Origin of the sequence: Nocardioides xinjiangensis (assembly GCF_017916385.1) — a bacterium.
Lineage (GTDB): Bacteria > Actinomycetota > Actinomycetes > Propionibacteriales > Nocardioidaceae > Nocardioides > Nocardioides xinjiangensis.
The window spans coordinates 623,592-679,565 of the sequence record NZ_JAFMSW010000001.1; the positions used below are offsets into that span (position 1 = coordinate 623,592).

Consider the following 55,974-nt stretch of genomic DNA (forward strand, 5'->3'; position numbering starts at 1 on the left):
GGTCCGCGCCCGGCAGGGCGCGCGCGGAGTAGGCACCGCTGAACACCGGCCTCCCGCTCGCGCGCAGCGTGCGCGTCCACGCCGCCGCGACCTGGCGACCCTGCCCGTCGCGGATCGGCGTGACCCGGCTGTCCATGCCGCGGGCGACGTCGAGGGGGCGCATCGGCAGGGCGAGCTGCTCGACGCGCCGGAACCACAGTCGCGAGACCAGCTCGCCGGCAGGCCAGAAGAGCGGCGACCAGCCGGTCCACACCTCCATCCGCCAGGCCGCCGTGTGCTCGTAGAAGTCACGCACCTCCGCGCGAAGGCGCCGAGCGTCGAACCCCGGACCGTCCAGGACCGCCATCGAGGGCAGCAGGCCGGCGTCGGGGTCCGCTCCCCCCGGCAAGCCGCCGTGCCGGGCGGCCTCGGCCGCGAGCCACTCGTCGTCGACCCGTGGTGACCGGCTCACGGGTGCGTCGAGCCAGCGCTCGGGACCGCCGAGGTCGACCTCGCGCCCGGTGAGGTGCCAGAGCTTCCGGGACGCAAGGTCCAGCACGTGGGACACGAGCCGGGATTGTGCCATGCGGCCGACACCGGCGCGCGGTGTCCGCTGCCCTCAGACGACGCTGAGCGGCAGCAGCTTCTGCCCGGTCGGGCCCACCTGGATCTCGGTGCCCATCTCCGGGCACACACCACAGTCGTAGCAGGGCGTCCAGCGGCAGTCCTCGACCTCGATGTCGGCGCCGTCGGCGGCCGCGAGGGCGTCCTCCCAGTCGCCCCACAGCCAGTCCTTGTCGAGACCCGAGTCGAGGTGCTCCCACGGCAGCACCTCGTCGTAGTCGCGCTCGCGGGTGGTGTACCAGTCGACGTCGACCCCGGTGCCGGCGAGCGCCCGCTCGGCCGACGCCATCCAGCGGTCGTAGGAGAAGTGCTCGCTCCAGCCGTCGAACCGGCCGCCGTCGCGCCACACCTGCTCGATGACCCGCCCGACCCGGCGGTCGCCGCGCGAGAGCAGGCCCTCGACGATGCCGGGCTTGCCGTCGTGGTAGCGGAAGCCGATCGCCCGGGCGTACTTCTTGTCCTGGCGCACCACCTCGCGCAGCAGCCGCAGCCGCTCGTCGGTGGCCTCGTGGTCGAGCTGCGGTGCCCACTGGAACGGGGTGTGCGGCTTGGGCACGAACCCGCCGATCGAGACGGTGCAGCGGATGTCGTTGCGGCCGGAGACCTCGCGACCCTTGGCGATGACGCGCTTGGCGAGGTCGGCGATGGCGAGCACGTCGTCGTCGGTCTCCCGCGGGAGGCCGCACATGAAGTACAGCTTCACCTGACGCCAGCCGTGGGAGTACGCCGCCGCGACGGTGCGGATGAGGTCCTCCTCGGTGACCATCTTGTTGATCACCTTGCGCATGCGCTCCGAGCCGCCCTCGGGGGCGAAGGTCAGGCCGGAGCGGCGGCCGTTGCGCGAGAACTCGTTGGCGAGGGTGATGTTGAAGGCGTCGACGCGCGTGCTGGGCAGCGACAGCGAGACGTTGGAGCCCTCGTAGCGGTCGGCGAGGCCCTTGGCGACGTCGCCGATCTCGGTGTGGTCGGCGCTGGACAGCGACAGCAGCCCGACCTCCTCGAACCCGGACTTGCGGATGCCGTTCTCCACCATGTCGCCGATGGTCTTGATCGACCGCTCGCGCACCGGGCGGGTGATCATCCCGGCCTGGCAGAAGCGGCAGCCGCGGGTGCAGCCGCGGAAGATCTCCACGGAGAAGCGCTCGTGCACCGTCTCCGCGAGCGGCACCAGCGGGTTCGCCGGGTAGGGCCACTGGTCGAGGTCCATCAGCGTGTGCTTGCGCACGCGGAAGGGGATCCCGGGGCGGTTCGGCACGACGGCCTCGATCGACCCGTCGGCGGCGTACGCCACGTCGTAGAAGCGCGGGACGTAGATGTTGCCCGTCACCGCGAGCCGGCGCAGCAGCTCCTCGCGGCCGCCGGGGCGGTCCTCGGCCTTCCACTCGCGCACGACCTCGGAGATCGCCAGCACGACCTCCTCGCCGTCGCCGAGCACCGCGGCGTCGACGAAGTCGGCGATCGGCTCGGGGTTGAAGGCCGCGTGGCCGCCGGCGATGACGACGGGATCGTCCTCCCCGCGCTCCGCCGCGTGCAGCGGGATCCCGGCGAGGTCCAGGGCGTTGAGCATGTTGGTGTAGCCGAGCTCGGTCGAGAAGCTCAGGCCCAGGACGTCGAACGCGCGGACCGGGCGGTGGCTGTCGACGGTGAACTGCGGGATCGGGCCGTGCTCGTCACCCTCGCGCATCACCCGCTCCATGTCGGGCCACACCGAGTAGGTGCGCTCGGCGAGGATCCAGTCGCGCTCGTTGAGGACCTCGTAGAGGATCTGGACTCCCTGGTTGGGCAGGCCGACCTCGTAGGCGTCGGGGTACATCAGCGCCCAGCGGACCGTGGGGCCGCCGGTCCCCGACACCTCGGCGCAGTCCCAGTCCTTGACGACCGAGTTCAGCTCGCCGCCGACGTACTGGATGGGCTTCTGCACCGTCGGCAGCTTCGCCTCCAGGCGCGGGAACACCGACGCGACGGACATGCGCAGAACACCTCGACAAGATCGGGGACACGGAACCGGGGGAAGGATCGGGGCGGCGCGACGGCGCCGACCCACAAGGGTACGTCGGAGCCGGCGCTGCGGCCTACTCACCGAGGCGCCGCGTCCGTTACGACCGGGCTCAGCGACGCCCCGCGTCGGCCGACCTCAGGTGGATGTTCTGGAGCAGGCCGAGGGCGAGCATGCCGGCGAAGAGCGAGCTGCCGCCGTAGGACACGAACGGCAGCGGCACGCCGGTCACGGGCATGATGCCCAGGCACATGCCGATGTTCTGGAACGCCTGGAAGCCCCACCAGCAGGCGATGCCGGCGGCGGCCACCCGGCCGAAGAGGTCGCCGGCACGGGCGGAGATGGCCAGCGCGCGCCAGATCACCAGGGCGAGCAGCAGGATCAGCAGCCCGGCGCCCACGAGGCCGAGCTCCTCCCCGGCGACGGTGAAGATGAAGTCGGTGTGCTGCTCGGGCACGAACCCCGAGCGGGTCTGGGAGCCGTCGAAGAGGCCCTGGCCGAACAGGCCCCCGTTGCCGACGGCGATGCGCGCCTGCTCGGTGTTGTAGCCGGCGCCGCGCGGGTCGAGGTCGGGGTTGGTGAAGGCCATGAACCGGTCGAGCTGGTAGGGCTTCAGCACGCCCGCCGACACCGCGACGACGGCGCCGGCGACGCCGGCGAGGGTGAGCCCGGCGAGCCACAGCCTCCCGGCGCCGGCGACGGCGAGCACACCGAAGACGGTCGCGGCCAGCACCAGCATCGTGCCGAGGTCGGGCTGGAGCAGGATGAGGACCGCGGGCACACCGGCGATGGCGAGCATCGCGACGACCTCGAGGCTGCGGACCCCCCGCCCCCAGCGGCGCTCGGTGCGCTCGGCGACGACCAGCGCCATGCCGATGACCACCGCGAGCTTGGCCAGCTCCGAGGGCTGGATCGACATGCCGCCCAGCTGGATCCACGACCGGGAGCCGTTGATCGTGCTGCCCGCGACGAGCACCATGACGAGGCCGCCGACGCTCGCGAGGTACGCCAGCGGCGCCAGGATGCGTACCCAGCGGTGGTCGGTGGCCAGCACGGCCACCATGAGCACGAGTCCGATCGCGACGTTGACGAGCTGCTTGCGCAGGTAGGCGTTGGGGTCGCCGCCGGTGAGGTCGGCACGGGTCGAGGTGGCCGACCACACGAGCAGGGTGCCGAGGGTGACTAGCGCGAGGGTCGCCACCATCAGCAGCCAGTCGAGGCCCGGGGCGCGCGAGGTCAGGGTGGGTTGGCCCGGGCGTGCGGGACGCCCCGTGGGGCGGCTGGAGGTGATCGTCACGGCGTTCGCTCCGTCCCGGCCGGGACCGGCGGCATGATGGAGCCGTCGTCGAGGAAGTCGGGCAGCCGCGCGGGCGGGACCGTGCCGGGCGTGGCGGCGCGGGCGGGGCGCACGGTCTCGCCGTCGACGCCGTACAGCGCCTCCCAGATCGCGCGGATGCCGTCGCCGGTGGACCCCGACCCGGTGCCGCCCTGGCTGATCATCATCACCACCACGTAGTCCTCGGAGTACGAGGCGACCCAGCCGGTCGACTGCTTGCCGTAGACCTCGGCGGACCCGGTCTTGGCCCGGATGGTGACCCGGTCGAGCGGGAATCCGCCCATCTTCCAGGCCATCGTGCCCACGCGGGTGACGTCCTGCAGGGCCCGGTCGATGTAGTCGAGGTACCTCTGCGGCACGTCGACGCGACCGGCCTTGCGCGGCGCGATCCGGCGCAGGACCTCGCCCTCCGGGCTGACGACCGCCTTGGCGACGGTGGGGACCCACAGCGTGCCGCCGTTGCTGAGCGCGGCGTAGGCGCGGGCCAGCTGGAGCGGCGTCACGATCGTGTCGCCCTGCCCGATCGAGAAGTTCACGGCGTCCCCGGCGCGGTAGAGGTTGCCCTCGAGGCAGAACTCGCGCGCGAACCGGTAGACGAAGTCGCTGGTGTCCGGCGTCTGCGGCTTGTAGCTGAGCTCGCAGTAGTAGTCCTTCTGCGACTCGTAGTAGTCCTGCTTCCACTGGCGGTCGGCGATCCGGCCGGGCGCCTCGCCGGGGAGGTCGATGCCGGTGCGCGACCCGAAGCCGAACTCCTTGGCCTCCGCGACCAGCGGGTCCTTGGCGTCGATGTCGGCGGGGTCGCTGCCGAACCGCTGCCAGAAGTCGTAGCCGATGCGGTAGAAGAAGGTGTTGCAGGAGACCTCGAGGGCCTTGGCGAAGCCGATGTCGCCGTAGGCGCCGGACTCGTAGTTCTTGAACACGCGGTTGCCGACCTGGAAGCCCGACGAGCACGGCAGCGTGGTGTCGGTCGAGTAGCCGTTGGTGAGCGCTCCGGCGGTCATGAACGGCTTCCACGTCGAGCCGGGCGCGAACTGGCCCTGGGTGGCGCGCGAGAGCAGCGGGGTGCCGGCCTGCTCGGAGTAGAGCCGCCTCAGCTGCTCCTCGCTGATGCCCCCGGTCCACACGTCGGGGTCGTACGTCGGCTGACTGGCCATCGCCACGACCCGCCCGGTCCTGGCGTCCAGGACGACCGCGGCGCCGGAGTCCGCCGCGAACCGCCGACCCGTCACCGGGTCCACCTGGGTGCGCTGGTGGGCGATCCGCTCGGCGAGCTGCTTCTCCACGACCGCCTGCACCTTCGCGTCGATCGAGGTGACCAGCGTGTCGCCCGGCGTGCTCTCGACGAGGGAGTCGTCGCCCAGCACGCGGCCCATGGAGTCCACGGCGACGCGGCGGTAGCCGGGCAGCCCGCGCAGCCACTCGTCGTACTCCTTCTCGACGCCGGCGCGGCCCACGACCGAGGCGCCGTTGAGCGAGCGGTCGTCGCGCTCGGCAGCGAGGTCGTACTCCTCCTCCGTGACCGGGCTGAGGTAGCCCAGCACGTGCGCGAGGTTGATGCCGAACGGTCGGGGGTAGGAGCGCACGCTCTGCTGCTCGGCGAGGACCCCCGGGTAGTCCTCCGGCTGCTCCAGCACCCGCAGCGCGACGCCCTTCGTGACGTCGGTCGCGACCGGCACCGGCTGGTAGGGCGAGCCGTTCCAGCAGACGTCGCGGACGCTGCCCGGGTCGCCGCACGTGACCAGCCGGGCCTCGACGTCCTCGGGCGTCGCGCCGACGACGACGGCCACCCGGCGCACGAGCTCGGTGCGCTGGTCCTCCTCGAGCTTGCCGAGCAGCGTCCGGTCGACCGAGATGACCCACGAGGTCCGGTTGGCGACCAGCGGACGGCCCTGGCTGTCCACGATGAGCCCGCGCTGCGGCTGGACGACGATGTCGCGGACGGACTGGTCGGCCGCCTGGGCCTGGTAGGACTCCCCGCCGATGACCTGGAGGTAGTAGAGCCGCACGAACAGGGTCGCGAAGAGCGAGAACACGAGCGCCTGCACGACCACCAGGCGGAGCCGGGTGCGGTGCGTCGCGGGACTCACGAGGTCGCCCACTGCGGGTCGAGGCGGGCGAACAGCCGCATCAGCGGCGGCAGCACGAACGGCGTCAGCAGCACGTCCCACACCAGCGCGACCAGGACGACCTCGAGCAGCCCGGCGACCGACGTCGCGGGGTCCCGGAGCAGGACGCCGCTGAGCGCGAAGAGCGACGTGGCGACGAAGGACGCCGCGGCGACGGTGCCGACGACGGCCAGCGCGCTCGGCTTCTGGTCCTGCCGCACCCGGGCGGCGAGGAACGCCGCGACGGTCAGCGCGAGCGCCCAGCGGCCGGCGACGTGGTCGGCCGGCGGCGCCAGGTCGAGGGCGAGCCCCGCGGTGAAGCCGAGCAGCAGCGCGAACGGCGCCTCGACGGTGAGCGCGGCGGCCACGACGACGAGCAGGCAGAGGTTGGGCACGACGCCGTGCCAAGCGACGTGGGGGAACAGGGAGACCTGCACGACCAGGGCGACGACGACGGCGGCCAGGGCGACCGGCCAGCGGAGGTGGGTCATCGCAGCGTCCCGTCGGCCTCGATGACCGCGCGGTCGCTGGCCGAGCCGCTGGGGACCATCACGCCGACCACGTCGAGGGCGGAGAAGTCGACGAACGGCTCGACGACCGCACGCTGCGTCGCCTCGCGCAGGGAGCTGTAGACCTCGGTGATCGTGCCGATGGGGACGCCGGGGGCGTACGGCCCGGTGGTGCTCCCCCACGTCACTACGGTGTCGCCGCGCGCGGGCACCGAGGCGTCGTCGAGCAGCCGCAGGTCCAGGCCCGCCTCCTGCCGCAGCGAGCCGCTGCCGGTGACGAAGCCGATCTCCATGCTCGAGCCGACCCGGCCGCCGACGGTCGAGTCGGGGTCGATGACCAGCAGCACGGTCGCGGTGCTGCGCGTGACGCGCAGGACCCGCCCGACCAGGCCGTCGTTGTTGACGACGGTCATGTCCGGGCCGATCCCGGCCTCGGAGCCGGCGTCGATGGTGACGGTGAAACTCTGCGACTGGCGCGAGCCGAGGGCCACCACGCGGGCCGGGACCAGCGCGGACCCGAGGTCCTCCGCCGCGGTCGTCAGCCCGTCGTACTGCTCGAGCCGGTTGCGCTCGAAGCCGGCGAGCTCGACCCGGCCGCGCAGCTCGGCGTTGCTGGCCTCCAGGTCGCGCACCTGGTCGGCCAGGTCACCCTTGCTGCGGAACCACGTCGGCACGGCGGTGAACGGGCGCACCGCGGCGGCGACGGTCGCCTCCGCAGGGCCGAACGCCTCGCCGACGACGCGACGGGCCGGCTCGAGCGGGGAGCTGCCGCCGCCCGAGACGTCCAGCGTGATGAGCGTGATGCTGGCCAGCACGAGCGCGACGAGCAGCGAGCGCGGCGGCCGCCGCGACTCGAGCCGGTCGAGGCCGGTCCACCGGCGCTCGCGGCCGTCGTGTCCCCCGAGCGCGCCCATCAGAAGCGCCTCGGGTCCGAGACGAGGACCTGCTGCAGCGCCTCGAACTCCTCGACGCACTTGCCGGCGCCGTAGGCCACCGAGGAGAGGGGGTCGTCGGCGACGTGGACCGGCATGCCGGTCTCGTGGCGCAGCCGCTCGTCGAGGCCGCGGAGCATGGCGCCGCCGCCGGTGAGCACGATCCCGCGGTCCATGATGTCGCCGGCCAGCTCGGGTGGCGTCTGGTCGAGGGTCGTGCGCACCGCGTCGACGATGTTGTGCAGCGGCTCCTCGAGGGCCTGGCGCAGCTCCGAGCTGGACACCACGACGGTGCGCGGCAGCCCGGAGACCATGTCGCGGCCGCGGATCTCGGCGTCGGGCTCGCTGGGCAGGGGGAAGGCCGAGCCGAGGGTCATCTTCATCTCCTCGGCGGTGCGCTCCCCCAGCATCAGGGAGTACTCCTTCTTCATCCAGGCGATGATCGCCTGGTCGAGGTCGTCGCCGGCGGTGCGCACCGAGAGGCTGGTGACGATGCCGCCGAGGCTGATGACGGCGACCTCCGTGGTCCCCCCGCCGACGTCGACGACCATGTTGCCGGTGGCCTCGTGGACCGGCAGCCCGGCGCCGATCGCGGCGGCCATCGGCTCCTCGACGATGTAGACCCGGCGGGCGCCGGCCTGGTAGCCGGCCTCCTTGACCGCGCGCTGCTCGACGGCCGTGATGCCGCTCGGCACGCAGATCACCATGCGGGGCTTGGCGAAGTAGCGGCGCCGGTGCACCTGGTGGATGAAGTAGCGCAGCATCTGCTCGGTCGCCTCGAAGTCGGCGATCACGCCGTCCTGCAGCGGCCGGATGGCGGCGATGTTGTCGGGGGTGCGCCCGATCATCCGCTTCGCCTCGTGCCCGACCGCGAGGACCTCGCCGGTCGTGGTGTTCATCGCCACGACGGACGGCTCGTCGAGCACGACGCCCTTGCCGCGGACGTAGACCAGCGTGTTCGCGGTGCCGAGGTCGACGGCCATGTCTCGGCCGATGAAGCTGTTTGCCATGCCGCTGGTGCCCTCGAGGTCAGTGGTACCGGGAAGAGGGGTCAGCAGCGCTCCCACCGACCCACGTTCAGGGTAGGGAGCGCGGCGGGGTGATCCCGGCAGGACACGCGCGGCCCGCCGCACGTCGTACCACCTGTCCCCTGATCCCCCGCTTATGCGGGGGAGTGCGAACTTCCAGGGGCATGCAGACCACGGGAAGTTCGCAATCCCCCGCTTAAGCGGAAGATTTCCGGGGCAGGAGGGACCGGAGGCTCAGCGGGCGAGCGCGGGGAACCAGATGCCGATCTCCCGGGCGGCCGACTCCTCGGAGTCCGAGCCGTGCACGAGGTTCTGCTGGACGGCCAGGCCCCAGTCGCGGCCGAGGTCGCCGCGGATCGTCCCGGGAGCGGCGACGGTCGGGTCGGTGGCACCGGCGAGCGAGCGGAACCCCTCGATGCAGCGCTGCCCCTCGATCACGACGGCGAGCACCGGGCCCGACAGCATGAATTCCACGAGCGGGCCGTAGAACGGCTTGCCCTCGTGCTCGGCGTAGTGCGCGGCGAGGATCTCGGGCGTCGCGGTGCGCAGCTCGACGGCCGCGAGCGTGTAGCCCTTCGCCTCGACGCGGCGCAGGATCTCGCCCGAGAGGCCGCGGCGCACGCCGTCGGGCTTGACGAGGACGAGGGAGCGCTGGACGTCGGTCATGCGAGCAGCCTAGTCAGCGCCGGCAGCGCCGGTGAGCCGGGTCACTCCCCCGGCGCCTGCTCGGCGCGGTACGCCGCCCACGCGGCGGCGCGCTCCCGCTCGATCTTGCGGCCGAGCAGGTCCGCCGCCGTCCACAGCGCCGCGAACACCGCGCCGAGGGCGAACATCACCGGGACGACGAACCCGAGGCCGATCGCGGCGGCCTGCACGACGTACCCCGCGAGGTAGGCCCACTCGGCGCGCAGCGCTCCGGCGAGCAGCAGGCACACGAGCGCCAGCCCGAGCCCGACGGCCATGGCGGTGCCGGAGTCGACGTCGGCGATGGTGATCATCACCGGCGTCGTGAGACCGAGCGTGATCGCCTCCAGGCTCAGCACGGCGGCAGCCATGCCTCGCCGGGGCGAGCGCTCGGTGTTGGTCGGCACCGGCTGCGGGTCCGGGCCGCTCATCGGCGACCCACCAGCAGCGTGCGCGCCTCGCCGACGGTGACCACCGACCCGGTGACGAGCACGGCGCCGGCGCCGATCGACACGTCGATGGCCTCGCCGGCCTCGGCGAGCGTGGCCGCACGCTCGATCGCGTCGGCCAGGTCGGGCACCACGCTCACGCGGTCCTCACCGAACACCTCGGCGGCCGCGCGCCCCAGTGCCGCGGCGGACAGGGCGCGCGGCGTGGAGTTCTGCGTACACACGAGGTGGGTCAGGTGCGGCTCGAAGGCGGCCAGGACGCTCTCGTGGTCCTTGTCCTCCATCACGCCCATCACCCCGACCAGCGGGCTGAACGAGAACGAGTCCTCCAGCGCGGCGGCCGCAGCCTCCGCGCCGTGCGGGTTGTGGGCCGCGTCGAGGACGATCGTGGGGCTGCGCCGGACGATCTCGAGCCGTCCCGGCGAGGTGACCTCGGCGAAGGCCGCCCGGACGAGGTCCTCGTCGAGCTCCCCGCTGCCGAACGCCTCCACGGCGGCGAGGGCGACGGCGGCGTTCTGCGCCTGGTGGGCGCCGTAGAGCGGCAGGAAGACGTCGTCGTAGCGTCCGCGCAGCCCCTGCAGCGAGACGACCTGGCCGCCCACCGCCGGCGTGCGGGACACCACGCCGAACTCCATCCCCTCGCGGGCGATCGTCGCGCCGACCTCGGCGGCGCGCTCGACGAGCACCGCTGCGACCTCCGGCAATTGCTCGGCCAGGACGGCGACGGACCCCGGCTTGATGATCCCCGCCTTCTCGACGGCGATCGTGGCGGCGTCCTCGCCGAGGTACTTCGCGTGGTCCACCGCGATCGGCAGAACGACGGCCACGTCGGCGTCGATGACGTTGGTGGCGTCCCAGCTGCCGCCCATGCCGACCTCGACCACGGCCACGTCGACCGGCGCGTCGGCGAACGCGGCGTAGGCCATCCCCACTATCGTCTCGAAGAAGCTGAGCGGGTGGTCCTGCTCGGCGTCGACGAGGTGCGTGTAGGGAGCGACGTCGTTGAACGCGCGGACGAACGTTTCGTCGTCCAGCGGCTCGCCGTCGATGCTGATCCGCTCGCTCATCCGCTCGAGGTGCGGCGAGGTGAAGCGGCCGGTGCGCAGGTCGAGCGCGCGCAGCAGCGTCTCGATCATCCGGCTGGTGCTGGTCTTGCCGTTGGTGCCCGTCAGGTGCACCGACCGGAAGGAGCGCTGCGGCGCGCCGAGCAGCTCGGTGAAGGCCTCGATCCGGTCGAGGCTGGGCTCGAGCCGGGTCTCGGGCCAGCGGGACAGCAGGGCGTCCTCGACCTCGGCGAAGGTCTCGGCGAGGCGCGCCGACCCGCCGTCCGGGTCGGAGTGGGAGGCGTCAGTCATGGCGTCACGAGTCTAGGGACACCGGCCACCAGGTGACGATCCGCCGCCACCTCCGCCGCCCACCGAGGGCTGGGGGCGGTCGCGGACGAGGACGACGTGCTCGGCCATGTCCACGGTGGGCTCGTAGCCCAGGCCCGCGTAGATCTTGTTCGAGGTCGGGTTCGCGCGGTCGGTGAACAGGCACATGCGGTGCCCCGCCTCGAGGCCGCGCCGGGTCAGCTCGCCGACGACGTACGACGCGATGCCGCGGCCGCGGTGCTCGCGCGGGGTGAAGACCGGGCCGATGCGGGCGACGCCGTAGGACGGGAGCCCGCAGCCGGTGAGGTGCGCGAGCGTGCCGTCGGGCAGCTCCCAGAGCCACTCCACGCCCTCGCGGATGCGGACCAGCACCGACTCGAGCGTGTTGTGCTCGCCCGACGCCGGGTCGGGCCGGCGGCCGGCCTGCTCGTCGGCCTCGGCGTGGAAGTCCCGGAACCACGACAGCACCAGCTCTGCGTCGTCCTCGGTGGCCTGCCGCAGCCGCCCCTCCGGAGCGGGCGGGACCGCGACGGACCTCGCCTCCCAGAGCCGGGTCTCCTTGTCGGCGACCACCTCCCCGCCGACGAGCTCGGCGCTCGCGCGGGCCAGCGCCGCGGCCCCCGGCAGCGCGCCGTTGGCCCCGCCGAGGAGCTCGCCGCGCTGGTGCAGCGCGGCGGCGAGCGCGCGGGCGGCCTCGTCGCTCATCGGCAGGGAGAACGTCGGGTGCGGCCTGAAGGGCGCGGTGCGCATCGCGGCGCTCACGACCCGCTCCTCGGGGTCGCGGACCGCTGCCCACCAGCGCTGGAAGGGGGCGTCGACCTCGGCCCAGGAGTCGTACCCGTCGGCCAGCTCGCGCGCCGTCCGCTGGCTGACGCTGGCGATGACGCTCCCGAGCACCGGGTCGGCGGCCAGCAGGTCGCCTGCCGCGTCGAGGAAGGGCTGCGGGGCGTCGAAGAACTCCAGCGTGGGCGCACGTTCCATGCCCCCCACGCTAGGGCTGCCGCCGCACCGCCGGTTACTCGTTTTCGCAGGCCGGAGGCCCGTCAATAGACTCCAGACATGACTGAGAACCCCAGCACCCAGGCCCCGGAGACGACGAGCACCGACCAGCGTGCCGTCGTCGTACCGGAGCGTCCGGCGCTGGAGGGCCTGGAGGACAAGTGGTCGCGGGTGTGGGCCGACAACAACACCTACGCCTTCGACCGCACGCAGCCGCGGGAGAACGTCTACTCCATCGACACTCCCCCGCCCACCGTCAGCGGCTCGCTGCACGTCGGCCACGTCTACTCCTACAGCCACACCGACCTCATCGCGCGCTACCAGCGCATGCAGGGCAAGGCCGTCTTCTACCCCATCGGCTGGGACGACAACGGCCTGCCCACCGAGCGCCGGGTGCAGAACTACTTCGGCGTCCGCTGCGACCCCGCCCTGCCCTACGACCCCGACTTCACCCCGCCCGAGAAGCCCGACCCGAAGAAGCAGGTGCCGGTCAGCCGGCCGAACTTCATCGAGCTGTGCGAGCAGCTGGTCGTGGAGGACGAGAAGGCCTTCGAGGCGCTGTGGCGCAAGCTCGGCCTGTCGGTCCAGTGGGACCCGACCTACACCACCATCGGTGACCACTCCCGCACGGTCAGCCAGCGCGCCTTCCTGCGCAACTACGCCCGCGGCGAGGCGTACCTCTCCGAGGCGCCGACGCTGTGGGACGTCACGTTCCAGACCGCGGTCGCCCAGGCCGAGCTCGAGCCGCGCGACTACCCCGGCGCCTACCACCGCGTCGCGTTCCACCAGCCCGACGGCACGCCCATCCACATCGAGACCACGCGGCCGGAGCTGATCCCGAGCGTCGTCGCGCTGATCGCGCACCCCGACGACGAGCGCTACCAGGGCGTCTTCGGCACGACGGTGACCTCGCCCGTCTTCGGGGTGGAGGTCCCGGTGCTCGCGCACCCGGCCGCCGAGCCCGACAAGGGCGCCGGCATCGCGATGTGCTGCACCTTCGGCGACCTCACCGACGTGATGTGGTGGCGCGAGCTCGACCTGCCGATCCGCACGGTCGTGGGCCGCGACGGCCGGCTCAGCCGCGAGACACCCGACTGGCTGTCCGCCGAGCCCGCCGCGACGGCGTACGCCGAGCTGGCCGGCAAGACCACCTTCAGCGCCCGCGAGGCGATGGTCGCGCTGCTCCGCGAGTCCGGCGACCTCGACGGCGAGCCGAAGCCGACGCAGCGCATGGCGAACTTCTACGAGAAGGGCGACAAGCCGCTCGAGATCGTGGCCACGCGCCAGTGGTACGTCAAGAACGGCGGCAGGGACGCGGCGCTGCGCAAGGAGATGCTGGTCCGCGGCGAGGAGATCACCTGGATCCCGGCGCACATGAAGCACCGCTACGACAACTGGGTCGGCGGGCTCAACGGCGACTGGCTGATCTCACGCCAGCGGTTCTTCGGCGTCCCCTTCCCGGTCTGGTACCCGCTCGACGCCGACGGGGAGCCCGACCACGACCACCCGCTGCTGCCCACCGAGGACCAGCTGCCGATCGACCCGTCCACCCAGGCGCCGCAGGGCTACTCCGAGGACCAGCGCGGCAAGCCGGGCGGCTTCATCGGCGACCCCGACGTGATGGACACCTGGGCCACCTCGTCGCTGACGCCGCAGATCGCGGGCATGTGGGAGGTCGACGACGACCTCTTCTCGCGCGTCTTCCCCTACGACCTCGCCACCCAGGCGCACGACATCATCCGCACCTGGCTCTTCTCACGGGTGGTCCGCGCTGACTTCGAGCACCAGGTCGTGCCGTGGTCGCACGCGATGATCTCCGGCTTCATCGTCGACCCGGACCGCAAGAAGATGTCGAAGTCGAAGGGCAACGTCGTCGTCCCGACCGACATCCTCGACAAGTACGGCGCCGACGCGGTCCGCTGGCGCGCCGCCATCGGCCGTCCCGGTCTCGACTCGCCGTTCGACGAGTCGCAGATGAAGGTCGGTCGACGGCTGGCGATGAAGGTGCTCAACGCCTCGAAGTTCGTCCTCGGCAACGTCGGCGCCACCGAGCTCAGCCCCGCGGCCGTCAGCGCCCCGGTCGACTGCGCCCTGCTCGGTCGCCTCGAGGTCGTGGTCCGCAGGGCGACCGAGGCCTTCGACGCCTACGACTACACCACCGCCCTCGAGGTCACCGAGAAGTTCTTCTGGGAGTTCTGCGACGACTACCTCGAGCTGGTGAAGGAGCGGGCCTACGACGCCGAGGGCGGCGCCGGCACGGCCTCGGCTCGCGCCACCCTGGCCATCGCGCTGCACGTCCAGCTGCGGCTGCTCGCGCCCTTCCTGCCGTACGCCACCGAGGAGGTCTGGTCGTGGTGGCAGGCGGGGTCGATCCACCACGCCGCGTGGCCCACCGCGGCCGACCTCGGCGCCGCTGCGGCCGCCCAGCCGCTGGTGCTCGACGCCGTCGCGAGCGCCCTCACCGGCATCCGCGGCGCCAAGTCGCAGGCGAAGGCCAAGATGCGGGCCCCGCTGTCGCGCGTGGTGATCACCGGGCCGGCGCACCTGGTCGAGGCGGCGCAGCAGGCCGGCGACGACCTCCGGGCCGTGGGCACCATCGTCGGCGACCTGCAGTTCGTCACCGACGAGGCCGCGACCGAGCTGCGGGTCGAGGCGGAGCTGGCACCGACCGAGGACTGACGTCCCAGCCCCGGTCTCGCGGGGCGGCACCTCGGCGTGTCGGACAGGACGACGTCGGGCGCCCGCCCTTGGCCGTACGCTCCCCGCGCCGGCGGCCGCGGAGCTCGTCCTGTCCGACACGCGGGCCCACGCGTGCGGTGAGCCTGGCAGCCGCGAGGGCTCACGTACCTGCGTCACCCACCGCCGTCACGCGCGGCCGGCGGCATTCAGGCCTTGCGGCCGGCCTTCGCGCCGCCCCGGCCCGCCTTCGCGGCCTCGCGCTCGGCCTTCCGGGCCGCCTTGGCAGCCTCACGGTCGGCCTTCCGGGCCGCCTTCGCAGCCTCACGGTCGGCCTTGCGGGCCGCCTTCGCAGCCTCACGGTCGGCCTTCCGGGCCGCCTTCGCGGCCTCACGCTCGGCCTTCCGGGCCGCCTTCGCGGCCTCACGGTCGGCCTTCCGGGCCGCCTTCGCGGCCTCACGCTCGGCCTTCCGGGCCGCCTTCGCGGCCTCGCGGTCGGCCTTCCGGGCCGCCTTCGCGGCCTCACGGTCGGCCTTCCGGGCCGCCTTCGCAGCCTCGCGGTCGGCCTTCTCGGCCGCCTTCGCAGCCTCGCGGTCAGCCTGCGCAGCCTCACGCTCGGGGTCCAGCGCCGTCTCGAGCACCGCCTTGGAGCCCTCCTGCTGCTTAGCCTCGACAGTCCGGACCGTCCGACCCGCACGAGCCGGGGCGGCGGCCCCCTGCACGGGCTCCGTGGAGCGCGCGACCGCGGTGCCGAGCGGCTGCGTGCTGAGCTCCGCCGGGATCGTCGCGGGGGGCGCCTCGACGGGCGCGATGGCGGGTCGTTCCGCCGGCAGCTCCTGCGCCGGCGCGGCGATCGGCTTGCCCGGGCGGATGATGTCGAGGCCGAACCCACGACTGACCGAGATGGTCATCAGGACGGCACACAGCACCGCCACCAATGCAAACGCCACGAGCGGTCGCTTCGCGTCGACACCCACCGGATCCCCTTCCCACATGCTGACGAGACGTCAGTGTGGCTGGGCCATGACGCCTGACCACAGCAGATAGTCCGGAATGGCCCGAAATGACTAGGGACGCATGGTCATTCCGGGTGGCGTCCGGGTCAGGCGGACTTCTTTTTCCGGCCCTCGGACTCGCGCGGGATCAGCGTCGGGGCGACGTCGTCCTCGACGACCTCGCGGGTCACGACCACCTTCGCGACGTCGCCGCGCGAGGGCACGTCGTACATCACGTAGAGCAGGACCTCCTCGATGATGGCGCGCAGGCCGCGGGCACCCGTGCCGCGCTCGAGGGCCGCCTCGGCGATGGAGTCGATGGCGTCGTCGGTGAACTCGAGCTCGACGCCGTCGAGCTCGAAGAGCTTCTGGTACTGCTTGACGAGCGCGTTGCGGGGCTCGGTGAGGATCTGGACCAGCGCCTCGCGGTCGAGCTTGCTCACGCTCGCGATCAGCGGCAGGCGGCCGATGAACTCGGGGATCAGGCCGAACTTCGTGAGGTCCTCGGGGCGGACCTGGGCGAGCAGGTCGTCGGCCTCGCGCTCGGCCGCGCCGCGGACCTCTGCGGTGAAGCCGAGGGACTTCTTGCCGACGCGCTGCTCGATGATCTGCTCGAGCCCGGCGAAGGCGCCGCCCACGATGAACAGGATGTTCGTGGTGTCGATCTGGATGAATTCCTGGTGCGGGTGCTTGCGGCCACCCTGCGGCGGCACCGACGCGGTGGTGCCCTCCAGCATCTTGAGCAGGGCCTGCTGGACCCCCTCGCCGGAGACGTCCCGGGTGATCGAGGGGTTCTCCGCCTTGCGGGCCACCTTGTCGATCTCGTCGATGTAGATGATGCCCGTCTCGGCCTTCTTGACGTCGTAGTCAGCGGCCTGGATGAGCTTCAGCAGGATGTTCTCGACGTCCTCGCCGACGTAGCCGGCCTCGGTGAGCGCCGTCGCGTCGGCGATGGCGAAGGGGACGTTGAGCATGCGCGCCAGCGTCTGGGCGAGGTAGGTCTTGCCGCAGCCGGTCGGGCCGATCACCAGGATGTTGGACTTCGCGACCTCGACGACGTCGTCCTTGGCCTTGCCGGTCACCGGCTGGAGGCCCGCCTGCACGCGCTTGTAGTGGTTGTAGACCGCGACGGCCAGCGACTTCTTCGCGTGCTCCTGGCCGATGACGTAGGAGTTGAGGAACTCGAAGATCTCCCGCGGCTTGGGCAGCTCCTCGAGGCTGACCTCGCTGCCCTCGGCGAGCTCCTCCTCGATGATCTCGTTGCAGAGCTCGATGCACTCGTCGCAGATGTAGACGTTGGGGCCCGCGATGAGCTTCTTCACCTGCTTCTGGCTCTTGCCGCAGAAGTTGCACTTGAGCAGGTCGCCGCCGTCACCGATTCGTGCCACGAGTCGTGTCCTCCAGTCTCGCCGGGAAAGGGTCCCGACACTCAACACCTTGCGCTGTGCTGTCTTGCAGTGAGCCGTACGACGGTACCCCGTGCCGGCCCCCGGAAGGGACCGGACACGGGATGTCGCCGACCATCATTTCGAGCCTCGTGCGTCGCGGGTGCGTCGCACTCAGGCGAGGACCGGGGCGCCCTTGCGGGACTCGATGACCGCGTCGATCAGGCCGTACTCGACGGCCTGCTCGGCGGTCAGGATCTTGTCGCGCTCGATGTCGGCGCTGACCTGGTCGATCGACTTGCCGCTGGAGTCGGCGATCATGCGCTCGAGGAGCTCGCGCATGCGCAGGATCTCGTTGGCCTGGATCTCGATGTCGGACGTCTGCCCGAACGTGCCCTCGGTGTAGGGCTGGTGGATCAGGATGCGGCTGTTGGGCAGCGCCATCCGCTTGCCCTTGGCGCCGGCGCCGAGCAGGATCGCGGCGGCCGAGGCAGCCTGGCCCAGGCACACGGTCTGCACGTCGGGCTTGATGAACCGCATCGTGTCGTAGATCGCGGTCAGCGCGGTGAACGAGCCGCCGGGGCTGTTGATGTAGATGCTGATGTCGGTGTCGGGGTTCATCGTCTCCAGGCACATCAGCTGGGCGATGACCGCGTTGGCGACGTCGTCGCTGATCGGGGTGCCGAGGTAGATGATGCGCTCCTCGAACAGCTTGGCGTAAGGGTCGATGCGGCGGAACCCGTAGGAGGTCCGCTCCTCCCACTGCGGGATGTAGTAGTTCATGTCTCTCAGTCCTTGGTCCGGGCCGGGCGGCCCTCGTCGGCGGCTTCGCGGGCGCTGGTGATGACCTGGTCGACGAGGCCGTACTCGACGGCCTGGTCGGCGGTGAACCACCGGTCACGGTCGGCGTCGGCGACGACCTGCTCGACGCTCTGGCCGGTGTGCTCGGCGATCAGGTCGAGGAGCACCTTCTTGATGTGGATCGACTGCTGGGCCTGGATCTTGATGTCGGAGGCCGAGCCGCCCATCCCCGAGGAGGGCTGGTGCATCATGATGCGCGCGTGGGGCAGCGCGTAGCGCTTGCCCTTGGTGCCGGCGCAGAGCAGGAACTGCCCCATGGAGGCCGCGAGGCCCATGCCCACGGTCGCCACGTCGTTGGGGATGTAGTTCATCGTGTCGTAGATCGCCATGCCAGCGTCGACGGAGCCGCCGGGGCTGTTGATGTGGAGGAAGATGTCGGCCTCCGGGTCCTCCGCGGAGAGCAGGAGGAGCTGCGCGCAGATCGCGTTGGCGTTCTGGTCGCGGACCTCGGAGCCGAGGAAGACGATGCGCTCGCGGAGCAGGCGCTGGTAGATGTGGTCGTCGAGGCCGTACATCCCACCGGCGCCGTTCATCTCGGGCGAGAGGGCTGGGCTGGAGTTGTGGTTCACGCTGGCGACACTAGCCGGAAGGTCGGACACTTCCACGCGGTTGGCCGCCCTGTTCGCCCACAGCAGACTCACCGGTGACGGGCCGGCCGACGCCCCGACCGGCATCGTCCGGACAGCACGGACGGCGCCCACCCGCCGGGTGGACGCCGTCCGGAGTGGAGCGTGTCAGGCCTGCTGCGAGTCCTCGTCGCCGGCCTCGGCAGCCGCGTCGGCGCCGTCGGCGGCGGTCTCCTCGACCGGCTCGCCGATGCTGCCGTCGGGACGCAGGTTCTTCAGCTCGACCACGTTGCCGGAGGCGTCCTTGACGGTCGCCGCCTCCACGATCGTCGCCAGCGCCTTGCCGCGGAGGATCTCCTGCACGAGCTCGGGGATGTGGTTGTGCTCGAACATGTGGTTCGCGAACTCCTGCGGGTCCTGCCCGGACTGCTGGGCGCGGCGCACGAGGTGCTCGGAGAGCTCGGCCTGGTCGATGCCGAACTCCTCCTTCTTCGCGATCTTGTCGAGGATGAACTGGGCGGCGACCGCGTCGCGGACCCGGCGCTCGAGGTCGGCCTCGAACTCCTCCTGGGTCTGCCCCTCGTCCTCGAGGTACTTCTCCATGGTGATGCCGGCGAAGCCAAGCTGCTGCTCGACGTTCTGGCGGCGGGCGTTGAGCTCGTCGGTCACCATCACCTCGGGCAGCGGGATCGAGACCTTCTCCAGCAGGGCCTCGAGCACGGCGTCGCGGGCGGCGGCGGCCTGCTCGAGCCGCTTGCCGCGGCCGAGGCGCTCGCGCACGTCGGCGGTGAGCTCCTCGGCGGTGTCGAACTCCGAGGCCAGCTGGGCGAACTCGTCGTCGTACTCGGGCAGCTGCTGCTCCTGCACCGCCGTCACCTTGACGGTGACCTGGACGGGCTCGCCCACCAGGTCCCCGCCGACGAGCTCGGAGTCGAAGGTCTTCTCCTCGTCGGCCGACATGCCGACCAGGGCCTCGTCGAGGCCGTCGATCATGCCGCCGCGGCCGACCTTGTAGGACATGCCGGTGACCTCGCCGCCCTCGACGGTCTCGCCGTCGCGGGCAGCGACCAGGTCGATCGTGACGAAGTCGCCGTCGGCGGCCGCGCGCTCGACGGGCACGAGGGTGCCGAAGCGCTCGCGCAGCGCCTCGACCTGCTCCTCGACGTCGGCGTCGGTGATCTCGACGTCCTCCACGGTGGCCTCGAGGCCCTCGTAGTCGGGCAGCTCGAAGTCCGGCTTGACGTCGACCTCGGCGGTGAACTCGAGGCCCTCGTTGTCCTCGAACTTCGTCACCTCGATCTCCGGCTGGGCCAGCGGCTCGAGGTCGTGCTCCTGGAGGGCGGCCATGTACTGCTGCGGGACGACGGCGTTGATCGCCTCGTCGAGGACCGGACCGCGGCCGACCTGGCGGTCGATGACCGCCGGCGGCACCTTGCCCCGGCGGAAGCCCGGGACGTTGATCTGCTTCGCGATCTTCTGGTACGCCGCGTCGAGGCTCGGCTTGAGCTCCTCGAAGGGCACCTCGACGGTCAGCTTGGCCCGGGTCGGGCTCAAGGTCTCGACGGCGCTCTTCACAAATGTCTCCTGATGCTGAAGGTCAGTTGGGTGGAACGGGTGGTGGTCCGGGTGGTGGTCCCGGACGGGGTACGTCGCGCGGGCACGCCGGAACGCGGCAGCCGCAAACCCGTTGAGTCTAACGACGGCGTGGGCACGGGCCGAATCACGCCCGGGACGCACCGGGCCGCGGGGGCCGGGAGGCGGCCGGACGGTGGCCGAACGGTCGGGGCGACAGGACTCGAACCTGCGATCTCCTGCTCCCAAAGCAGGCGCGCTAGCCACTACGCTACGCCCCGCCAGACGGCCTCCACGCGCCCCGGAGGAGGCGTGAGGACCCGTCTGGAGCGGATGACGGGAATCGAACCCGCGTAGCCAGTTTGGAAGACTGGGGCTCTACCATTGAGCTACATCCGCGCGCGTCCCGCAGCCTGGTGGCCGCCGGTGCGGGTGTCATGGTGCCACACCGGCGCGGGTGCGCCCCAACCGGCTCACGCGGACCGGCGGCTCCTCAGCGGCGGTGCACCAGCAGCAGGGCGCGGTCGTCGTTGCGCGAGCCGAGCGCCTCGACGAGCCGCGTCGCCCCGCCCTCGAACCTGCCGCGCAGCAGGTGCTCGGCCTGGCCCAGCATGCGGTCGATGCCCAGGCTGATGTCGCGGGTGCGCGTCTCCACCATCCCGTCGGTGTAGAGCAGCAGCGCGTCACCGCGCCGCATCTCCCCCGAGGTGGGCGGGAAGTCGGCGTCCTCGAGCAGGCCGAGGATGGGGCCCTCGGCGCCCAGCACCTCCCACCGCCCCGACCCCGCGTGTCGCAGCGCGGCCGGGGGGTGCCCGGCGCTGCGGATGTCGAAGCGGCCGGTCGCGAGGTCGAGCGAGAGGTGGATCGCGGTGGCGAAGCCCTCGTCCCAGTCCTGCCGGAGCAGGAAGCGGTTGGCGCCGGCCAGGAACTCCGACGGCGGCAGGGCGCTGAGCAGGCCCCCGATCGCGCCGCAGAGCAGCAGGGCGCGGGTACCGGCTCCCTGTCCCTTTCCGGACACGTCGACGACGGCCACCTCGAGCCGGCCGTCGACACGCGACGCGACCACGAAGTCGCCGGCGAAGGGCGTGCCGCCGGCGGAGCGCAGCTCGCTCGCGGCGTACCAGTCGTCGGGCAGGTCGGGGATGCCGCCCTGACGCAGGATCCGGTCGCGCAGGTCGACGAACATCGTCTCGCCCTGGAGGCCCGCCACGCCGAGGCGGGACCGGCGAAGCGACGCGAGCAGGATCATCAGGCCCAGGGAGAAGATGACCGTCACGGCGACCGCGACCCGCACGTCGATGTCCTGTTTCGGAGTGACGACGGCGAGCACGAACAGCACGAAGACGACGAACCACGGCAGCTGGCGGGGTCCCAGCACGAGGCTCGCGACCACCAGGGGGACGACCAGCACGACCAGCGGCACGACGTGGGGCTGGAACCAGATGCCCAGACCGGCGGCGAGCGTCACGGCCACGAGCGGCACCAGGACTCCCGAGCCGCGCGGCACGACCCGGTCGACGAGCTGCGTCAACCACTGCGGAGAACTCATGGCCGAGCTCCTCGCGACGTGCCGGGTTCCTTGGTGGACGATCGTACGGCTCGCGGACGTGCCGGGGGCCGCCTTCGGGGCGTGTGTGGACCGGTGTGTCGCACCGGCGTGCGGACCCGCGTCAGGACCGGCGTCAGGACTCAGCGGAGCCGCGCAGGGCGGACTCGGGCAGGGGCGGGAGCTCACCGGTCTCGTCGTAGGTGGACACCTGCGCGATGCGTCGGACGTGGCGCTCGTCGCCGGAGAACGGCGTGGTCAGGAACACCTCGACGAAGCGGGTCATGTCCTCGAGCGAGTGCATGCGCCCGCCGACGGAGACGACGTTGGCGTCGTTGTGCTCCCGGGCCAGCGCGGCGGTCTTCTCCGACCACGCCAGGGCGCAGCGGATGCCCTCGACCTTGTTGGCCGAGATCTGCTCGCCGTTGCCGGAGCCGCCGATCACGACGCCGAGGCTGTCGAGGCCGGCCTCGCGGTCCGCGGCCACCCCCTCTGCCGCCCGCAGGCAGAAGCACGGGTAGTCGTCGAGGGCGTCGTAGACGAACGGGCCGTGGTCGACGGCCTCGTAGCCGTGGTCGACGAGCCAGGCCATCAGGTGGTCCTTCAGCTCGAGGCCTGCGTGGTCGGAGCCCAGGTGAACGCGCATGGTGAGGAGTCTCCCAGAGGCCGGGGCCGGACCTCAGGACAGGTGCTGGTCCAGCCAGCCCGCGACCTGCCGGACGAGCGGCTCGGACGCCGTGGACGCCGCGTGCCGCCAGAACCCGTGGGTCTGGCCCAGGCAGCGGATCCCGACGGTCTCGACACCGGCCTCCGCGACGCGCCGAGCGAGCTCCTCGCCCTCGTCGCGCAGCGGATCGGCCTCCGCGGTCGCGACGAAGGTCGGCGGCAGCGTGTGCAGCCGGTCGGAGAGCAGGGGCGCGAGGTCCGGGTCGTCGAGGTCGGCCTCGCTGCGGGCGTACTGCCGCCAGTACCAGCCGGCCTCGGCCGGGTCGAACCCCGACGCGGGGCCGAGCTCCCACGACGCGGAGGCGCCGCGGGGGTCGAGGAAGGGGTAGACCAGCGCCACCGCGGAGAAGAAGCCGGGGTTGCGCAAGGCCGCCACGACGGCGAGGTTCGCGCCCGCGGAGTCCCCGTGGGCGGCGTACGGCCCGGGCGGCCCCTCGCGCCGCAGCCAGCCGACGACCGTGTCGAGGTCGTCGGGCGCGGCGGGGAACGGGTGCTCCGGGGGGCGGCGGTAGTCCACGCTCAGGACCGGGCGCCGGAGCCGGTTGGCGAAGCGCCGGCAGATGCCGTCGTGGACGTCGACGTCGTTGAGCACGAACCCCCCTCCGTGGGCGTGCACGACGAGGCCGGGCACCGCACCGGCCGGGACGTAGAGGCGGCAGCGGACGCCGTCGGCGTCGACGTCCTCGACCGATGCGACGTCCTCGCGCGGCTCGGCGAGGCTGGCGAGCCGGGTCCGCTCGCGGTGCGCAGCGAGGTCGAATCCGGGCGCGGAGAGGTCCGGGCTGTCGTCGGCGGCGACCGCCGCGCGGACCTCCGGGTACATCAGCGCGCTCACCGCGACATGAGCGCGTCGACGGCGACGGCGACCGCGGCGGCGACGCGGAAGTCGATGCGTCGGTCCGGGACGGTGACGCGGTAGCGGTCGCCGATCGACATCTTCCGCTCCACGGAGAAGAGCGGCTGGCCCTCGCCGTCGACGAAGTCGAAGTGCACGGGGATGAAGTCGAGCTCGGTGAAGCGGCGCAGCAGCCCGACGAGCTGGCTCCGCTCGCGGCCGGTGCCGGTGTAGCCGGGACCCTCGATGTGGAAGGTCGAGCGCAGCAACGAGGCGCCGAAGTCCTTGCGGAAGAAGCCGATCTGCGCGCCGGACTCGTCGGTGACGTCGTACCCCGCGTTGAGGTCGAACGCCTGCCGCGCCTTGAAGCCGAAGACGGGGCGCGTCCTGCTCGCGTCGGAGAAGAAGGTGACCTGCTCCTTGAGGGCCATCCGCTTCTGCTCGGCCAGGGCCATCAGCCGGGTGGGGTTGCCGGCGTCGTCGGACTCCGACACCTCGTAGCGGTTCACCATCATGGTGAGCTTCTGCTTCACCACGAAGTGCGGCAGGTACATCTCGGCGGTCGGCTCGGGCATGGGCAGGAGCCTAGCCAGCGCTGGCGCGCGCGAGCTCCTCCTCCACCACCGACGGGTCGAGCTTGCGGAACACCGGCGTCGGCTTGGCGACCTTCGCCCCCACGACGACCGGGCGCGACTCCCACGCCGGCGTCGCGGAGTACTCGCCGGTGATGACGGAGTACGCCGTGTGGCCGGCGCCGTTGCCCGGCTCGAGCTCCTCGACCTGCTCGATGCGCGGCATCGGCATGAACTCGCCCTCGCCGCCAAGGACCGTGTGCACCTTGTTGGCCGAGTGGGGCAGGAACGGCGAGAGCAGGGTGTTGCAGTCGCTCACGCACTGCGCGGCGACGTGCAGGACGGTGCCGAGGCGCTCGCGCTGCGACTCGTCCTTCATCTTGTAGGGCTCGGTGACCGTGAGGTACTTGTTCACCTCGCCCACCACGCGCATCGCCTCGGCGATCGCGGCGCGCAGCCGGTGCTTCTCCACCAGGCCGCCGACGGTGGCGAAGCCGTCGCGGACCGTGGCGAGGACCCTCTCGTCGACCTCCTCGAACGGACCGGCCGCCGGGATCTCCCCGAAGTTCTTCGCGATCATCGTGGCGGTGCGGTTGACCAGGTTGCCCCAGCCGGCGACGAGCTCGGAGTTGTTGCGGGTGACGAAGTCGGCCCACGTGAAGGCGGCGTCGGACGTCTCCGGGCCGGCGGCGCAGATGTAGTAGCGCAGCGGGTCGGGCCCGTAGCGGGCGAGGAAGTCACCGACGTAGATCACGTTGCCGCGGCTGGTCGAGAACTGCGAGTCGCCGAAGGTGAGGAACTCGCTGGAGACCACCTCGGTGGGCAGGTTGAGCGGGCCGAACCGTCCGGGCTCACCGCCCTTGTCGCCGCGCCCGTTGTAGGCGAGCAGCTCCGCAGGCCAGATCTGGGAGTGGAAGACGATGTTGTCCTTGCCCATGAAGTAGTAGGACTGGGCGTCCTCGCCGTCCTCGGCGGGGCTCCACCACTCGCGCCACTTCTCGGGATCGCCCAGCCGCCGCGCCCACTCGATCGAGGCGGAGAGGTAGCCGATGACCGCGTCGAACCACACGTAGAGCCGCTTGGTCGGCTGGTCCTCCCAGCCGGGCACCGGGATGCCCCAGTCGATGTCGCGGGTCATCGCGCGCGGCCGGATCTCCTGGAGGATGTTCTGGCTGAACTTGATGACGTTGGGACGCCACAGGCCGGTCGCCTCGCGCTGGTCGAGCCACTCCCCCAGCGCGCCGGCGAGCGCCGGCAGGTCGAGGAACCAGTGCTGGGTGTCGCGGAACTCCGGGGTCTCCCCGTTGATCTTCGACCGCGGGTCGATGAGGTCGGTCGGGTCGAGCTGGTTGCCGCAGTTGTCGCACTGGTCGCCGCGCGCCTCGGCGTACTTGCAGATCGGGCAGGTGCCCTCGATGTAGCGGTCGGGGAGGGTGCGGCCGGTGGACGGGCTGATCGCCGTCTTCGTCGTCTCCTCGACCATGTAGCCGTTGCGACGGCAGGTCTCGAACATCTCCTGCACCACGGCGTAGTGGTTCCCCGTGGTGGTGCGGGTGAACAGGTCGTAGGAGAGCCCGAGGCCGCACAGGTCGTCGACGATGACCTGGTTGTACTTGTCGACGAGCTCGCGCGCCGGAAGGCCCTCGTTGTCGGCCAGCACGAGGATGGGTGTCCCGTGCTCGTCGGTGCCGCTGACCATCAGCACGTCGTGGCCCGCCATCCGCATGAACCGGCTGAAGACGTCGGAGGGCACGCCGAAACCGGCCACGTGGCCGATGTGGCGCGGGCCGTTGGTGTACGGCCAGGCGACGGCGGACAGGACACGAGTCATGGGCGCAAGCCTAGTGACCGGGCGCCGCCCCGCTTGCGCGGGTCGGCACCCGGACGAGTGCTCTCAGCTGAAGTCGAGGTCGCCCGTGCGGCTGCGCTTGAGCTCGTAGAAGTAGGGGAACTTCGCGACCGCGACGGCGCCGTCCCACAGCTCGCCGGCCTCCTCGCCGCGCGGGATCCTGGACAGCACGGGACCGAAGAACGCCGAGCCGTTGATGTGGATGGTCGGGGTGCCGACGTCGTCGCCGACCGGGTCCATGCCCTCGTGGTGGCTCTTGGCCACCGCGTCGTCCAGCGACGCGTCGTCCCACGCCTCGATCAGCTCCGCCGGCAGCCCCACGTCGGCGAGCGAGGCGGCGACGGTCTCGCGCGAGAGCTCCTCGCCGTTGTTGTGACGGCGGGTGCCGATGGCGGTGTACCAGTCGCCGAGGGTCGCGTTGTCGTACAGCTCGGCGATCCGGATCGCGACGCGCACCGGCTTCTCGGTGCCCTGCAGCATCTCGCGGTAGTCGGCCGGGATGTCCTTGTCCTTGTTGAGGTAGGCCAGCGACATCACGTGCCACTGCACGTCGATGTCGCGGACCTGCTCGACCTCCCGGATCCAGCGCGAGGTGATCCAGGCGAACGGGCAGAGGGGGTCGAACCAGAGGTCAGCGGTAGCCATGACGACACAATCCCCCGCCGCGGCCGCCTATTCCCCCGGTGTGGGCCCGGCCACGCCGCCGGTGGCAGGATGCCCGCATGCCTGGAACCAACCTCACCCGGGACGAGGCCGCCACCCGCGCCGCCCTCCTGGACGTCGCGGCGTACACCGTCGACCTGGACCTGACGTCAGCCACCCGCTCCGAGGAGACCACCTTCGTCTCCACCACCACCGTGGAGTTCACCTGCCGCGAGCCCGGTGCCAGCACCTTCGCCGACCTGGTCGCCCCGAGCGTGCGCGAGATCACGCTCAACGGCCGCAGCCTCGACCCGGCCACGGCGTACGCCGACAGCCGCATCGCGCTCGACCACCTGGAGGCGACCAACACGCTGGTCGTCACCGCCGACTGCGCCTACTCCAACACCGGCGAGGGGCTGCACCGGTTCGTCGACCCGGCGGACGACAGGGTCTACCTCTACAGCCAGTTCGAGGTGCCGGACGCGCGCCGCGTGTTCACCACCTTCGAGCAGCCCGACCTCAAGGCCGTCTTCACCTTCAACGTCACCGCGCCCTCGCACTGGGTCGTGGTCTCGAACGCCGCCACCCCCGAGCCGACCGAGGCCGGCGACGGCGCCTCGCTGTGGCGCTTCCCGACCACGAAGCGGATGTCGACCTACATCACCGCGATCGTGGCCGGCGAGTACCACGGCGAGCACGACACCTACGAGGGCAAGTACGGCACCATCCCGCTCGGCCACTACTGCCGCCAGTCGCTCAAGGAGCACATGGACACCGGCGAGCTCGTGAAGCTGACCAAGCAGAGCTTCGCGTGGTTCGAGGAGCAGTTCGACTACCCCTACCCGTTCGGCAAGTACGACCAGCTCTACGTCCCCGAGTACAACGCCGGCGCGATGGAGAACGCCGGCTGCGTCACGCTGCGCGACGAGTACCTGCCCCGCAGCCGCCAGCCCCGGTCGTTCTTCGAGTTCCGCGCCTCGGTGATCACCCACGAGATGGCGCACATGTGGTTCGGCGACCTGGTGACGATGAAGTGGTGGGACGACCTCTGGCTGAACGAGTCGTTCGCCGAGTGGGCCTGCTACTGGTGCGAGGCCAACGCGACCGAGTTCACCGACGCGTGGACCGGCTTCGCGAACGCCCGCAAGCAGACCGGCTACCGCGCCGACCAGCTGCCCTCGACGCACCCCATCGCGGCCGACAACGTCGACCTGCACGCGGTCGAGGTCAACTTCGACATGATCACCTACGCCAAGGGCGCCTCGGTGCTCAAGCAGCTGGTGGCGTGGGTGGGCATCGAGCCGTTCCTCCAGGGCCTGCGCGCCTACTTCAAGGAGTGGGAGTACGGCAACCCGGAGTTCAAGGACCTGCTCGCCACGCTCGAGAAGGCCTCGGGCCGCGAGCTCCAGGGCTGGGCCCAGGAGTGGCTGCAGACCGCGGGCGTCAACACCCTCGCCCCGTCCTTCGAGGTCGGCGACGACGGCGCCTACACGTCGTTCTCGGTGACCCAGTCCGCCCCCGAGGAGTGGCCGACCCTGCGCCGCCACCGCCTCGGCATCGGCCTCTACGACCAGGTCGAGGGCCGCCTCGTGCGGCGCGACTACCTCGAGATCGACGTCGACGGGGCGAGCACCGACGTCCCCGACCTCGTCGGCGTGGCGCAGCCGGCGCTGCTCCTGCTCAACGACGAGGACCACGCCTACGCCAAGATCCGCCTCGACGACCGCTCCCTGGAGACGGCGATCGCCTCGCTCTCCACCTTCGAGGACTCGCTCCCCCGCGCGCTCGTGTGGGGTGCCGCGTGGGACATGACCCGCGACGGCGAGATGCGCACCCGCGACTGGGTGGACCTGGTGCTGGCGAACATCGGCCAGGAGACCGACGCCTGGGCCGTGACCCGCATCCCGGCCTCCACCGCGCTCGCGGTCGCCTTCTACAGCGATCCCGACCACCGTCGCGAGCTCAAGGCCACCTGGGAGTCCGGCTTGCGCGAGCTGCTGCTCGCGGCGGAGCCCGGCAGCGACCACCAGCTGACCTTCGCCCGGTCCTACGCCGGGGCCGCGCACAGCGACGTCGCGCTCGACGACCTCATCGGCCTGCTCGACGGCTCCTTCACCGTCGAGGGCCTGGCGATCGACCAGGACATGCGGTGGACGCTGATCACCGCGCTCGCGAGGTCCGGCCGCTTCGGCGACGCCGAGATCGACGCCGAGCTCGAGGTCGACAAGACGATCTCCGGCAAGGAGAAGGCCGCCGCTGCCCGCGCCTCCCAGCCCACCGCCGAGGCCAAGGAGGCGGCGTGGAACGCGCTCCTCGACCCGGCGACGGCCAACGAGACGTCGCGCGAGATCGCGTTCTCGATCTTCCGCTTCGGCCAGGAGGACGTCATCGCGCCCTACCTCGAGAAGTTCCTGGACGCCTCCGAGACGCTCGTCGACGTGCTGGGCTTCCACAAGGCGTCGGTGATCCTGGAGTACGGCTTCCCGAAGCCGCTCGGCTCGGAGGCGACGCTCGCGCGCCTCGACGAGTGGCTCGCCGGCAGCACCGCACCCAAGCAGGCGCAGCGCTACGTTGGCGAGGCGCGGGCGGAGATCGCGCGGGCGCTGACCGCCCAGAGGTTCGACGCCAGCTGACGAGTGGGCGCCGGTGTCCCGCGATCACGCGTCGAGTGGGCGCGGACGTCCCGCGATCACGCGTCGAGTGGGCGCGGACGTCCCGCGATGACGCGTCGAGTTGGCGCGAGTGTCCCGGCGAGACCGGGGCACTCGCGCCGACTCGGCGCCCCTCCGCGGCGCACTCGCGCCCACTCGGCGCCCCTCTGCGGCGCACTCGCGCCCACTCGGCGCCCCTCTGCGGCGCGCTCGCGCCCACTCAGCGCACCTCTGCAGCGCACTCGCGCCCACTCAGCGCTCCACCGCGGCGCACTCACGCCCACTCAGCGCACCTCTGCGGCGCACTCGCGCCCACTCAGCGCACCTTTGCAGCGCACTCGCGCCCACTCAGCGCCCCTCCAGAGCGTCAGGCGTGCAGCGTGTTCTGCGGGCGCGCGTGCTCGGCGAGCATCGCGATGCCGCGCTGGAGGCCGCCCAGCACGTTGCCGTCGGCGAACTCCGACGACATGGCGAGCACGGCGAGCTCGACCTCGCCGTCGGTGAGGTGGCGGCGGACCTCGCCGCCGGTGACGACCTCGATCACGCGGCGGGCGGGGTCGACCATCACGAGCACGCTGCGCGCGGGCGCCACGAGACGGTTGTGCAGGCGCGTGGCCCACGCGCGGGTGTCGTCGCCCTCGGCGGGACCGACGTAGACCGAGAACTCGAAGCGGCAGGACTGCTCGGCCAGGCGGATGGTCTTGTCGAGCGCCAGCCGGTCGGCCTCGCTCAACAGCTCACCAGCGGCCACTGGCGCCACCCGCTCGGGAGTCCTCGCCATCGGGCGCGGGGAGCTCGGCGACACCCTGGCGGGGGCCACCGATCCACTGGCCCTCGCCGGTGGAGTGGTCGGGGAGCAGCTTCTCGCCACGGACCATCGCCGGCAGGTAGACCGCCAGGACGATCAGCAGGAACAGCACGAGCGGCGCACCGACGTAGATGCCGAACGCGTGGAGCGCGTCGAGGTTGTTGACCTCGGTCGCGCCGCCCCACCCCTCGGGCACGTCGGCGTACGCCGGCGCGGTCAGCAGGGCCAGGGCCGGCGCGCTGGTCAGGACGAGGGCGCGGAGGCCCCGTCGCGTCGTTCGGGGGCGTCGGGCGTGCGTGCTCACGGCTACAAGGCTATCGCCATACTGGCGGGCATGCCTCACCCCCTCACCACCCCGATCCTCCACCTCGCCGAGCCCTCCGGGAGCGACACCGACTCCCTTGCCACGTGCTCGAGCGACGAGTGGCTCTGCAGCCGGGTCCTGGAGTGGACGGGCAACGAGAGGCTGGCCACCACGGTCGACTGGATCGTGGGCAAGCCCTCGGCCCTGGCGGGCCTCCTCCTCATCGGTCTCGTGGTCCGGTGGCTGCTGCACCGGCTGATCGACCGCATCATCAGGCGCGCCGAGTACGGCGTGCTGCCCGACCGCCTCACCCGCGCGATCACCGGCGGCCGGATGGGCGCCGCGCTGAACCTGCGCGACGACCCGGGCTACACCCGCCGGGTGCAGCGCGCGGCCACCATGGGCTCGCTGCTCAAGAGCATCGTCACCGGCGTGGTCTTCGCCGTCGTGGCGCTGATGTTCATCTCCGAGCTGGGCTACGACATCGCTCCCCTCATCGCGAGCGCAGGCATCATCGGCGTCGCCCTGGGCTTCGGCTCCCAGACGCTGGTGAAGGACTTCCTGTCCGGCATCTTCATGATCTTCGAGGACCAGTACGGCGTGGGCGACGTCGTCGACCTCGGTGAGGCCTCTGGCACCGTCGAGGCGGTGAGCCTGCGCGTCACCCGGCTGCGCGACGTCAACGGCACGGTCTGGTACGTGCGCAACGGCGAGATCCTGCGAGTGGGCAACATGAGCCAGAACTGGGCGCGCACGGTGCTCGACGTGACCGTCGGCTACACCGAGGACCTGGTCCACGTGCGCCGCGTGCTGGAGGAGGTCGCCCACGACCTCTGGGTGGATGAGGACTTCCAGGGCCTCATCATCGAGGAGCCCGAGGTGTGGGGCGTGGAGTCCCTGGGGGTCGACGGCATCGTCATCCGGGTGACCCTCAAGACCGCACCGATGGAGCAGTGGGGCGTGGCCCGGGCGATGCGCGAGAGGGTGAAGGCACGCTTCGAGGCCGAGGGCATCAACCTCGCCGTCGCCCAGCGGGTGATGTGGCAGGAGAGCGCCCCCTCGGCGGCCTCCGCCGAGTCCACCGAGAAGGCGTAGCCCCGGCCGAGGGTCGCTGGCGTCCTGCGGGACAATGGCAGCGTGACCACCACGTTCTACGACGAGATCGGCGGCGAGGAGACGATCCGCGCGATCGTGCACCGCTTCTACGCCGGGGTCGCCGAGGACGAGGTGCTGCGGCCGATGTACCCCGAGGAGGACCTCGGTCCCGCGGAGGAGCGGTTCGCGCTGTTCCTGATCCAGTACTGGGGCGGGCCCACGACCTACTCGGACAGCCGTGGGCACCCGCGGCTGCGGATGCGGCACGCGCCGTTCAAGGTGACGCCGGCGGCCTCCGAGCACTGGCTCCGGCACTTCCGCGCCGGCCTCGACTCCGTGGAGCTCACCGAGGAGCAGGACGCCCGGTTCTGGGACTACGTGACCCACGCGGCCCAGTTCATGGTCAACTCGATGGAGTGACGTCCGCGGAGCCGCCCGGCCCGATCCGCCGGAGCTCCTCCGGCACCGGCGCCGGCCGACCGGTGGCGCTGTCGACGCAGACGCCGACGACCCGCGCGCGGGCGAGGACCTGGTCGCCGTCCCGCACGACCGACTCGAACACCACCGAGGTGCTGCCGACGCGCGAGATCCACGTGCGGCAGTCGTAGGGCTCGGGCCGGAAGAGGATCGGCCGGCGGTAGTCCACGTCAGTCTGCGCGACCACGAGGTGCTGGCCCTCGCCGAGCTCGCGGCCGGTGGCGACCAGCAGCTGGATGCGGGCCTCCTGGAAGTACTCGAAGTACTTCACGTTGTTGACGTGGCCGTAGACGTCGACGTCGCTGAACCGGACGTGGACCGGGTAGTGCCCGCCGGGCACCTCGACGACGTCGGGGAGCGCGGGTGGTCGGACCGGCTCGTCGGGCTCGAGGAGCCGCGACAGCGCCTCACGCTCGGCGTCGCCCAGCCGGCGGGGCCGCTCGGCGCCGAAGACGTACGGCGTCAGGACGGTCCGCGCGCGGAGGAAGACGGTCCGCTCGCCGGCCTCGTCCTCCTCGAAGACCTCGTAGGCCATCGTGAAGCTCGCGCCGCGGATCTCGGTGACCCAGCACTCGATGGCCACCGGCTCGAAGCCGAACGTCAGCGAGGAGACGTAGGTGACCTCGTGCCGCACGACCACGACGCCCTCGGCCAGGTCCTCGGCGCGGCTGTCCGGCGCGTGGGTGCGGAACAGGTCGACCCGCGCCTCCTGGAGGTAGTCGACGTAGGTGACGTTGTTGACGTGGCCCAGCAGGTCGAGGTCGGCCCACCTCAGCGGACAGCGGTAGAGATGGCGCACGGCCCGATCGTCGCAGATCCCGCCGCGGGCGGCGATCGGTGCGGGCGCGGACGACCGGTGCGGTGGAGGCCGAGCGAGGCCGTGTCCGGCGCGGCGCTAGGGTGCGAGGAGACACCGAACCGACGAGTAACCGGAGTTCCCCATGCCCGAGGCAGTGATCGTTTCCGCAGCGCGCTCCCCGATCGGCCGCGCCAACAAGGGCTCGCTCAAGGACTTCCGCCCCGACGACCTCACCGCCCTGGTGGTGCGGGCCGCTTTGGAGAAGATCCCGGCGCTCGACCCCGCGGCCATCGAGGACCTCCTGCTCGGCTGTGGCCTGCCGGGCGGCGAGTCGGGCAACAACATGGCCCGCGTCGTGACGACCCTCCTCGGCCTCGAGGTGCCCGGCGCCACCGTCACCCGCTACTGCTCCTCGTCGGTGCAGACCACCCGGATGGCCTTCCACGCCATCAAGGCCGGCGAGGGCGACATCTTCGTCTCGGCCGGCGTCGAGACGGTGTCGCGCTTCGCCAAGGGCACCTCCGACCACCTGCCCGGCACGCGCAACCCGCTCTTCGACGACGCGGGCGCACGTACCCAGGAGTACGCCGAGGGCGGCCGGGACTGGCACGACCCGCGCGAGGACGGGCAGCTGCCGGACATCTACATCGCGATGGGCCAGACGGCGGAGAACGTCGCCCGGCTGCGCGGCCTGGACCGTCGCGAGCTCGACGAGTTCGCGGTGCGCTCGCAGAACCTCGCCGAGAAGGCGATCGCCGACGGCTTCTGGGAGCGCGAGATCACCCCGGTGACGCTGCCGGACGGCACCGTCGTGGGCAAGGACGACGGTCCGCGCGCCGGGGTGACCTACGAGGGCATCGCCGGGCTGGACCCCGTGTTCCGACCCGACGGCGTGGTGACGGCCGGCAACTGCTGCCCCCTGAACGACGGAGCGGCTGCGGTCGTCGTGATGTCGGACACGAAGGCCGCGGAGCTGGGCCTGACCCCGCTCGCACGCATCGTCTCGACCGGCGTCTCGGGGCTGTCGCCCGAGATCATGGGCCTCGGGCCCGTCGAGGCGACGCGCAACGCGCTGAAGTACGCCGGGATGAGCATCGACGACATCGACCTGGTCGAGATCAACGAGGCGTTCGCGGCTCAGGTGGTGCCGTCGTACCAGGACCTCGGCATCGACGTCGACCGCCTCAACGTCAACGGCGGCGCGATCGCGGTCGGCCACCCGTTCGGCATGACCGGCGCCCGGCTGCAGAACACCATGCTCAACAGCCTCGACTGGCACGACAAGTCGACCGGCCTCATCACCATGTGCGTCGGTGGCGGGCAGGGCATGGCGATGATCCTCGAGCGGCTCTCCTGAGCGGTACTGGCGCGTCCCGCACTAGGCTGGCCGACATGACCACGACGGGCGAGCCGCGCTGGCTCGACGACGACCAGCAGCACTCGTGGCGTGCCCTCATGATGGGCATGACCCTGCTCGAGGAGCGCCTCGACGACGACCTGCGGCGCGAGTTCGGCATGTCGCTGACGGAGTACGAGGTGCTCGTGCGGCTCTCCGAGCGTCCGGGCCGCGCCATGCGGATGGCCCAGCTGGCCGACGCCATGGCGCACTCGCGCAGCCGCGTCACCCACACGGTCGCCCGCATGGAGGCCATCGGCTACGTCTCGCGCGGCACCACGCCCGAGGACGGGCGCGGTGTGGTGGCGACGATGACGGACAAGGGCTACGACCTGCTCGTGCGCGCGGCTCCGTGCCACGTGGAGAGCGTGCGCCGCAACCTGCTCGACCTCGTCACGCCCGAGGACTTCGCCGCCGTCGGCCGGGTGTTCGACCGGGTCGCCGACCACCTGGTCACCCGCCACCCCGAGAGCGAGATCCGCACCAGCTGACCGCGCGCCGCGCACGGCCACCCGGGCGGTCCCGCGGACTGTTCGAGGCCGTCGCTCAGTCGCGCGTCAGGCGGCGGTGCGTGACCCGGTGCGGGCGCGCGGCGTCGATCCCGAGGCGCTCGACCTTGTTCTCCTCGTAGGACGCGAAGTTGCCCTCGAACCAGAACCACTTCGCCGGGTCCTCGTCGTCGCCCTCCCACGCCAGGATGTGGGTGGCCACGCGGTCGAGGAACCACCGGTCGTGCGAGGTGACCACGGCACAGCCGGGGAACTCGAGCAGCGCGTCCTCGAGCGAGGACAGCGTCTCGACGTCGAGGTCGTTGGTGGGCTCGTCGAGGAGCAGCAGGTTGCCGCCCATCTTGAGGGTCAGGGCCAGGTTGAGCCGGTTGCGCTCACCGCCGGAGAGCACGCCCGCCTTCTTCTGCTGGTCGGGACCCTTGAAGCCGAACGACGCGACGTAGGCGCGGCTGTTCATCTCGAAGTTGGCGACCTTGATGAAGTCCAGCCCGTCGGAGACGACCTCCCAGACGTTCTTCTGCGGGTCGATGCCGCCGCGGCTCTGGTCCACGTAGGACAGCTTGACCGTCTGCCCCACGGTGAGCTTGCCCTCGTCGGGCTCCTCGGAGCCGGTGATCATGCGGAAGAGGGTGGTCTTGCCGACGCCGTTGGGACCGATCACGCCGACGATGCCGGCGCGGGGGAGCTTGAACGACAGGTCGTGCATGAGGGTGCGGCCCTCGAAGCCCTTCTCCAGGTCCTCGGCCTCCAGCACGACGTCACCGAGGCGCGGCCCCGCCGGGATGTTGATCTCCGAGGTGTCGATCTTGCGCATCCGGTCGGCCTCGGCCGCCATCTCCTCGTAGCGCGCCAGGCGCGACTTGCTCTTCGCCTGCCGGGCCTTGGGGTTGGAGCGGACCCACTCCAGCTCCTTCTCGAGCATCTTGGCGCGCTTGGCGTCCTTGAGGCCCTCGACCTTCAGGCGCTCGCGCTTGGTCTCCAGGTAGGTGGAGTAGTTGCCCTCGTAGCCGTGGATCTTGCCGCGGTCGACCTCGGCGATCCACTCGGCGACGTTGTCGAGGAAGTAGCGGTCGTGGGTGATCGCCATGACAGCGCCCGGGTAGGTCTTGAGGTGGCCCTCGAGCCACTGCACCGACTCGGCGTCGAGGTGGTTGGTCGGCTCGTCGAGCAGCAGCAGGTCGGGCTGCTCGAGCAGCAGCTTGCACAGCGCGACGCGGCGGCGCTCACCACCGGAGAGGTTGTCGACGAGGGCGTCCGGCGGAGGGCAGCGCAGGGCGTCCATGGCCTGGTCGAGGCGGCTGTCGAGGTCCCACGCGCCGGCGTTGTCGAGCTCGGTCTGCAGGTCGCCCGTCTCGAGCATCAGCGCGTCCTGGTCGGCGTCGGGGTCGCCCATCTCCATGTAGGCGTCCTCGAGGCGCTTCATCTTCGCCTTGAGGTCCGCGACCGCCTCCTCGACGTTCTCCAGCACGGTCTTGCCCTCGGTGAGCGGCGGCTCCTGCTGCAGCATGCCGACCGTCGCCTCGGGGTCCTTGATCGCGTCGCCGTTGTTGGCGTGCTCGAGGCCGGCCATGATCTTGAACAACGTGGACTTGCCGGCTCCGTTGGGTCCGACGACACCGATCTTGGCGCCGTGGAGGAACGAGAGGGTGACGTTGTCGAGGACGACCTTGTCACCGTGGGCCTTGCGCACGTTGCGCAGCGTGAAGACGTACTCAGCCATGCGGGCGAGCCTACGGGGAACCGCACCCCGGCCGACAATCGCACCGCGGCGGCCGCCGGGCAGCGCCCGTCATGCCGCGCGCTGCCCGGCGGCCGGTGCCGCGCCACCCGCCGGCGCGGGGCCCTCCACCTGCTCGGCCACCGACCTCGCGAACGTGCTCGTGCCGTGGGTCAGGTCGTGGCCGACGGCGGACGCGACGACCTCGAAGGAGGTCTGCTGCTTGCCGTCACGCTCCCACACGTCGGCCACCAGCCTGCCGTGGACGACGACGGGGTCACCGGTGCTGAGCGAGGCGGCGACGTGGCGGGCGAGCCGGTTCCAGGCCTTGACGGTGTGCCACGAGGTCGCGCCCGTGACCCACTCGCCGTCGCGGTAGCGGCTGGGCCTGCACGCCACGCGGAACGAGGCCACGGCGCGACCCTCGGCGAGCTCGCGCAGCGTCACGTCGCCGCCGACACGGCCGGTCAGCGTGATCTGGGTGTCGTACATCGGTGTCTCCTGGGGTCGGCGGCGGTGGGTCCGCCGCGATGACCCAAGGCTCGACATGCCGGCCGACAGCGGGGCGCCCGAGCGCGGGGCGCCTGTGGAGGACCTGCTGACGGCGCGGGCTGTGGACGCTTCCGGGCCGAACGGCGCCGGGGCTCCGGGCGGAGCGATCAGCGCAGCGCGGCTGACAGCCCCTGGCGCACCTCGGCGTAGGAGGCGATCTCGGCCTGGATGGGCGCGACGACCAGCTCGGCGGAGACCTCCGAGATCGCGTCGCGCAACCGCTTGTCGGCGGTCCGGGCCCGCTTCCTCGCCGTCGCGGCGACGAGCCAGCGGCTCACGAGGGCCAGCAGCAGGCCGAGGAGGATCCCGCCGAGCAGCAGGAGGGTCGGCAGGGGGAAGCCGGCGACCTCGGGCGTCGGGGGCTCGGGCAGCCGGGCGTAGGACCCGAGCGCGAGCAGGGCCAGCCAGCCCGCGCCGACGACCGCGGAGAGGATCAGGACGTACTGCAGCACGCGCACCAGGTTCGCCCACACCGGGATCCTCGTGGCGCCGAGCTCGGTCGTGGCGACCGCTCGGTCGAGGCGGTCGCCGAGGTCGGGCAGCCGCGAGACCGAGGCGGCGCGGACGGCGGCCGCCCACGACGGGGCCATGCCCTCCCCGACCTGGTCGGCCAGGGCACGGACCTCGGTGTCGACGCGAGCGCGCTGCACGCCGGTCGCCTTCGGGACCGAGGTGCGCGCGGCGCCCGTGAGCTCCTTGCCGGCGGCGCCGAGGTCGAGGTGCAGCCGCTTCAGCGGGTCGGGCTTGAGCCGGGAGAACCACGCGGTGACCGGCCAGCCGGTGGCGCGGTTGGCACGCAGCCGCGTGGAGTCGGCGACGGCCTTGACCACCGTGGGCACGCCCGCCGCGTCCGCGAAGGCGTCGTCGAGGGCCGCGACGCGCTCCTTCGACAGGGTCGGCGCCTTGCTGGTGCCGACCGCCGCCTCGAGGCGCTCGGCCGCGGAGCGCACGTCGGCCTCGAGGCGTGACCGGGTCACCTTCTTCTGCGCGACGCGCTCGGCGATCATGCCGCGCAGCTCGTCGATGCCCCATCCCTGCCGGGCGCTGACCGGCAGCACCGGGACGCCGGCCAGCCCGTCGGCCTCGAGCAGCCGGCGGACGTCCTCCACCATGCTGGCGCGGCGGTCCTCCGGCACGGTGTCGATGTGGTTGAGCACCACGAGCATCACGTCGCGGTGCCCGGCGAGCGGCCTGAGGAAGCGGTCGTGGATGGCGGCGTCGGCGTACTTCTGCGGGTCGAGGACCCACACGAGCATGTCGGCGAGCTGGACCAGCCGGTCGACCTCGAGGTGGTGGGAGACCTCGGTGGAGTCGTGGTCGGGCAGGTCGAGGAGCACGACGCCGCGCAGGTCGACGTCCTCGTCGGCCTGGGAGAGCATCGAGTCGCGGGTGACCTGGTGGCGGCCCGGGATGCCGAGCCACTCGAGCAGCTCCTCGGCGCCCTGCTTGCCCCACACGACGGCCGTCGCCCACGAGGTGGTGGGCCGGCGGACGCCGACGGCGGCCAGCTCGAGCCCGCTGAGCGCGTTGAAGGTCGAGGACTTGCCGGATCCGGTCGCCCCGGCGAGGGCGACCACGGTGTGGTCGGCGGAGAGCTTGAGGCGGCTCGCGGCGCGGGAGGCGACGGCCACGGCGTCGTCGACGACGGCGTCGTCGACGCGACCCCGGGCACCGGCGGCGGCGCGCTCGAGTCCTTCGACGCGGGCGCCGATGTCAGAGCTCCTGGTGACCAGCTTCTTGGCCCCTTCGAGCAACGACGTCATGGCTCCCTCACGGTCCGGTGGCTGTGCGTGCGCCACCAGCCTAGGGGGCGCCGTCCCCCGTGCCCGACATCCGGGGCGGCTCGTCCTGCGCCGGGTCCTGCGCCGGCTCCTGCGACGGGTCGTCGGGAGCCCCTGCGGGGTGCGTCGCGGCGTAGCGCAGGTCGTCCACCTTGCGGGCCGCCGCGCGCAGCCGCTCGGGCGCCTCCGGGGACACCTCGAGGCTGTCGAGGAGGTCGGTGTAGCGGCGTCGCTCGGCGTCGAGGAGGTCACTCATGGACGCCTCCAGCCGGCGCCGGGCGCGCTCGGCGAGGGACCGCACCGCCTGGTCGCCGAAGACCGCCTCGAGCAGCTTCTGCCCGAGGAGCGCCGACCCGCCGGCGATGCCGGCCTCCGCCCCGACGAGCATCCCTCCGGTGTGCGCGAAGACGACGACCATCAGCGCGACCGCCAGCCCGTTGACGCCGAAGGCGAGGAAGCGCGCGGTCGAGCGCTTGTCGGCGCCCTCCGAGCGGACCATGTCGAGCACGTCGGCCTGCCAGTCGCGCACCGCGCGCTCGGCGCGCCGGCGGAAGTCGCGCGACGCGCGGCCGAGGTCCTCGCCGGCGTCGCGCAGCAGGACCTGGCCGGCCGCGGTGCTGCGCCACGACGCCTCGGCGCGCTCGGCGGCCGCCTCGGCGTGCTCGAGGATCAGCGTCTCGAGGCCGGACTCCACGGCGACGGTGACCCGCTCGGCCTGCTGGGGCTTGCCCTTGACGGCGCTGACCACCCGGTCGCGGATCCACCCCACCCGGGTCTCGAGCGTGCGCAGCAGCTCGCCGGTGCCCACGAACTCCTGCCAGCGGGCCAGCACCTCGCCCCGCAGCAGCGTGCCGTCGGCCGACGCCTCCCCGACGGCGCTCACGGCCCGGTCGTAGGCGTCGTTGACGTCGTCGCGCAGCCGGCGCACCGCGTCGACCTGCTCGGTGGCGGCGTCGGCAACCGCGTGGGTACGCCGGCCCAGGGTGCGGATGGCGCCCTCGAGCGTCTGCTGGACCACCGCGCTGCGGGCCTCCTGGTCCTGGGCCAGCGCCTGCAGCCACTCCCGGATCTCCAGGACCGCCGTCGACGGCAGCAGCCCCATGTCGGAGACCTCGCCCTCCTCGACGATGAAGAGCGGCGAGTCCTTCAGCCCGCGGCTGGCCAGCATCCGGGCCAGGTGCGTGGAGATGGTGTCGACCGCGTCGGGCGCCGTCCGGTCGAGGACGATCGCGACGGCCGCCGAGCGCTCGGCGGCCCGACGGAGGAAGTCCCACGGCACCTGGTCGGCGTACCGCGCCGCGGAGGTGACGAACAGCCACAGGTCCGCCGCGGCGAGCAGCTGCGCGGCGAGCAGGCGGTTCTGCTCCTCCACCGAGTCGATGTCGGGGGCGTCGAGCACGGCGAGCCCGGGTGCCATCACCGGGGACGGCACCAGCTGCAGCGCACCCGGGTCGTTGGTCTGCCGGTCGACGCGCTCGAGCTCGGGCAGCAGGCGGTCCTGGCCGAACCACTTGGCGTCGGAGGGGTGGTGCACGAGGACGGGCGAGCGGGTCGTGGGGCGCAGCACGCCGGGCGTGGTCACCCGGGTGCCGACGATGGAGTTGACCAGCGTCGACTTGCCGGCGCCGGTCGAGCCGCCGACGACCGCGAGGAGCGGCGCGTCGAGCGTCATCAGCCGCGGGATCACGTAGTCCTCGAGCTGGTCGACCATCTCCGCCTTCGCGGCGCGCTGCTCCTCGGCCCCGGGCAGCTCCAGCGGCAGGTGAGCCTCCTGCAGCGCCCCTCGAAGCCGCACCAGCGCGGTCACCATCGCGGTGGTCACGTCGGGCGTGCGTCCGGCTGCTGCGGCCGGCTCGCCGGCGTCGTGCTCGCTCATCGGGTCGGCACCACCTGTCCGGGGAAGGAGATGTAGGGACGGATGCGGCGCAGCTCCTCGACGTGCTCCTGGCCGCGGACGGAGAAGTCCGACGGCGCGGTGCCGCGGAGGTATCGGTGGTGGAGGTATCCCAGCTCGATCGCCGCGGCCTGGTAGGCCCGCATGCCGCGCTCGCCCTGCGGGCCGCCGTGGTGGCGGGCCCAGCGCCGGGCGTGCCGGCGGGCTCGCAGGTCGACGAGCCACGGGATGTCCGTCGCGGGCAGCAGCCCGCGGTCGGCGGCGTCCTGCAGCGCCAGGGTGAGCAGCGGCCGCTCCGAGCGCCGGCGGTACACCGCGAAGGCCGCCACGCCGAGGAGGGCGGGGAGCATGAGGGTGCCGTAGACGACGAAGAAGTGACCGGTGCCCGACAGGGTGGAGGAGTTCCAGAGCCCGTGCAGCAGCGCCGCCAGCCCGAAGCCGGCGAACGGGGCGAGCAGCCGCACCCACGCCAGCCGGGCGGCGATGGCGAGGCCGACCCCGATGCCGATGAAGACGGTGAACAGGGGGTGCGCGAAGGGGCTGATCAGGCAGCGCAGGATGAACGTGCCGGTGAGCGCGGTCGTGCCGCCGGGGCCGAGGCCGTCGGTGCCGTCGTAGGCGGCGGCCAGGTAGAGGATGTTCTCGGTGAAGGCGAAGCCGATCCCGACCATGCCGGCGTAGACGATGCCGTCGAGGACCCCGTCGAGCTCGTGCCGGCGCCACCACAGGAGCAGCAGCAGGAACGCGCCCTTGGTCGCCTCCTCGGTGATCGGCGCCACCACGGCGAGGCTGTCGCGCTCGCTCGCGCCGCCGGCGATGCCGATGCCCTGGAAGACGAGCGCGGCCGCGGTCGCCACGAACGCCCCCCACAGCAGCCCGGCGAGGAGCAGGCTGCGCGGCTCGGGCTCGTAGCGGTCGAGCCACATGAAGCAGCCGACGAGCGGGCCGACGGGCACCGCTGCGAGGACCGCCGCGAGGGCGAGCGACCCGGGGGCGCCGGACAGGCCGACCACGAGCGCCATCGCGAGGCCGCCGAGCAGCACCAGGACGCCCACCACGACGGTGAACGCGACACTGTCGCGGCGGCTGCGGTGCATGGTCCGACCCTAACGGAGCGGCCGCGGCGGGCCGGCGCTCGCCGCACCCCTACGGGGGACGGTTCTCCGCTCGCGGCGCCCGCGTGGCGGCGTACAGTGACCGGGTGAGCGAGCCGACCGCAGAGATCCCCGCCGAGACCGCCCAGACCGCCGACAGCGCCGCTGACAGCGCCGGCGAGCAGCCCAGGACCGAGTCGCACGACCCGGCCGTTCCCGCCGCCTACGCCGCCTTCATGCGCGAGGGCTGGGGCGACCGTGCGCTCGACGTGCCCCGCCACCCGGTCGCCGACCGTGCCGCCGACCGCCGCGCCCGGCTGGCCGAGGCGTTCCCCGGGGACCGGCTCGTGCTGCCCGCCGGCACCTACAAGGTGCGCGCCAACGACACCGACTACCGGTTCCGGCCCGACACCGCCCACACCTACTTCTCCGGCAACCAGACCTCGGACGCCGTGCTGGTGATCGAGGACGGCGAGTCCGTGCTCTACGCGCGGCCGCGGTCCGAGCGCGACACCGACGAGTTCTTCCGCGACCGTCAGTACGGCGAGCTGTGGGCGGGCCGCCGCCCGTCCGCGCAGGAGATCTCCGACTCCCTGGGCATCGAGGTGCGCCACGTCAAGGACCTGCCCTCGTTCGACGACGACCGCAAGACCCGCGACCTGACCACCGACGAGGACCTCGCCCGCGTGGCGGACGAGCTGCGGCTCGTCAAGGACGAGTGGGAGGTCGGCGAGCTCCAGGAGGCGTGCGACATCACCGCGCTCGGCTTCGAGGACTCCGTGCGCGAGTGGGACCGCGTGCTCGAGTTCGGCGAGCGGTGGATCGAGGGCACGTTCTTCCGCCGGGCCCGCGCGATGGGCAACGACATCGGCTACGACTCCATCTGCGCCGGCGGCTCGCACGCCACGACGCTGCACTGGATCGACAACACCGGGGCGATCGAGCCCGGCAAGCTGGTCCTGCTCGACATGGGCGTCGAGGGCCACAACCTCTACACCGCCGACGTCACCCGCACGCTGCCCGTCGACGGCCGGTTCAGCCCGCTCCAGCGGGACCTCTACGACCTCGTGCACCGCGCGCAGCAGGCCGGCATCGACGCGGTGCGCCCGGGCGTGCCGTTCCTGGCCGCTCACGAGGCCGCCATGCACGTGCTGGCCCACGGCCTCGAGGACATGGGCCTGCTGCCCGTCCCCGCCCAGGAGGCGCTCGACCCGGAGTCGAAGGTCTACGCCCGGTGGACGCTGCACGGCACCTCGCACATGCTCGGCATGGACGTGCACGACTGCGGCCGCGCGTCCGCCGACATCTACCCCAAGGGCGAGCTCGCCGAGGGGATGGTGCTCACCGTCGAGCCCGGCCTCTACTTCCAGGAGGACGACCTCCTGGTCCCCGAGGAGCTGCGGGGCATCGGCATCCGCATCGAGGACGACATCCTCGTCACCGCCGACGGCAACCGGAACCTCTCGGCCTCGCTGCCCCGGACGTCGGCCGACATCGAGGAGTGGATGGGTCGGCTGCGCTGACCGTCCAGCCACTCGTGGACTGCCACCACTACGACGCGTTCCGCTGCCGCTCCTGCACCCTGCTGGCGGTCCCGCGCGCCCGCCAGCTCTCCGACAAGGAGGCGCACGCCCGCTCACTGGTGCCGGCCCCCGTGTGGCTGCCCACCGTGGCCGGGGCGGACGCGGGCTTCCGCAACAAGGCGAAGATGGCCGTGGGCGGCACGGTCGCGGCGCCGACGCTCGGGATCCTGGACCGCGGCCTCGCCGGGGTCGACCTGCGTGACTGCGGCCTGCACTCCCCCGGCCTGACCGCGGCTCTCGACGGCGTCGCCGCCTGGATCAGCAGCGCCGGCCTGGTGCCGTACGACGTCGCGGCTCGCGCGGGCGAGCTCAAGCACGTGCTCCTCACCGAGTCGGGAGACGGCGCGCTCATGCTCCGGCTGGTGATGCGCTCGACCGCGCTCGAGGCGCGGGTGCGCTCGCGGCTGCCGGCCCTGCTGGAGGCGGTGCCGGCACTCCGGGTGGTGACGATCAACGTGCAGCCGGAGCACAAGGCGGTCCTCGAGGGCGAGCGGGAGATCGTGCTCACCGCCTCGTCGACGCTGCCGATGCGGCTGGCGACCGGCGTCACGCTCCGCCTCGGCCCGCGCTCGTTCTTCCAGACCAACACCCCGGTCGCCGAGGCGCTGTACGACCAGGCGCGCGCCTGGGTGGACGCGGTGCCGGACGGGCGCACCGTGTGGGACCTCTACTGCGGCGTCGGCGGCTTCGCCCTGCACCTCGCCGCACCCGGGCGCGAGGTGCTCGGCGTCGAGGTCTCCGCGGACGCCGTCGAGGCGGCACGGGCGACGGCGGCCGACCTCGGCGCCGCGGCGACGTTCGTGGCCGCCGACGCGACGGCGTACGCGCTCGCGCAGGACGCCGCACCGGACCTGGTCGTGGTCAACCCGCCCCGTCGCGGGATCGGCGCCGACCTGGCGGGCTGGCTCGAGGCGTCACGCACCCGCCACGTCGTGTACTCGTCGTGCAACGCCGAGTCGCTGGCGCGTGACCTCGAGGCCATGCCGTCGCTGCGGCCGGTCGAGGCGCGGGTGCTGGACATGTTCCCGCACACCAGCCACTACGAGGTGATGGTGCTGCTGTCCCGTTGAGGGGCTCAGGCCTCGCGCCAGCCGGTGGCCGTGTCGTGACCGTGCGCGGCCATCAGGCTCAGCCCGCCGTCCACGGTGTAGGAGGAGCCGGTGACGTAGGCGGACCGCGGCGAGGCCAGGAAGCCGATGACCGAGGCGACCTCGGCGACGTGGCCCGGGCGTCCGACCGGGTTGCCGGGCCGGTCCTGGTGGTAGGCCTCCGACTCGTCCTGCCCCGTCATCGGGGTCGAGATCTCCCCGGGCGCGACCGCGTTGACCGTGATGCCGTGCTCGGCGAGCTCGAGCGCCATCACCTTCGTCAGCATCCCGAGCCCGGCCTTCGCGGCGCAGTACGCCGCCGCGCCGTACCGCGGCAGGTGCTCGTGCACGCTGGTGACGTTGACGATGCGGCCACCACGGTCCTGCTCGACGAGCCGGCGCGCGGCGTGCTTCGCGCAGAGGAACGGCCCGTCGAGGTCGGTGGCGAGCACGCGGCGCCACGTCTCGAGGTCGAGGTCGACGGCCCGGTCGGAGTGCCCGGTGCCCGCGACGTTGACGAGCACGCCGAGTCCCCCGAGCTGGTCGGTGAGCCGGTCGACGACGCCGCCGGCGTCGGGCGAGGAGGCGTCGAACGGCTCGACGAAGGCGCGCTGGCCGCGCCGCGCGACCTCCTCGGCCGTGTGCCGGATGCCGTCCTCGTCGGTGTGGAAGGTGAGCCCGACGTCGAAGCCCTCGCTGGCGAGGAGGGTGGCGGTCGCCTGACCGATGCCGGAGTCGCTGCCTGTCACGATCGCGAGGCGTGGGTAGTTGTTGGCCATGCCGTTGGCGTACCCGACGACGCACGGCTCATGCGGCCGTGCGTGCTCGCCTGTCAGCCGCGGCGGATCCTGGGACCGGTGCCGGTGCTCCTCGGCCTCACGGTCTCGCGGTGGCCGTCGTCGACGGTGGACGCGAGGACCGCGAGGTCGGTCGTGGGCAGCGGCGAGGAGGCGGTGACGCCCAGCCGGACCCAGCGAGGCGAGGAGAGGCACGCCGTGGGGACGGACACCGCGAGCAGGTCTCCCCCCGCGATCGAGCCGTGCCCGGAGGGCGCGACAGTCGATCTCCCCGTGCCGGCCCGCGATCCCCACGCGCGTGCGCCGGCCCTCCGCCCTCACCACGACGGAGAACGAACCTGTCCTCGTCCGGACCAGGATGCGCACGGAGTGCTCCTCCGCACCAGCGAGATCGCGGAAGTGGACGGTGACGGCCAACCGCTTCCTCCCGTGCGCGCCCACCGTCCGGACGATGTCGGCCGGTGACGGGTCAGGCGGCGGTGGGAGCTCGGCGTCGTCGTCGGCGAGGAAGCCGACGACCACTGCGTCACCTGCCGGGTCCTCAGTGACCGCCTTCTCGGCGTGGGCTGCCGTCGGCAGGAGGAGGAGCGCGGTGGGGGGCAGCAGCGCGGCGAGCAGGCGCGTGCCGGGGCGGTGGATCATGGCGTCCAGCTCCGTGGGTGGTGAGGGTGGCCGGCACGGCTCAGCCGCGGCGGATCCGCGGCCCCTTGGCGAGGCTGTTCACCCGGTACCCGTCGCGGTGGCCGTCGTCGGCGAGGAAGAAGACGGTGCCCGGGTCGTCCGCGTACAGCCTCGGCGTGGCGGTCGCCCTGACGCCGAGCCGCACCCAGCGAGGAGCGCCGATGCACCGCGCGGGCACGGAGAGGGCCACGGTGTCCGCCGCCCCGCCGTACATCGCGCTCGCTCCCCGACACCCGAACGCCTCGCCGCGCTGCCGCGCCAGTGCGACCGTCACCCGGCGCGCAAACCGCCGCTCGGCAGGGACGTCGAAGGTGCCACGGGGCGTCCAGACCCGCACGAGCGTCCGGTGCTGCATCCGCACCTCGAGGTCGCGGAAGTGCACGGTGACGGTCAACCGGCGCGGAACGAACGCCGCGGCCGTGCGGAGGACGTCGACCGACGCCTCCTCCGGCGCCGGGACGAACTGGAACTTTTCGTAGTCCGTCCACGCTCGGGAGTCGCCCGTGGCGTCCTCCGTCACCATCGTCCCGGCGTGCGAGGCGGCGGGGAGCAGGAGGGCGGCGAGAGCCAGGAGGGCGGCCAGACGGGCACCGTGCCGGGACGACATGAGCGAACCCTGGTCAGGCGTCCCACGACGTGTGACTCGAACCACGGAATCCGGACGGGGCACCTCCGGTTGTGACTGACGTGCGAGCCGCCACGACCACCCCCACGAGCGTCGGAGACCTCCTGACGCAGCGTCGTGCCATCGACCTCGTTCGCACCGAGAGCGCACTCTGTCGGCTCCGACGCACCGCCTGATCCCCCGACATCCCCGATCCGTTGCGTCTGTCGTCCGGCACCCGTCCGGACGGTCCCCGAAAGGTTGCCCTCGAGCATGAGTACTTCTGTCATCGAGCCCGAGAAGCGGACCCGCTTCCGGCTCCCCTCGTTCGGCGTCCAGGTCCTCATCGGCCTGGTCCTCGGCGTCGTCCTCGGCCTCGTCGCCCGGAGCATGGGCGCGGACGGCGTGGACGCCGCGACCGGCGAGGTCGACCCCAACTGGCTGACCGAGACCCTCAGCACGATCGGCGGCACGTTCGTGACGCTGCTGCGGACCGTGGTGCCGCCGCTGGTCTTCCTCGCGATCGTCGCCTCCATCGCCAACCTGCGTGACGTCACGGGCGCCGCGCGGCTGGCCTGGCGCACGCTCGCGTGGTTCGCCATCACCGCGCTCGTCGCCGTGGTCATCGGCATCGTGCTCGGGCTGGTGCTCCAGCCGGGCGACCACACGAGCGTCAGCTCCGACGCCGCGTCCGCCCCGTCGACCACCGGCTCGTGGCTGGACTTCCTGACCGGGCTGGTGCCCGCGAACGTCCTCGGCCTCCAGGGCTCGGCCCCCGGCGACGGCTCCGTCGGCCTGTCCTTCAACGTGCTGCAGATCCTCGTCATCTCCATCGCCGTCGGCATCGCCACCCTGAAGGTCGGCGAGGCCGCCGAGCCGTTCCTCGCGATCGTGCGCTCGGCCCTGGCCGTGGTGCAGAAGGTCCTGTGGTGGATCATCCTGCTCGCCCCCATCGCCACCGTCGGCCTGCTCGGCAACGCGGTGGCCAGCTACGGCTGGGACGCGCTCGGCTCGCTGGGCATGTTCACCGTCGCGATCTACGCCGGCCTCGCACTGGTCGTCCTCGGCGTCTACCCCGCCCTGCTCCGGCTGCACGGGCTGTCGGTCCGCCAATTCTTCTCCGGCGCCTGGCCGGCGATCTCGCTGGCGTTCGTCTCCCGCTCCTCGGTGGGCACGATGCCGCTGACCGAGTCGGTGACCGAGCGCAACCTGGGCGTCCCGCGCGCCTACGCCTCGTTCGCCGTGCCGCTCGGCGCGACGACGAAGATGGACGGCTGCGCGTCGATCTACCCGGCGATCTCGGCGATCTTCGTGGCGCAGTTCTTCGGCCTCGACCTGTCGGTCACCGACTACCTGCTCATCGCGTTCGTCTCGGTCATCGGCTCGGCGGCCACCGCGGGCGTCACCGGCGCGACGGTCATGCTCACGCTGACCCTCTCCACCCTCGGCCTCCCGCTCGAGGGCGTGGGCCTGCTCCTCGCGATCGACCCGATCCTCGACATGGGCCGCACCGCGGTGAACGTCACCGGTCAGGCGCTGGTGCCCACGATCGTCGCCAAGCGCGAGGGCATCCTCGACCAGCAGGCGTACGACGCCCCACGCGGGCGCAACGCCTGGCGCGAGGACGCCGACGCGGACGCCCCCCTGCAGCCGGTCACCGCGGCCTGAACCACCCGCACCACCTGATCTGGGGACGATCTCGGTCGGAACCAGACCCTCCCGATGGTGCGCCGCCCCGCATGGGCGGCGCACCATCGTCGTCTCCAGGGCAGGGGGACGAAGGCGGTCGGCGGGGGCCGACCGCCGTCGTGGCGCCCGGGGACCGTGCCGCGCCGTCGCACCGGGCTGGAATACTGCTCCGGCCAGCCCCCGTAGCTCAGCTGGACAGAGCGGCGGCCTTCTAATCCGCGGGTCACAGGTTCGAATCCTGTCGGGGGCGCCACGCACGCCTCGGTGATCGGCGAGGGTTCTGCCCTCGCCCTCCCTCTCAGGGGTGAAGGCGCCCACATGAGGCCTCCGCCGACGGGTACGGACCGCGCGTCGCACCCCCCACCGCAATCGAGGTCCCGCATGTCCAACGACCTGGACGTGTCCGTCCTGACCGTGCTCGCCGTGCTGGCCGGCATCGCCGTCCTGCTCTACGTCATGGCCGCGCTCGACCCGACCAACGTGCGCAAGCCGAAGCCCGCGCACCGGGCGGCTGCCCGGGGCCGCGCCGAGTCCTGACGGCCGCGCGCCGCTCAGCCGGCGGCGTAGGCGTCGATCTCGGCCCCGATCCGCGCCTTGACCTCGTCGGGCGCGAACGACGCGCCGACGGCCGCCCGGGCCAGGTCGGCCACACCCGCCTCGTCGAGGCCCAGGAGGCCTGCCGCGACCTCGTAGTCGTGGTTCAGCGACGTGGCGAACATCGGCGGGTCGTCGGAGCTGATGGTCACCGTCACCCCCGCTGCGACGAGCTCGCGCAGCGGGTGGTCCTCGATGCGCTCGACGGCACGGGTGGCGACGTTCGAGGTGGGGCAGACCTCGAGCACCACGCCGGTCTCGGCGAGGTGCGCGAGCAGCTCCGGGTCCTGCGCCGCGGACGTGCCGTGGCCTATGCGCTCGGCCCCGAGCAGCCGCACCGCGTCCCAGACGGTGGCCGGGCCGGTGGTCTCGCCCGCGTGCGGCACCGAGTGCAGCCCGGCCGCCCGGGCGGCGGCGAAGTGCTCGCGGAACTGCGCGCGCGGCACCCCGATCTCGGGGCCGCCGAGACCGAAGCCCACGAGTGCGTCCGTGCGGTGCTCGAGGGCGTACTCGAGCGTGGCGTCGGCCGCCGGGATGCCGAGCTCGCCCGGGATGTCGTAGATCCAGCGCAGCACCAGTCCGAAGTCGCGCTCCGCCGCGACCCTGGCGTCCTCGATCGCCTCGGTGTAGGCGGTGATCGCGATCCCGCGCTGCACGGAGGTGTACGGCGTGCAGGTCAGCTCGGCGTAGCGCAGGTTCTGTCCCTCGGCCATCTCGCGGGCGACCTCGTAGGTCAGCAGCCGGACGTCCTCGGGCGTGCGCACGAGGTCGACGACGGCGAGGTACACCTCGATGAAGTGGGCGAAGTCGCGGAAGGTGAAGAACCTCCGCAGCTCGTCGAGGTCGGACGGCACGCCCGCCGCCGGGTGGCGCGCCGCGAGCTCGGAGACGATCCGCGGCGACGCCGACCCGACGTGGTGGACGTGGAGCTCGGCCTTGGGCAGCCCGGCGATGAAGGACGAGAGGCTCACGCCCGGGAGTGTCCCAGAAGTCAGCCGCCGGTGCCGACCATGGCCGCCGCGATGTCGGCGACGCTGCGCCCCTCGACCTCCTCGCCGTCGACGAGGACGGTCGGGGTCGAGTCGACGCCGGCGTCGGACGCGGCGTCCGAAGCCGCCTCCACCCAGCCCTCGAACGCCATGTCCTCGATGCCCGGGCGGACGTCGTCCTCGGTGGCGCCGGCCTCGACGGCCCACTCGACGAGCCGGTCCTCGTCGGGGAAGGGTCCGGACTCCGCGGGCTGGTTGTCGAACAGCAGGTCGTGGAACTCCTTGGCGACCTCCGGTCCGGACGCGTCGAGGACGACTGCGAACGCGTTCGCGGCCTCGGGCGAGTAGTCGCTGATCCGCTCGAGGAACGCGATCGGCCGGTACTCCACGTTGACCTCGCCGGCCTCGACGGCGGCGTCGAGCTGGTCGCCGACGGTCTGCTCGAGCTGGCCGCAGAACGGGCAGAGGAAGTCCTCGTAGATCACGATCTCCTTCGGCGCGTCGGCCTCGCCGACGACCAGGCCGTAGTCGCTCGTCGCGCCCTCGGGCGGGGTGTCGGGCTTGTCCGAGCCGAGGCTCGTCACCAGGAAGTAGCCGCCGACCAGGAGGACCAGGACACCCACGATCGTCCCGAAGCGCACCAGCTGCTGCTTGCGCTTGGCCGCCTTGCGGCGCTCCTCCGCCTGGGCACGGGCACGCTCGGTCCTCGCCCGCCTGGCCTCCCGCCGGGCCGCGGCCGCGGCCTTGTCGTCGGCGGTCCTGCGCGAGCTCTTCTTCTGCGCCATCGAGGGGCTTCCTTCGTTCTCGGTCGTCCGGATCAGTGCGTCCGGCCCGGGCGGCGGCGCCGGACTGGTACCTGCACAGGCACTGACCCTAGGAGGTGAGGCTGAGTCGACGCTGAGAGGGCCGCAGTAGGGTGGCTCGTCGTGAGCGACAGACTGGTGTGGATCGACTGCGAGATGACCGGGCTCGACCTCGGGGCCGACGCGCTCATCGAGGTCGCCGCACTCGTGACGGACTTCGAGCTCAACGTGCTCGGCGAGGGCGTCGACGTCATCATCAAGCCGCCGCAGGAGTCGCTGGAGCAGATGGTGGAATTCGTGCGCTCGATGCACGAGAAGTCCGGCCTGCTCGACGAGCTCGCCTCCGGGACGACGCTGGCCGAGGCCGAGGAGCAGGTGCTGGCCTACATCAAGGAGCACTGCCCCGACGGGAGCCGGCCGCCGCTCGCCGGCAACACGGTCGCCACCGACCGCTCCTTCCTGGCACGCGACATGCAGGCCCTCGAGTCGTTCCTGCACTACCGGATCGTCGACGTCTCCTCGATCAAGGAGCTGTCGCGCCGCTGGTACCCCCGCGCCTACTTCGCCGCGCCGACCAAGCGCGGCAACCACCGCGCACTGGCCGACATCCAGGAGAGCATCGAGGAGCTCCGCTACTACCGCGAGGCCGTCTTCGTGCCGCAGCCCGGCCCCGACAGCGCCCGGGCCCGGGAGATCGCGGCTCGCCACGGCGGGCAGCTGACCGGCCTCGGCGCGGACCCCGACCTCGATTCCAGCCCACCGGCCTGAGTGCCCTACACTTCACGACGTCCTTCGCGCTCGCGCGAGGAACATGGTGGGTATAGCTCAGCTGGTAGAGCGCCGCGTTGTGGTCGCGGATGTCGCGGGTTCAAGTCCCGTTACTCACCCCAACCGATCGAGGCCCCGGCTCCGCGAGCCGGGGCCTCGGCCGTTCCCGCTCGGCCCCTCCATCGGCGGCTCGTGCTCTCAGCCGCGCCGGCCGGGGACCCGCAGGGCGAGCGGCCGTCCCATGATCGGGTTCGCCTCGGCGACCTCGTCCATGGCGTCGACGATGTTGCGCAGGTTGATGATGAGCGCGCCGTAGATCGGCCACTCGGGTGAGCGCTCCGTCCTTCGCAGGTCCTCCGAGAACGCCTCGAGCCGGCGGCGTACGTCGACCAGCGCCCCGGGGTTCGCGTCACCCGCCGCCCTGCCCGCGTCGCCGAGCATCGAGATCCACGGCACCGCGAACGCCTCGCCCCAGGTGCGGCGGTGCGCGCTCTGCCCGCCCAGGGTGCGGGCGAGGCTGCGGGTCTCGGCCACCGCCTGCTCCATCCGCCGCAGCAGCTCGTGCCAGTGGTCGGGGTCCCGCAGCGACCGCGCGGACCGGCGCGGGTTCATCCGCGCGCTCTCCTGCGCCTGCCGCACCAGGGCCCACGCGTGGTCGAGGTCGGCGTCCAGCTCGCGGGTCCGGTCGACCCACGCCGCCACGTCGTCGTCCTGGCAGCCGTCGCCCAGGCCGCCGGCCATGTCGACCAGCAGCGCGCCGATGCCGTCGTCGACCGCGTCCAGGGCCCGCGCCGCGGTCTGCCGCCGCAGCGGCGGCCAGACCATCACGTTGACCAGCAGCCCGACGCCCACGCCGATCGCGGTGTCGTAGAGCCGCGACAGCAGCATGACGTCGTCGTCGAAGCCCGTGGTGAGCACCACGAGACCCGTCGTGGCGATGGTGGTCGCCTCGGCTCCCAGCCACGGGACCGCGCCCAGCACCAGGGCGACCGCGATCAGCAGCGCCACCGCCCACGTGGTCAGCCCGAACGCCTCGCCCACGAGCGCGGCGAGCAGCACCGCGACCACGGTCGCCGCCACCTGCTGGGCGCCCTTGGAGAACGTCCGGTACACGGTGGCGTGCACCACCAGCAGCGCGGCCCACGGCGCGAGGAACGGCTGCGGCAGGTCGAGCACGCTCGACGCCACGACCCACGCCGCGACCGCCGCCAGCACGGTCTTGCCCAGCTGCAGGGCGTCGTTCCACCAGATCGGGTCGCGGAGCCGCTCCTCGATCCGGTCCTTCAGTGCCTCCCTCATGTCGTCTCCTCCCTCCCCCGGGCCGACCCTACGGGTGGGCCGGGCGCCGTCCCACCCACGCCCGAGGGTCTACGTTGACCGGATGCACCCCCGCAGCAGCAGCTATGACGTCGTCGTGGTCGGCGGCGGCCACAACGGGCTCGTGAGCGCGGCGTACCTCGCACGCGCCGGGCTCTCGGTCCTCCTGCTCGAGCGCCTGGGCCACACCGGCGGCGCCGCGGTCTCGACCGAGCCCTTCGCGGGACGACCGGTCCGGCTCTCGCGCTACTCCTACCTCGTCAGCCTCATGCCGGAGCAGCTGATGGCCGACCTCGACCTCGACGTCCGGCTCGCCTCGCGCACCACGGCGTCGTACACCCCGTGGACCCGTGGCGAGCGCACGGGCGGCCTGCTCGTGGAGCGTCCCGAGGGCGAGGCGACCCGCGCCTCGTTCCGCGAGCTCACCGGCGGGGACGACGAGTACGCCGCGTGGCAGCGGTTCTACGGGGAGGTCGGCCGGCTCGCCGAGGTGGTGGCACCGACGCTGATGCGGCCGCTGCCCCTCGCCCGGGAGGTGCGCGACCTGGTCGACGAGCGCATCTGGGACGACGTGGTCGAGCGGCCGCTGGGCCGGGCGATCAGGTCGCGGTTCAGCGACGACACGGTCCGCGGCGTGGTGGCGACCGACGCGCTGATCGGGACGTTCGCCTCGCTGGACGACCCGTCGTTGGTGCAGAACCGCTGCTTCCTCTACCACCTCGTCGGCAACGGCACCGGTGAGTGGCGGGTGCCCGTCGGCGGCATGGGCGCGGTGACGACCGCTCTCGCGACGGCCGCGGCGGGCGCGGGCGCCGAGATCGTGACCGGCGCGGGCGTCAGCGCCATCACACCCGGCCCGGACGGCGCCGAGGTCACCTGGCACGACGGCGAGCGCGAGCACGCCGTGACCGGCCGACGGGTCCTGTCGGGCGTGGCCCCCTGGGTGCTGCGGATCCTGCTCGGCGAGGGCGAGGACACCGCGACCAAGCCCGTCGGCTCGCAGCTCAAGATCAACCTCCTCCTCGACCGGCTCCCGGGGCTGAGGTCGGGCGCCGACCCGGCCGTCGCGTTCGCCGGGACGCTCCACCTGGCCGAGGACTACAGCTTGCTCGAGCAGGCGTACGCCGCCGCGGCCGGCGGGGCCGTGCCGGACCCGCTGCCCGGCGAGGTCTACTGCCACAGCCTCACCGACCCCTCGATCCTGGGCGACCGCGCGGGGTCGGCCCACACGCTGACCTACTTCGGGCTGCACACCCCCGCCGGCCTCTTCGACGCCGACCCGTCGGCGCGCGAGGTCGCCACCCGGCGCGCGCTCGCCTCGCTCGACGCCGTGCTCACCGAGCCGCTCGCCGACTGCCTCGCCACTGACGCGGAGGGCCGGCCGTGCATCGAGGTGAAGGTCCCGCAGGACGTCGAGCGGGACCTCGCCATGCCCGGTGGGCACATCTTCCACGGCGACCTCGAGTGGCCGTGGGCAACCAACCGCTCCCGCCTCGAGACCCCCGCGCAGCAGTGGGGCGTGCAGACCGCGCACGACGCCGTCCTGCTCTGCGGGTCGGGCGCACGCCGTGGCGGAGCGGTGTCCGGGCTGGGCGGCCACAACGCGGCCCAGGCCGTGCTGGCGGAGCTCTGAGGGGATCCCCCTCGATTTCGTCTGCTGATTACGACGCGGTAGAGTTCTACTCGCTTCACCGCCTGCGCCATTAGCTCAATTGGCAGAGCAGCTGACTCTTAATCAGCGGGTTCGGGGTTCGAGTCCCTGATGGCGTACCGAAGCCGAGAGCCGGTCCTCACGGACCGGCTCTCGGCGTTTCCGGACTGGAGTGCGGACTGGCGTGTGCGGGCTGGCCCGTCCGGGGTCGACGTTCGGGGAGTGTGCCGTGCCCGGACGTGCGAAGAGCCGGTCCGTGACGGACCGGCTCCTCACGTTTCCCTCCCGCAGGGTGTCCTACGTGAACAGGCTGACTCCGCCCGGGCCGACGAGCAGCCCCACGACGATGAGCAGGATGCCCCAGAGCATCTGACCCCTGATCAACGAGACGATGCCGGACACCACGAGGATGACGGCAAGAATCCACAGCAGAAATGCCATTTCATGCTCCCTTCGGTTGAAACCCTCAACCTAGCCTTCAGGCTTGGTGCCCGGAAAGCCGGTCACACCCCTACGGAGGGCGGCTCAGGACCCTCCTCCCGCAGTCGCGGCGGGGTGAACGACTCGGGCCGGAACCCGGTCTTGTCGGCGTAGAAGTCGCGCAGGACGTCCATGTCGGCGCCCACGTCGCCGGTCGGGTGGAAGGTGGGACCCCAACCGACGGTGCGCGAGGGGACGTCGAGGAACGCCAGCGTGATCGGCAGTCCGGTCTGGCGGGCGATCCGGTAGAAGCCGGACTTCCAGTACTCGCCGCGCGAGCGGGTGCCCTCCGCGGCGATCCCGATCAGCCAGGGGTCCTCGCCCTCCGCCTCGGCGAGCAGCTCCTTGATCGTCGCCGCCGGGTTCGTGCGGTCGAGCTCGACCGCACCCGTGCGCCGCAGCAGCCAGCCCAGCGGACCGACGAACAGCTCCCGCTTGACCAGCAGCCGGATCGTGATGCCGTACCGCCAGGCCAGCAGCATCGTCAGGACCCAGTCCCAGTTGGAGGTGTGCGGGGCGCCGACGAGGACGCCGCGCTCGGGCACCTCGCCCACGGTCCGCCACCGGACCGCGCGCAGGACGAGCCCCGCGACCCCGCGCCGGAGCGCGGACCCGGCGCTCACAGGTAGAGCCCGGTCGAGCCGCCCTCGAGGCGCTCGGCGGCGACGGCGTGGACGTCGCGCTCGCGCATGACGACGTAGACCTCGCCCTGCACCTCGACCTCGGCCTTGTCCTCGGGGTCGAAGAGCACGCGGTCGCCGACCTCGACGGCGCGCGCGTGCGGGCCGACCGCGATGACCCGCGACCAGGCCAGGCGGCGGGCGCCCATCGCCGCGGTCGCCGGGATCACGATGCCACCGGTCGAGCGGCGCTCGCCGGCGTCCTTGTCGACCTCGACGAGCAGGCGGTCGTGCAGCATCTTGATGGGGGCGCTGCCCCCGGCCATGGTGCGCGCCATGTCGCTCAGCGGGCGACCCTGCGCACGAGCGCGAGGAGCACCACGACGCCCACGACCGCGCCGGCGGCCTTGAGGATGTTGTCGGTGCGCGGCGCGCCGGTGTCGAGGTCGACGAAGCTCGACTTCACCGTGGTCACCTGGCGCCCGACGATCGTCTTCGGGTGGGCGCGGTGAGCGAGCTGGTCGATCGTCGAGGCCAGACGCTGACGGGTCTCCTCGATCTCGCGCTCGAGCGCGCGCATGTCCTGGGTCACCCGGGAAGGCTATCAATGCGGCGCGGGTCGAACCCCCACGGCAGCTCGAGGCGGTGGGCGGCCATCAGCGCCTCGTCGGTCAGCACGTCGAAGGTCGACCGGTCGGCCACCACGACCCCTTGGCTCAGCACGACGCTGCGGGGGCACAGCTCGAGCGCGTAGGGCAGGTCGTGGGTCACCATCAGCACCGTCACGTCGAGGCTGCGCAGGATCTCGGCGAGCTCGCGCCGGGAGGCCGGGTCGAGGTTCGACGAGGGCTCGTCGAGCACGAGGACCTCGGGCTCCATCGCCAGCACCGTGGCGACCGCGACGCGGCGGCGCTGGCCGTAGGACAGGTGGTGCGGGGGCCGGTCGGCGAAGTCCGCCATCCCCACGCGGTCCAGCGCGTCCATGACCCGGCGC

Annotated in this window: 53 protein-coding genes and 5 tRNA genes (2 of these 58 running past the window's edge); 15 read left to right on the forward strand and 43 right to left on the reverse strand. The window is 72.2% G+C overall.

Annotated features, from left to right (window positions below):
- The 11 genes from J3P32_RS02975 to J3P32_RS03025 form a co-directional block, all read right to left on the reverse strand.
- A protein-coding gene (locus J3P32_RS02975) for a hypothetical protein (protein ID WP_210438370.1) crosses the window boundary here: on the reverse strand, positions 1-547 show its 5' portion. Its footprint begins 293 nt before the window's first position; 547 of the gene's 840 nt are visible here — the first part of the coding sequence; its start codon is at positions 545-547; its stop codon lies beyond the left edge, outside the window.
- 51 nt (positions 548-598) lie between these two features.
- The gene (locus tag J3P32_RS02980; RefSeq protein ID WP_210438371.1) at positions 599-2,572 is read right to left on the reverse strand and encodes a TIGR03960 family B12-binding radical SAM protein; all 1,974 of its coding nucleotides are present in this window, start codon (positions 2,570-2,572) and stop codon (positions 599-601) included.
- 139 nt (positions 2,573-2,711) lie between these two features.
- Positions 2,712-3,896 (reverse strand): rod shape-determining protein RodA, encoded by a 1,185-nt coding sequence (gene rodA, locus J3P32_RS02985; RefSeq protein ID WP_307861568.1) that lies wholly within the window; start codon positions 3,894-3,896, stop codon positions 2,712-2,714.
- A complete protein-coding gene (gene mrdA / locus J3P32_RS02990) occupies positions 3,893-6,022 on the reverse strand; it encodes a penicillin-binding protein 2 (protein WP_210438372.1) in 2,130 nt (709 codons plus the stop codon). The genes rodA and mrdA overlap by 4 nt, the downstream gene beginning before the upstream one ends.
- On the reverse strand, positions 6,019-6,531 hold the full coding sequence (gene mreD / locus J3P32_RS02995) for a rod shape-determining protein MreD (protein ID WP_210438373.1): 513 nt from the start codon (positions 6,529-6,531) through the stop codon (positions 6,019-6,021). The genes mrdA and mreD overlap by 4 nt, the downstream gene beginning before the upstream one ends.
- A complete protein-coding gene (gene mreC / locus J3P32_RS03000) occupies positions 6,528-7,463 on the reverse strand; it encodes a rod shape-determining protein MreC (protein WP_210438374.1) in 936 nt (311 codons plus the stop codon). Before mreC ends, mreD begins: the two co-directional genes overlap by 4 nt.
- Complete coding sequence (locus J3P32_RS03005) at positions 7,463-8,491, reverse strand: rod shape-determining protein (protein ID WP_210438375.1); 1,029 nt, start codon at positions 8,489-8,491, stop codon at positions 7,463-7,465. The genes mreC and J3P32_RS03005 overlap by 1 nt, the downstream gene beginning before the upstream one ends.
- Positions 8,492-8,743: 252 nt before the next feature.
- Complete coding sequence (gene ndk / locus J3P32_RS03010) at positions 8,744-9,175, reverse strand: nucleoside-diphosphate kinase (RefSeq protein ID WP_210438376.1); 432 nt, start codon at positions 9,173-9,175, stop codon at positions 8,744-8,746.
- Between the two features lie 41 nt (positions 9,176-9,216).
- Positions 9,217-9,624, reverse strand: coding sequence for a DUF4233 domain-containing protein (locus J3P32_RS03015; RefSeq protein ID WP_246849861.1), 408 nt, complete (start codon positions 9,622-9,624; stop codon positions 9,217-9,219).
- Complete coding sequence (locus J3P32_RS03020; RefSeq protein WP_210438377.1) at positions 9,621-10,997, reverse strand: bifunctional folylpolyglutamate synthase/dihydrofolate synthase; 1,377 nt, start codon at positions 10,995-10,997, stop codon at positions 9,621-9,623. Before J3P32_RS03020 ends, J3P32_RS03015 begins: the two co-directional genes overlap by 4 nt.
- A gap of 12 nt (positions 10,998-11,009) precedes the next feature.
- A complete protein-coding gene (locus J3P32_RS03025; RefSeq protein WP_210438378.1) occupies positions 11,010-11,996 on the reverse strand; it encodes a GNAT family N-acetyltransferase in 987 nt (328 codons plus the stop codon).
- 78 nt (positions 11,997-12,074) lie between these two features.
- Here J3P32_RS03025 and valS point away from each other — a divergent pair, with 78 nt between their 5' ends.
- Positions 12,075-14,693 carry a valine--tRNA ligase gene (gene valS, locus J3P32_RS03030; RefSeq protein ID WP_210438379.1) on the forward strand — a complete coding sequence of 873 codons (2,619 nt, stop codon included), beginning with the start codon at positions 12,075-12,077 and terminating at the stop codon, positions 14,691-14,693.
- Between the two features lie 206 nt (positions 14,694-14,899).
- On the opposite strand, the gene J3P32_RS03035 is transcribed toward valS, so the two are convergent.
- The 13 genes from J3P32_RS03035 to J3P32_RS03095 form a co-directional block, all read right to left on the reverse strand.
- Entirely contained in the window at positions 14,900-15,640 is a 741-nt protein-coding gene (locus tag J3P32_RS03035; protein WP_210438380.1) for a hypothetical protein, read from the reverse strand.
- Between the two features lie 152 nt (positions 15,641-15,792).
- Positions 15,793-17,073, reverse strand: a complete 1,281-nt coding sequence (gene clpX / locus J3P32_RS03040) for an ATP-dependent Clp protease ATP-binding subunit ClpX (protein WP_210438381.1) — start codon at positions 17,071-17,073, stop codon at positions 15,793-15,795.
- 171 nt (positions 17,074-17,244) lie between these two features.
- Entirely contained in the window at positions 17,245-17,853 is a 609-nt protein-coding gene (locus tag J3P32_RS03045) for an ATP-dependent Clp protease proteolytic subunit (protein WP_210438382.1), read from the reverse strand.
- Positions 17,854-17,858: 5 nt separating this feature from the next.
- The gene (locus J3P32_RS03050; protein ID WP_374222504.1) at positions 17,859-18,500 is read right to left on the reverse strand and encodes an ATP-dependent Clp protease proteolytic subunit; all 642 of its coding nucleotides are present in this window, start codon (positions 18,498-18,500) and stop codon (positions 17,859-17,861) included.
- A 165-nt stretch (positions 18,501-18,665) separates the two neighbouring features.
- A complete protein-coding gene (tig, locus tag J3P32_RS03055; RefSeq protein WP_210438383.1) occupies positions 18,666-20,072 on the reverse strand; it encodes a trigger factor in 1,407 nt (468 codons plus the stop codon).
- Between the two features lie 205 nt (positions 20,073-20,277).
- Positions 20,278-20,350 (reverse strand) — tRNA-Pro (locus J3P32_RS03060).
- Between the two features lie 44 nt (positions 20,351-20,394).
- Positions 20,395-20,468: transfer RNA gene (locus J3P32_RS03065), tRNA-Gly, on the reverse strand.
- Positions 20,469-20,562: 94 nt separating this feature from the next.
- Positions 20,563-21,618, reverse strand: a complete 1,056-nt coding sequence (locus J3P32_RS03070) for a PP2C family protein-serine/threonine phosphatase (protein ID WP_210438384.1) — start codon at positions 21,616-21,618, stop codon at positions 20,563-20,565.
- Between the two features lie 133 nt (positions 21,619-21,751).
- The gene (locus J3P32_RS03075; RefSeq protein WP_210438385.1) at positions 21,752-22,261 is read right to left on the reverse strand and encodes a ribose-5-phosphate isomerase; all 510 of its coding nucleotides are present in this window, start codon (positions 22,259-22,261) and stop codon (positions 21,752-21,754) included.
- 33 nt (positions 22,262-22,294) lie between these two features.
- Positions 22,295-23,176, reverse strand: a complete 882-nt coding sequence (locus tag J3P32_RS03080) for an alpha/beta hydrolase (protein WP_307861569.1) — start codon at positions 23,174-23,176, stop codon at positions 22,295-22,297.
- Positions 23,173-23,751 carry an LURP-one-related/scramblase family protein gene (locus tag J3P32_RS03085; RefSeq protein ID WP_246849862.1) on the reverse strand — a complete coding sequence of 193 codons (579 nt, stop codon included), beginning with the start codon at positions 23,749-23,751 and terminating at the stop codon, positions 23,173-23,175. The genes J3P32_RS03080 and J3P32_RS03085 overlap by 4 nt, the downstream gene beginning before the upstream one ends.
- A gap of 10 nt (positions 23,752-23,761) precedes the next feature.
- A complete protein-coding gene (gene metG, locus J3P32_RS03090; protein WP_210438386.1) occupies positions 23,762-25,579 on the reverse strand; it encodes a methionine--tRNA ligase in 1,818 nt (605 codons plus the stop codon).
- Between the two features lie 63 nt (positions 25,580-25,642).
- Entirely contained in the window at positions 25,643-26,242 is a 600-nt protein-coding gene (locus J3P32_RS03095; protein WP_210438387.1) for a mycothiol-dependent nitroreductase Rv2466c family protein, read from the reverse strand.
- A gap of 77 nt (positions 26,243-26,319) precedes the next feature.
- Here J3P32_RS03095 and pepN point away from each other — a divergent pair, with 77 nt between their 5' ends.
- On the forward strand, positions 26,320-28,872 hold the full coding sequence (gene pepN / locus J3P32_RS03100) for an aminopeptidase N (protein ID WP_210438388.1): 2,553 nt from the start codon (positions 26,320-26,322) through the stop codon (positions 28,870-28,872).
- 385 nt (positions 28,873-29,257) lie between these two features.
- On the opposite strand, the gene J3P32_RS03105 is transcribed toward pepN, so the two are convergent.
- Positions 29,258-29,641 (reverse strand): DUF5130 family protein, encoded by a 384-nt coding sequence (locus J3P32_RS03105; protein ID WP_210438389.1) that lies wholly within the window; start codon positions 29,639-29,641, stop codon positions 29,258-29,260.
- On the reverse strand, positions 29,628-30,002 hold the full coding sequence (locus J3P32_RS03110) for a hypothetical protein (RefSeq protein WP_210438390.1): 375 nt from the start codon (positions 30,000-30,002) through the stop codon (positions 29,628-29,630). Before J3P32_RS03110 ends, J3P32_RS03105 begins: the two co-directional genes overlap by 14 nt.
- A gap of 30 nt (positions 30,003-30,032) precedes the next feature.
- Between J3P32_RS03110 and J3P32_RS03115 the strand changes: the two genes are divergently transcribed.
- Together J3P32_RS03115 and J3P32_RS03120 are read left to right on the forward strand one after the other, a co-directional pair.
- Positions 30,033-31,097, forward strand: a complete 1,065-nt coding sequence (locus tag J3P32_RS03115) for a mechanosensitive ion channel family protein (protein ID WP_210438391.1) — start codon at positions 30,033-30,035, stop codon at positions 31,095-31,097.
- 42 nt (positions 31,098-31,139) lie between these two features.
- Positions 31,140-31,517, forward strand: a complete 378-nt coding sequence (locus J3P32_RS03120; protein ID WP_210438392.1) for a globin — start codon at positions 31,140-31,142, stop codon at positions 31,515-31,517.
- On the opposite strand, the gene J3P32_RS03125 is transcribed toward J3P32_RS03120, so the two are convergent.
- A complete protein-coding gene (locus tag J3P32_RS03125) occupies positions 31,501-32,373 on the reverse strand; it encodes an acyl-CoA thioesterase (protein WP_210438393.1) in 873 nt (290 codons plus the stop codon). The genes J3P32_RS03120 and J3P32_RS03125 overlap by 17 nt on opposite strands.
- A 142-nt stretch (positions 32,374-32,515) precedes the next feature.
- Here J3P32_RS03125 and J3P32_RS03130 point away from each other — a divergent pair, with 142 nt between their 5' ends.
- Together J3P32_RS03130 and J3P32_RS03135 are read left to right on the forward strand one after the other, a co-directional pair.
- Positions 32,516-33,730 (forward strand): acetyl-CoA C-acetyltransferase, encoded by a 1,215-nt coding sequence (locus J3P32_RS03130; protein ID WP_210438394.1) that lies wholly within the window; start codon positions 32,516-32,518, stop codon positions 33,728-33,730.
- A 35-nt stretch (positions 33,731-33,765) separates the two neighbouring features.
- Complete coding sequence (locus tag J3P32_RS03135) at positions 33,766-34,260, forward strand: MarR family winged helix-turn-helix transcriptional regulator (protein ID WP_210438395.1); 495 nt, start codon at positions 33,766-33,768, stop codon at positions 34,258-34,260.
- Between the two features lie 55 nt (positions 34,261-34,315).
- Here J3P32_RS03135 and ettA read toward each other — a convergent pair whose 3' ends face one another.
- From ettA to J3P32_RS03160, 5 genes are all read right to left on the reverse strand, one after another.
- The gene (gene ettA, locus J3P32_RS03140; protein ID WP_210438396.1) at positions 34,316-35,998 is read right to left on the reverse strand and encodes an energy-dependent translational throttle protein EttA; all 1,683 of its coding nucleotides are present in this window, start codon (positions 35,996-35,998) and stop codon (positions 34,316-34,318) included.
- A 69-nt stretch (positions 35,999-36,067) separates the two neighbouring features.
- Positions 36,068-36,487 (reverse strand): single-stranded DNA-binding protein, encoded by a 420-nt coding sequence (locus J3P32_RS03145; protein ID WP_210438397.1) that lies wholly within the window; start codon positions 36,485-36,487, stop codon positions 36,068-36,070.
- Positions 36,488-36,654: 167 nt separating this feature from the next.
- Positions 36,655-38,310, reverse strand: a complete 1,656-nt coding sequence (locus J3P32_RS03150; RefSeq protein ID WP_210438398.1) for a YfjP family GTPase — start codon at positions 38,308-38,310, stop codon at positions 36,655-36,657.
- A 40-nt stretch (positions 38,311-38,350) separates the two neighbouring features.
- A complete protein-coding gene (locus J3P32_RS03155) occupies positions 38,351-40,204 on the reverse strand; it encodes a dynamin family protein (RefSeq protein ID WP_246849864.1) in 1,854 nt (617 codons plus the stop codon).
- Positions 40,201-41,319 (reverse strand): PrsW family intramembrane metalloprotease, encoded by a 1,119-nt coding sequence (locus tag J3P32_RS03160; protein ID WP_210438399.1) that lies wholly within the window; start codon positions 41,317-41,319, stop codon positions 40,201-40,203. Before J3P32_RS03160 ends, J3P32_RS03155 begins: the two co-directional genes overlap by 4 nt.
- Before the next feature lie 104 nt (positions 41,320-41,423).
- Between J3P32_RS03160 and J3P32_RS03165 the strand changes: the two genes are divergently transcribed.
- Positions 41,424-42,839 carry an aminopeptidase P family protein gene (locus tag J3P32_RS03165; protein WP_307861570.1) on the forward strand — a complete coding sequence of 472 codons (1,416 nt, stop codon included), beginning with the start codon at positions 41,424-41,426 and terminating at the stop codon, positions 42,837-42,839.
- Positions 42,840-42,853: 14 nt separating this feature from the next.
- Positions 42,854-43,969 carry a 23S rRNA (uracil(747)-C(5))-methyltransferase RlmC gene (rlmC, locus tag J3P32_RS03170; protein WP_210438400.1) on the forward strand — a complete coding sequence of 372 codons (1,116 nt, stop codon included), beginning with the start codon at positions 42,854-42,856 and terminating at the stop codon, positions 43,967-43,969.
- Positions 43,970-43,974: 5 nt separating this feature from the next.
- On the opposite strand, the gene J3P32_RS03175 is transcribed toward rlmC, so the two are convergent.
- The 3 genes from J3P32_RS03175 to J3P32_RS03185 form a co-directional block, all read right to left on the reverse strand.
- A complete protein-coding gene (locus J3P32_RS03175; protein ID WP_210438401.1) occupies positions 43,975-44,766 on the reverse strand; it encodes an SDR family oxidoreductase in 792 nt (263 codons plus the stop codon).
- A gap of 53 nt (positions 44,767-44,819) precedes the next feature.
- Complete coding sequence (locus tag J3P32_RS03180) at positions 44,820-44,996, reverse strand: hypothetical protein (RefSeq protein ID WP_210438402.1); 177 nt, start codon at positions 44,994-44,996, stop codon at positions 44,820-44,822.
- Positions 44,997-45,466: 470 nt separating this feature from the next.
- Positions 45,467-46,072, reverse strand: coding sequence for a hypothetical protein (locus J3P32_RS03185; RefSeq protein WP_210438403.1), 606 nt, complete (start codon positions 46,070-46,072; stop codon positions 45,467-45,469).
- 270 nt (positions 46,073-46,342) lie between these two features.
- Here J3P32_RS03185 and J3P32_RS03190 point away from each other — a divergent pair, with 270 nt between their 5' ends.
- The 3 genes from J3P32_RS03190 (at position 46,343) to J3P32_RS03200 (ending at position 48,295) form a co-directional block, all read left to right on the forward strand.
- Entirely contained in the window at positions 46,343-47,737 is a 1,395-nt protein-coding gene (locus J3P32_RS03190) for a dicarboxylate/amino acid:cation symporter (protein WP_210438404.1), read from the forward strand.
- Positions 47,738-47,934: 197 nt separating this feature from the next.
- Positions 47,935-48,011: transfer RNA gene (locus J3P32_RS03195), tRNA-Arg, on the forward strand.
- A 128-nt stretch (positions 48,012-48,139) separates the two neighbouring features.
- Positions 48,140-48,295, forward strand: coding sequence for a hypothetical protein (locus tag J3P32_RS03200; protein WP_210438405.1), 156 nt, complete (start codon positions 48,140-48,142; stop codon positions 48,293-48,295).
- A gap of 14 nt (positions 48,296-48,309) precedes the next feature.
- On the opposite strand, the gene J3P32_RS03205 is transcribed toward J3P32_RS03200, so the two are convergent.
- Positions 48,310-49,323, reverse strand: coding sequence for an adenosine deaminase (locus tag J3P32_RS03205; RefSeq protein ID WP_210438406.1), 1,014 nt, complete (start codon positions 49,321-49,323; stop codon positions 48,310-48,312).
- A gap of 20 nt (positions 49,324-49,343) precedes the next feature.
- Positions 49,344-50,126, reverse strand: a complete 783-nt coding sequence (locus tag J3P32_RS03210; RefSeq protein ID WP_210438407.1) for a DsbA family protein — start codon at positions 50,124-50,126, stop codon at positions 49,344-49,346.
- A 141-nt stretch (positions 50,127-50,267) separates the two neighbouring features.
- Here J3P32_RS03210 and orn point away from each other — a divergent pair, with 141 nt between their 5' ends.
- Together orn and J3P32_RS03220 are read left to right on the forward strand one after the other, a co-directional pair.
- On the forward strand, positions 50,268-50,912 hold the full coding sequence (gene orn, locus J3P32_RS03215; protein ID WP_210438408.1) for an oligoribonuclease: 645 nt from the start codon (positions 50,268-50,270) through the stop codon (positions 50,910-50,912).
- A gap of 46 nt (positions 50,913-50,958) precedes the next feature.
- Positions 50,959-51,034, forward strand: a tRNA-His gene (locus J3P32_RS03220).
- 76 nt (positions 51,035-51,110) lie between these two features.
- Here J3P32_RS03220 and J3P32_RS03225 read toward each other — a convergent pair.
- Positions 51,111-52,211 (reverse strand): FUSC family protein, encoded by a 1,101-nt coding sequence (locus J3P32_RS03225; protein WP_210438409.1) that lies wholly within the window; start codon positions 52,209-52,211, stop codon positions 51,111-51,113.
- An 82-nt stretch (positions 52,212-52,293) separates the two neighbouring features.
- Between J3P32_RS03225 and J3P32_RS03230 the strand changes: the two genes are divergently transcribed.
- Together J3P32_RS03230 and J3P32_RS03235 are read left to right on the forward strand one after the other, a co-directional pair.
- A complete protein-coding gene (locus tag J3P32_RS03230) occupies positions 52,294-53,862 on the forward strand; it encodes a phytoene desaturase family protein (protein ID WP_210438410.1) in 1,569 nt (522 codons plus the stop codon).
- A gap of 64 nt (positions 53,863-53,926) precedes the next feature.
- Positions 53,927-53,999 (forward strand) — tRNA-Lys (locus J3P32_RS03235).
- 178 nt (positions 54,000-54,177) lie between these two features.
- Here the strand turns inward: J3P32_RS03235 and J3P32_RS03240 are convergent.
- From J3P32_RS03240 to J3P32_RS03260, 5 genes are all read right to left on the reverse strand, one after another.
- The gene (locus J3P32_RS03240) at positions 54,178-54,321 is read right to left on the reverse strand and encodes a GPGG-motif small membrane protein (RefSeq protein ID WP_210438411.1); all 144 of its coding nucleotides are present in this window, start codon (positions 54,319-54,321) and stop codon (positions 54,178-54,180) included.
- A gap of 62 nt (positions 54,322-54,383) precedes the next feature.
- On the reverse strand, positions 54,384-54,983 hold the full coding sequence (locus J3P32_RS03245; RefSeq protein WP_210438412.1) for a 1-acyl-sn-glycerol-3-phosphate acyltransferase: 600 nt from the start codon (positions 54,981-54,983) through the stop codon (positions 54,384-54,386).
- Positions 54,980-55,318 (reverse strand): GroES family chaperonin, encoded by a 339-nt coding sequence (locus tag J3P32_RS03250; protein WP_210438413.1) that lies wholly within the window; start codon positions 55,316-55,318, stop codon positions 54,980-54,982. Before J3P32_RS03250 ends, J3P32_RS03245 begins: the two co-directional genes overlap by 4 nt.
- A gap of 5 nt (positions 55,319-55,323) precedes the next feature.
- Positions 55,324-55,572: a DUF3618 domain-containing protein gene (locus J3P32_RS03255; RefSeq protein ID WP_210438414.1), complete on the reverse strand. Its 249-nt coding sequence runs from the start codon at positions 55,570-55,572 to the stop codon at positions 55,324-55,326.
- Positions 55,569-55,974 carry the 3' portion of an energy-coupling factor ABC transporter ATP-binding protein gene (locus J3P32_RS03260; protein WP_210438415.1) on the reverse strand. The gene runs 350 nt beyond the window's last position, so 406 of the gene's 756 nt are visible here — the last part of the coding sequence; the start codon falls outside the window, past its right edge — the gene reads right to left on this strand; it ends in the stop codon at positions 55,569-55,571. Before J3P32_RS03260 ends, J3P32_RS03255 begins: the two co-directional genes overlap by 4 nt.

Bases quoted from the DNA above. Each gene is read 5' to 3' on its own strand.
- ndk (WP_210438376.1), bottom strand. From the start codon at position 9,175: ATGACCGACGTCCAGCGCTCCCTCGTCCTCGTCAAGCCCGACGGCGTG.
- pepN (WP_210438388.1), top strand. From the start codon at position 26,320: ATGCCTGGAACCAACCTCACCCGGGACGAGGCCGCCACCCGCGCCGCC.
- J3P32_RS03005 (WP_210438375.1), bottom strand. From the start codon at position 8,491: ATGGCAAACAGCTTCATCGGCCGAGACATGGCCGTCGACCTCGGCACC.
- J3P32_RS03070 (WP_210438384.1), bottom strand. From the start codon at position 21,618: ATGAGTTCTCCGCAGTGGTTGACGCAGCTCGTCGACCGGGTCGTGCCG.
- J3P32_RS03150 (WP_210438398.1), bottom strand. From the start codon at position 38,310: ATGACGTCGTTGCTCGAAGGGGCCAAGAAGCTGGTCACCAGGAGCTCT.
- J3P32_RS03240 (WP_210438411.1), bottom strand. From the start codon at position 54,321: ATGGCATTTCTGCTGTGGATTCTTGCCGTCATCCTCGTGGTGTCCGGC.
- J3P32_RS03135 (WP_210438395.1), top strand. From the start codon at position 33,766: ATGACCACGACGGGCGAGCCGCGCTGGCTCGACGACGACCAGCAGCAC.
- J3P32_RS03145 (WP_210438397.1), bottom strand. From the start codon at position 36,487: ATGTACGACACCCAGATCACGCTGACCGGCCGTGTCGGCGGCGACGTG.
- J3P32_RS03045 (WP_210438382.1), bottom strand. From the start codon at position 17,853: ATGAACTACTACATCCCGCAGTGGGAGGAGCGGACCTCCTACGGGTTC.
- J3P32_RS03200 (WP_210438405.1), top strand. From the start codon at position 48,140: ATGTCCAACGACCTGGACGTGTCCGTCCTGACCGTGCTCGCCGTGCTG.
- J3P32_RS03115 (WP_210438391.1), top strand. From the start codon at position 30,033: ATGCCTCACCCCCTCACCACCCCGATCCTCCACCTCGCCGAGCCCTCC.
- J3P32_RS03075 (WP_210438385.1), bottom strand. From the start codon at position 22,261: ATGCGCGTTCACCTGGGCTCCGACCACGCAGGCCTCGAGCTGAAGGAC.
- J3P32_RS03185 (WP_210438403.1), bottom strand. From the start codon at position 46,072: ATGTCGTCCCGGCACGGTGCCCGTCTGGCCGCCCTCCTGGCTCTCGCC.
- mreC (WP_210438374.1), bottom strand. From the start codon at position 7,463: ATGGGCGCGCTCGGGGGACACGACGGCCGCGAGCGCCGGTGGACCGGC.
- J3P32_RS03155 (WP_246849864.1), bottom strand. From the start codon at position 40,204: ATGAGCGAGCACGACGCCGGCGAGCCGGCCGCAGCAGCCGGACGCACG.
- J3P32_RS03210 (WP_210438407.1), bottom strand. From the start codon at position 50,126: ATGGCGCAGAAGAAGAGCTCGCGCAGGACCGCCGACGACAAGGCCGCG.
- J3P32_RS03085 (WP_246849862.1), bottom strand. From the start codon at position 23,751: ATGCCCGAGCCGACCGCCGAGATGTACCTGCCGCACTTCGTGGTGAAG.
- J3P32_RS03020 (WP_210438377.1), bottom strand. From the start codon at position 10,997: ATGACTGACGCCTCCCACTCCGACCCGGACGGCGGGTCGGCGCGCCTC.
- J3P32_RS03230 (WP_210438410.1), top strand. From the start codon at position 52,294: ATGCACCCCCGCAGCAGCAGCTATGACGTCGTCGTGGTCGGCGGCGGC.
- valS (WP_210438379.1), top strand. From the start codon at position 12,075: ATGACTGAGAACCCCAGCACCCAGGCCCCGGAGACGACGAGCACCGAC.
- mreD (WP_210438373.1), bottom strand. From the start codon at position 6,531: ATGACCCACCTCCGCTGGCCGGTCGCCCTGGCCGCCGTCGTCGTCGCC.
- J3P32_RS03190 (WP_210438404.1), top strand. From the start codon at position 46,343: ATGAGTACTTCTGTCATCGAGCCCGAGAAGCGGACCCGCTTCCGGCTC.
- ettA (WP_210438396.1), bottom strand. From the start codon at position 35,998: ATGGCTGAGTACGTCTTCACGCTGCGCAACGTGCGCAAGGCCCACGGT.
- J3P32_RS03025 (WP_210438378.1), bottom strand. From the start codon at position 11,996: ATGGAACGTGCGCCCACGCTGGAGTTCTTCGACGCCCCGCAGCCCTTC.
- J3P32_RS03250 (WP_210438413.1), bottom strand. From the start codon at position 55,318: ATGGCGCGCACCATGGCCGGGGGCAGCGCCCCCATCAAGATGCTGCAC.
- metG (WP_210438386.1), bottom strand. From the start codon at position 25,579: ATGACTCGTGTCCTGTCCGCCGTCGCCTGGCCGTACACCAACGGCCCG.
- J3P32_RS03225 (WP_210438409.1), bottom strand. From the start codon at position 52,211: ATGAGGGAGGCACTGAAGGACCGGATCGAGGAGCGGCTCCGCGACCCG.
- J3P32_RS03175 (WP_210438401.1), bottom strand. From the start codon at position 44,766: ATGGCCAACAACTACCCACGCCTCGCGATCGTGACAGGCAGCGACTCC.
- J3P32_RS03130 (WP_210438394.1), top strand. From the start codon at position 32,516: ATGCCCGAGGCAGTGATCGTTTCCGCAGCGCGCTCCCCGATCGGCCGC.
- J3P32_RS03015 (WP_246849861.1), bottom strand. From the start codon at position 9,624: ATGAGCGGCCCGGACCCGCAGCCGGTGCCGACCAACACCGAGCGCTCG.
- J3P32_RS03095 (WP_210438387.1), bottom strand. From the start codon at position 26,242: ATGGCTACCGCTGACCTCTGGTTCGACCCCCTCTGCCCGTTCGCCTGG.
- J3P32_RS02980 (WP_210438371.1), bottom strand. From the start codon at position 2,572: ATGTCCGTCGCGTCGGTGTTCCCGCGCCTGGAGGCGAAGCTGCCGACG.
- J3P32_RS03160 (WP_210438399.1), bottom strand. From the start codon at position 41,319: ATGCACCGCAGCCGCCGCGACAGTGTCGCGTTCACCGTCGTGGTGGGC.